This window comes from Sphingobium estronivorans, assembly GCF_008692605.1.
GTDB lineage: Bacteria > Pseudomonadota > Alphaproteobacteria > Sphingomonadales > Sphingomonadaceae > Sphingobium > Sphingobium estronivorans.
This window is the reverse complement of record NZ_LFCT01000005.1, coordinates 111,678-155,312: the sequence shown is the minus strand read 5'-3', so window position 1 is coordinate 155,312 and position 43,635 is coordinate 111,678. Positions and strand designations below refer to the sequence as shown.

The following is a 43,635-nucleotide window of genomic DNA, read 5'->3' as shown; positions in this document are numbered from 1 at the left end:
CCCCGCCATTTCGCGGCGGGTGCCGATGGCGATGGCCGGATCGCCGAGCAGATGGCTATCGTCTTCCTGAGCGGCTGGAAACCCGATCCGAGCCAAGCCCAACCGGCCCGCCGGGGCAGTGCGACCATGTCGCTGGCCGAGGCGCTGAAACCGAAGCCCTGACGCCCCGACTATATTATCGGATGGTCAGGCCGCCAGTCGCAGGAACGGCACCGGCTCGGTCGAGCGCAGGACGATCGGCTTGCCTTCCGATGCCTCGAACAGTTCGCCGTCCAGAATGACGCTGCTGTGGTCGCCTTCGATGCGGATCACGTCGCCATGTTCCAGATGGATGCCCTGCATCTGCGCCTTGCCGACACGGCGGGTGACGCTGGCCCAGAACAGGCGGAGCAGCGCGGGCAGATTCTGGTCGACCGCCATCAGCTTCATATGACCGCGCTGGCCGTCGCCCGGCTGCACGCCCAGCAGCAATCGTTCCAGTGTCGTCACGATCAGCACCGCGAAACGCCCGGCCAATTGCCCGTCACGAATCAGGGAAATGCGCACCGGATGGCTCGATTGCGGCAGAAATCGGGCACGAATGCCGAAAACCAGCGACAGCAGCACAGCGATAACCGTCAGGACATGGCTCATGCCGTTGGAAAGACCCAGCGGATAAATCTGGTTGCGGCAATAGAGCATATAGTCGGCCAGCCCCGCCCCGCCCAGGAACATGCCCAGCACCGGTCGCGTTTCCGCGCTGCCGTCCGACAGGGCGATCAGTTCGCGCGCCACGACATGATCGTCAACGCCCGCCTTGGCGATCTGGACGATCTTTTCCAGCGCCTTGATGGGATCGCCATGGATGCCGAGGTCGAGCGCGATCAGGTTGGTCTTGCCGTTGGGCAGCACTGCGATGGGCGGCACACGCCCCTGGAAATGCTCGCCCTGATAAAGTTCGGTCAGGGCCGCCTGCACCGTCCCGTCGCCTCCGTTGATGACGATGACGACCGGATCGACGCGGGCGATGGTCTGCAACGCCCGGCCGATCTGTTCGACATGCTCCACTTCATAATGGAAGATGTCGGGATTACTGGCGCAATAGCTGCGTACGCGCGGAAGCGTCTGCCGGTTGCCCGTGGACTTGGGATTGGACAAAAGGGCGACGCGAACCATGGCAGATCACATATATTTGAGGTTGATGGTGATTTTCGTCACGCCCGGCCCGGCATAGAAGGCGGCCTTGTCGACCCCCGGCTTGCCCAGGTTGAAGATGCTGATCGACGGATTGTTGGAAAAGCCGCCGCCGTCACGGGAAATATCGGTCTTGCCATTGCCGTCGCGGTCGTGGCGGACGGCAATGCCATATTTGCCGGGCTGCGGCACCGGCATGCAGAAGCGCATCGCGCCGCCCACGGCCTTCACCGGCACGTCGATGCGGTTGAGCCATTCACCCTTGGCCAGCCAGGCCGCCCTAGTCGCGGGATAGGATTGCACGCGTACCGTGCCGGTCGCGGCCGCGAAGCCGCGCACATCGACCAGAACCGCCGACCCCTTCGCATTGGCCGCGCAGCGTTCCAGATCGTTACCGATTTCCATGCCGTGGGCGATAGCCGGGGCGGCGGCGAACAGGGCCCCCACCGACATCAGGCCCAATGCAACTTTGAACATGACCATCACACTCCGTGAAGCTATAGCCGCCCGTTGACACTGGACGGCGAGCCCCTGTTCGCCCCGTAACTTACCTGTCTTTCGATATGGGCAGGGTTTGCGGCCAAATCATGGTGATGGGACGACCACATAGAGAAATGCTGACAGCCACCGACAGATATCTCGCTCGCCTGATCGCCTTGCCCATGCTGGGGACGCTGGTGATCTCCGCCATGCTGCTGGTGCTCGACAAGATGCTCAGCCTGTTCGACTTCGTCGCGGCGGAGGGCGGGCCGGTCAGCGTCGTGTGGCGGATGCTGGCCAATATGATGCCCGAATATCTGTCGCTGGGCATTCCCATCGGCCTGATGCTGGGAATTTTGCTGGCCTTCCGAAAGCTCGCCCTGTCGTCCGAGCTGGACGTGATGCGGGCGGTCGGCCTGTCCTACGGTCGGTTGCTGCGCGTGCCCTATATGTACGCCATCGCGTTGGCGCTGCTCAATTTCGGCATTGTCGGCTTCGTCCAGCCGCTGTCCCGCCATGCCTATGAAGCGCTGCGCTTCGAACTGCGGTCGGGCGCGCTGGGCGCCTCGATCAAGGTGGGCGAATTCACCACATTGGGCAAGCGGATGACCCTGCGGATCGAACGCAGCCTGGACGAAGGCCGCAACCTGCAGGGGATTTTCGTCCGCGCCATCGGCAAGGACGGCCAGACCGTGGCGGTGACTGCGGCGCAGGGCAGTTTCCTGGCCACCGACGATCCCGACACCATCATCTTCCGCCTGCGCGACGGCGTGCTGGTCAACGACGCACCCAAATATAAGTCGCCGCGAATCCTGTCCTTTTCCAGTCACGACCTGCCGATCGACCTGCCGCAGATCGAAAAGTTCCGGGGGCGCGACGTGGACCGGGAAAAGACCATTCCCGAACTGGTGGTGATCGGCCACGATCCCGGAACCCCTGACAAGCTGCGCAACGAGATCCGCGCCAATTTCCATTTCCGCATGGTCGAAGTGGCGATGATGCTGCTGCTGCCGCTTGCGGCCCTGGCTTTCGCGATCCCGCCGAAGCGATCCACCTCGGCGCTGGGGGTGTTCCTGTCCATCGTGTTCATCGTCACCTATCACAAGGTCAACGAATATGGGCAGGGTGTCGGATCGCTGGGCAAGATCGATCCGATCATCGCGCTATGGGGACCGTTCCTGTTGTTCGCGGGGCTGATCCTGTGGATGTATCATGTGATCGCGCACCGTCCCGGCGGCCAGCCGATCGCCGCGCTCGAATATGCCTTTGCCAAGATCGCCAAGCAGATGCCCCGGCTGCTGGGCGTCGTCCGACGGCAGCGCAATCTGGCGGAAGGAGCCGCCTGACCCATGCATCAGCTCAATTTCTTCCCGTCGCGCCAGATCAGCTGGTACATGGCACGGCTGTTCCTGACCCGCACCTTCGCGGTGCTGGCGATGCTGGTCGCGGTGCTCCAGACGCTCGACCTGCTGGGCGAATCGGGCGATATCCTGGCCTATGCCGGCAATGGCGACGCGCAGCTCTGGCACTATGTGGCGTTGCGCGCGCCGCAGATCGTCGCCCGGTTCCTGCCCTTCTCGGTGCTGCTCGGCACGCTCATCATGCTCGCCAGCCTTAACCAGAACAGCGAAATCATCTCAATGAAGGCGGCGGGACTGTCCGCGCATCAGATATTGGCGCCCCTGCTGGCGGCGGCGATGGGCGTGGCGATCATCAGCTTCGCCTTCAACGAGCGGATCGTGGCGCGTTCGACCGCCCGGCTTTCGGCTTGGCAGGCCGTGGAATACGGCCCCCTGCCCCCGGAAACCGGGATCAAGGCCAGTCCCTGGGTGCGCGACGGCAATAATCTGGTGACGGCCGCCATCGTCGCCGGACGGGGCACGGCGGTCCAGTTGCGCCGGGTCGAAATCTTCAACCGCATCAACAACACGCTGACCACCATCGTGCAGGCGCCCCGGGGGCATTATGACGCCGCCAGCAAAAGCTGGGTGCTGGAGGATGCGCGGCAGTTCGACGTGGCGCGGGGCACGGAGCGGCAGATCGGCACGGTGCGCTTCGGGCACGACATCCGGCCCGATCAGTTCACCTTGGCGAAGGTCGATCCCGACGCCCTGACCTTCGGCCAGTTGCAGGCCGCGATCAGCGACCTGCACGATGCCGGGCGGCCCACGGCGGAACTGGAAGGGACCCTGTGGCACAAGCTGTCGGGGCCGCTGTCCGCCCTGCTGATGCCGATATTGGGTTCGGTCGCGGCCTTTGGCCTCGCGCGGTCGGGCCAGCTTTTCGTGCGGGCGGTGCTGGGGATGGCGCTGGGCTTCGCCTATTTCGTGGCGGACAATTTCTCGCTCGCCATGGGGAATCTGGGGGCTTACCCCCCCTTCCTCGCCGCCTGGGCGCCGTTCCTGCTGTTCCTGCTGGTCGGCGAGACGCTGCTGTTCCGGACCGAGGAATAGGAATTCCCGGCCTTTTTTTAGCGGCGCACCATCGTGCTGCGCGCGATCTTGCCGACCAGCGGCCACATGCCGGGGTAATTGCCCCGATGATAGGGCGAATCCGCCGCCAGCGTCGTCGCCAGCCGCTTATGCGCCTCTCCCAATGCATGATAGGGGACGCTGGGCAGCAGATGATGCAGCGCATGGTAGCGCAGCCCCACCGGCGCCCAGATCTCGGCAAAGGGCGACGGCGGCGGCACATTGACCGAATCGAGATATTGCGCGGTCACGGTCATCGCATCGCCCTCATTCTCCCAAAGATGCGCGACAAGGGTGCGCAACTGGTTGATGACGGTCATGGCCGAATGCACGGCCATGTAGGTCAGCAGCGGCTTCCAGCCGAGGACGAACACACTGCCGACCAGCGCCAGCGCGAAAATGCAGGCACCCGCCTCCTGCCATGCCCATGCCCGGGCAAACGCCCCCTCCGGCGCGCGGCGGCGATAGGCAGGGTTGATCGACAAGGCGGAAAATTCCGCCACGACCTTCCGCCGCAGCGGCGGGAAAAGCAGGCTGAGCGGCGTCAGCACGCCGAAGCGCAGGATCAGGCCGACCGGCGCCAGCGCCGCCACCAGGATGAACAGCGGCAGCGACCACGGCTTCATCAACGCCAGCGGCAGATATTCCGGATCGTTGGCGGTGCCGTAACGGGTGCGCGCATGATGCTGGGTATGCACATCCTCATACATGAAGGACGGAATCATCAGCGGAATGCCGACGATCAGGTTCCAGCCGAAGCGGAAGCCCGGCAACGCGCCCTTGCGGATATGGGTCAGTTCATGGATGAAGCTCGCCGCGCGGTAGAGCGCCAGCATCGCCACCAGTCCGAACGCCACCATCGGCGCGCCCTGGGTCAGGATCGCTCCGGCCAGCGCCGCATAGCCGACAAGGGCCGACACCAGCAGGTCGGGCCAGTAGATGGAGGCCTGGGCCGTCGACAGCTCGCGCGTCAAATCCGCCGCGGCGCGCAGCATCGCCGCATCGTCGGGGATCGCGCTCTTCGTTCGCGAAACGGCTGCCATATGGGGATCGTGCACAGTCATGCCGTGGTTCCTAAAGGGTAAATGCGCTGCAATTGGGGCAGCAACATGACGATTTCGCCATGTTGGACGATCCGTCCATGTCCCGATTGACATTCGTCCGACAAGCGCCGAACTGCTCTGCCCAAACCTCTCCAGCGAAAGCTCCGCCGTGGCCAATACCGAACTGGTGATCACCCCCGTCATGTCCAAGGCGGATCGCAAGGCGTTTGTCGACCTGCCCTGGCGGCTTTACGCCAACGATCCCAACTGGGTGCCGCCGTTGAAGGATGAGGTGTACAGCCTCATCACGCCGGGCAAGAATCCCTTTTTCGGCCATGCCGAGGCGCAATATTTCCTCGCCCGCCGGGGCGGCAAGGTCGTGGGGCGCGTGTCCGCGCATCTCGATCATCTGGCGCTGAGCCAGCCCGCCGAGCAGGGCATGGGGCCGGGCACCGGCAATTTCGGCCTGTTCGAGGCGGAAGATGCCGAAGTCGGCGCGGCGTTGATCGCGGCGGCGGAAGGCTGGCTGCGGGCCAAGGGCATGACCCGCTCGCTCGGGCCGATTTCGCTGTCCATCTGGGAAGAGCCGGGCCTGCTGATCGCGGGTTTCGACCATAAGCCGACGGTGATGATGGGCCATGCCAAGCCGGAATATCGCGCCATGGTCGAGGGCGCGGGCTATCGGCCGGTCAAGCAGCTCAAAACCTATGAACTGGATATCGCCCAGCAGTTCCCGCCGCTGATCCAGCGCATCGTCCAGTCGGGCGAGAAAAATGCGCGCATCCGCATCCGCAAGGTCGACAAATCGAAATTCGACAGCGAGGCGGCAATCATCCTGGACATATTGAACGACGCCTGGGGCAATAATTGGGGCTTCGTGCCGATCACCGACGAGGAGGTCGCGCATTTCGGCAAGCAGTTGAAGCCGATCGTGTTCAACGACCTCATCATGATCGCAGAGCTGGAGGGCGAGCCCGTCGCCTTCATGATGACGCTGCCGGATTTGAACGAGGCGATCGCGCCGCTCAACGGCTCGCTCTTCCCCTTCGGCTGGGCGAAGCTGCTCTGGTGGCTGCGCAAGCCCCAGGTGCGGACCATGCGCGTGCCGCTGATGGGCGTGGTGCAGCGGCTGCAATCCTCGCGCATGGCAAGCCAGCTTGCCTTCATGATGATCGAATATATCCGCCGCAACGCGACGGCCCATTATGGCGCGACGCGCGGCGAGATCGGCTGGGTGCTGGACGACAATCAGGGCATGAACGCTATTGCCGACGCCATCGAAAGCAAGGTGAACAAGATTTATCAGGTGTACGAGAAGGATCTCTGACCCACCCTCCCGCAAGCCGCGGCGGATGAATTACGGCACCGCCACGTCCACGGCGCCCGCCGCGATCTTCACCGTCGCGGGCGTTGTCGCCAGCACCTCCCCATCGATGGAGATGCGCTGCGGCGGCACCGTTTCCACCCGGAAGGACTTCCCGCGAAATTCCTCCGTATGCGCGTCCCTGTCGCGCAGCTTGAAGAATTTCGCATACCAGTCCCAGGCGAGCCGTGCGTGGCTGCGCCCGACCACCGCCTGAATCACGATCTCCCCGGTATCGACATCGGCCTGGTCGGACAATTCCACCCCGCCATGATAGGGGCCGTTGAGGATGCGCACCTCCGTCGACCACATCCGCCGCGCGCCGCCGCCATCGTCCAGCACCAGCCGGAAAGCGCGAAAGCCGACCGAGCATTTCACCGCCCAGAGCAGATAGCCGATCCGCCCGAGATAGCGTTTGAGCTTGTGCGGCACCGTTTCCCCGATCATCGGAGAAAGGCCGAGCGATGCCGCATTCACGAAATAATCATGCTCGATCATGCCAAGGTCGATGCGCCGCCGCTGGCCACCGGCAATGACCGCCACCGCGCCCTCCAGGTCGAGCGGAATGCCCAGAGTCCGCGCAAAGCTGTTCGCGGTCCCCAGCGGCAGCACGCCGAACACGCAATCCTTGCCGACCAACTCGTCCACCGTGCCGGACATCGACCCGTCGCCGCCGCCCACGATCACCATCGGCGCGCCTTGCGCGACCGCCTGCCGCACCATGGCCTGCAACCGATCCGGCTCCTTCACCGCATGGGCCGCGATCAGGCGCAGGCCCGCCTGCTCCAGCAGGGTTTTCGCCTCCTTGAACAGCGCCTCCCCCCGGCGGGAATGCACATTGACGATCAGCGCCGCCTCCCGCGGCAGGGATTTTGTTTCCATGCCTTAACAACTCCTGAGCCAGCAGAGAGGTCCGAAACCAATTCACGCCCGCGCTCGTTCATCCGCCATGGCCCGCATCGCCCATCTGTCCGACATTCATTTCGGCGCGCATGATCCCAAAATCGTGGACGCCGCCGAAGCCTGGCTGCAACAGCACCGGCCCGACCTGGTCGTCGTCAGCGGCGACTTCACCCAACGGGCGAAGCGCGACCAGTTCCGGCAGGCCGCCGTGTGGCTCAACCGGCTGCGCGCCGCGGGACTGAAACTGCTGGTCATTCCGGGCAATCATGACGTGCCGCTCTATAATCTCGTCCAACGGTTCGGTGCACCGTTGCGGCGCTACCGGCGGTATATCAGCAACGACCTCTGCCCCTTTTTCGAGAATGGAGAGGTCGCGATACTCGGTCTCAACACGGCGCGGTCGCTGACGATCAAGGACGGGCGCATCAATCATGATCAGATGCGGCTGCTGCGCGACCGGTTCGCATCGGTGGCGCCGGGAAAGACGCGCATCCTCGTCACCCACCACCCGCTCTTCGCCATGCCGATCGGACGGGGCAACGAGTTGAGCGAGGCGGTCGGGCGGCATGAGGACGCGGTGCGGGCAGCGGCGCAGGCGGGCATTCATATCGCGCTCGCCGGTCATTTCCATCGCACCTATGCGGAGGCCGCGCAGAAGATGGTCGCCCATGCCGGCGGCGCTCTTGTCATTCAGGCGGGCACGGCCACCTCCACACGGCTGCGCAATGCCGAGCCGCAGAGCTTCAACTGGCTGCATGTCCATCGTCATGACGCCGTCGAATTGCAGGTCGTCGTCTGGGACGGGGCGAGCTTCCAGCGGGGGCATCATGTCGCCTATTCCCAGTCGGACGGGGAGTGGATCGGACAGGAGATCGCCGATCCCTTGGCTCAGCCCGGCATGCGGGTGGCGGCAAAGGCGCGGGCCTGAATTGCCCTTCCCTAATCGAACGCCGCGCCCGCCAACGCCGCGCCATGATCGCGAACCGCCCTCGGCCAATCCGCCGACGCGCGCTCGAAACCCGCCTTGTCCCTGGCATAGAGCGCCCGCATCGCCTCCTCATAACCCGGCCGATCCCCTGCCATCACGGTCAGGAAATGATAGGCGGCGTCCATCGCCGCACGCGGCGAGGGCTTTTCCCGGGCCGCCCTGCGCGCAGCCTCGACCAGCCGCCGCAGCGTCACCGAAGCGCCGCCCGGCTGCGTTGCCAGCCAGTCCCAATGGCGGGGCAGCAGGGTCACTTCCCGCGCCTGCACCCCCAGTTTCGGCCGCCCGCGTCCCCGGCTCGGCTCCGGCGCGGGCCCACGCAGATCGATATCCACCTGCCGCCCGCTCTCGTCGTCGAACAGCAGCAGATTCTGCGCCTCTTCTCCCATGGCATGGAGGGCGGCGCGCACCTCTTCCTCATCGCCCGTCGCGATCCACAGGTCGCCTGCAAAGGCCGTCAAAGTCCGGGTCATGCCGCAATCTCCTTCGGCAGGACTATTATTACCCGGATATTATTGAGTCAATATCGCCCGGGTAAAATTATTCGGTCAGCTCCACCCACGTCGGCGCATGGTCGCTGGCCTTTTCCCGCCCGCGAAACTCCTTGTCCACCTGCGCGTCGATCAGCCGGTCCGCCGCGGCGGGACTGAGCAGCAGATGATCGATGCGAAAGCCCGCATCGCGCGGCCAGGCGTTCATCTGATAATCCCAATAGGTCCACACCCCGCCCGCCGGATGGCGCGAGAGGATGGCATCGGTCCAACCATCGCCAAGCAGGCGCCGATAGGCCGCGCGGCTTTCCGGCTGCATCAGCGCATCGTCGGCCATGGCCTTCACCGAATAGACATCCTTGTCGCGCGGAATGACATTATAGTCGCCGGCGAGGATGGCGGGGACTTCCTCTGCCCAGATTTCGGCGGCACGGTCCCGCAGTCGCTTCATCCAGCGCAGCTTATAGTCGAATTTCGGCCCCGGCTGCGGATTGCCGTTGGGCAAATAGATGCTGGCGACCCGCAACCCCTTCACATCCGCTTCCAGATAGCGGCTATGTTCGTCCTCCGGCTCGCCCTCCAGACCGCGGCGGACCTCCACCGGCGTTTCCCCGCGCGCCAATATAGCGACGCCGTTGAACCCCTTCTGCCCATGCCAGATCGCGCCATAGCCGACGCTTTCAATATCCTTCAGGGGGAAGGTGTCGTCGGACGTCTTGATTTCCTGAAGGCAGGCGATGTCCGGCCGGGTTTCGTCCAGCCACTCGAGCAGGCGGGGCAGCCGCGCCTTGATCCCGTTGATGTTGAAGGTCGCGATGCGCATGGACGAAATCTCCTTGCGCGCATCCCTAAAGAGGTGAGCGGCCCTTCGACAAGGGCGGGATGGATTTAAATCGAGAAGCTGGTCCCGCAGCCGCAACCGGCCGTGGCGTTGGGGTTCGTCACCTTGAACGCCTTGCCGCCCAGATCGGACACGAAGTCGACCGCCGATCCGCGCACCAGATCGAGGCTGACGTCATCCACCACCAGCGTCACACCGTCCCGTTCGACCGTGATGTCATCGGCTTCCACCGCTTCCGCGAGGCCGAAACGATATTGGAAGCCCGAACAGCCGCCACCCTCAACCGCGAGGCGCAATATGGCGGGCTTGCCCTGCTTGGCGGCGATGGCCGCGACACGGGCAGCGGCAGAGGGGGTCAGATCGATTTCAGCCATGGCGCCTAGATAGGGTCACGCAAAAGGCCCGGCAAGCTCTCGCATCGCCGGACCTTTGGAAAGACAGGAAAATGAGGGATTTATTCGTCCGCCGCCTTTTCCTGGGCCTTGGTCGGGCCGCCCATGGCGACCGGCGGCTTGGTGTTCATCGCCACCAGATAGTCGGGACCGGCGACGAAGGGGATCGGGTTGATCGCCTGGCCATCGACGCGCACTTCATAGTGCAGATGGCTGCCGGTGGAGCGACCGGTCGAACCCATCAGGCCAATAAGCTGGCCGCGATGGACATAGGCATTAGGCGAAATCAGCAGCTTCGACATATGGCCGTAGCGCGTTTCCATGCCGCCACCGTGCGAAATCTGGACAAGGTTGCCATAGCCGCTGGCCCAACCGGCGCGGCTGACGATGCCGTCGGCGGTCGCGTAGATCGGGGTGCCCATCGGGCCGGGAATGTCGATGCCCTTGTGCATCCGGGCGCCGCCGTTGAAGGGGTCGGAGCGGACGCCGAAATTGGAGGTCAGCGACAGCTTGGCGACCGGACGTCCCGAAGGGATGTTGTTGCTGGCCTTGCTCTGGCCGTCGAGCCGCTGAAGGCTGGAAAAGAGGTTGGAAAAGCCGACATCGGCCGGGCCGAGCGCGCTGGTGTTGATTTCCGACGCATCCCCATAGGGATCGTCATCGTCGCTCTTCGCCTGGGCGGGAAGTGCGGCGCAGAGCGCGCCCGCCACGCCGACAGCGCCGGCAATTTTCAGAGCGGAACGGAACCATCGCGCCGCGCGCGCATTTTGAGACTGAAGAACCAACATGCCGACCCCGACTATTGACCGGAGGCTTATGCCTCTCGGCTATCCCCACATTTACCAAAAAAGCGGCAGATGCCGCCACCCGCTGTCATCAAAAGGACATGACGCGGCCTATTGTGCAAGCGGACTGTAAAATTCCCGCGTTAAACCGGCTTGTCGACGCGCCGAGTCGTTGAACGGAGGCTTTAACGCTCCCCGAAAGTGGCGTTTCACAAGGATTTGGTAATGATTTGCGGGGTTCAGCCCCAGTCGCTTCGCCGCATGGCCGAACCATGTCGTCCCGGCCGCGACGTGCCGGATTTCGTCTGTCATGATCCTGCGCAACATGCGCGCGGACGTTCCGTCCCCCGCACTTTCGAAGCGCTCGACGGTGGCGGGGGTGATGTCCAGCGCCCGCGCCTCCAACACCATCGGCACGATGGCGAGGCGCGCCAGCGCGTCATGCGCCGTTTCCCGCGCCGCCTCCCACAGTCCGTCATGGGCGGGCAGCGCGCCATAATGGCTGCCCAATTGCCGCAACCGCCGGTCGAGCAGCGCAAAATGCATCGCCTCATCGGCGCCGACGCGCATCCATTCATCGGTGAATGCCGGGGGAAACTCCGCGCCGAAGCGCCCGATCAGATCGAAGGCCAGGTCAATCGCGACGAATTCGATATGGGCAAGCGCGTGCAACATCGCGATCCGCGCCCGGTCCGAGCCGATCTTGCCGCGCTTGGGCATCTGATTGGGCGGCAGAAGCTCCGGCCTCTCCGGCCGGGCGGGCCGATCCGGCATCGCCGCGTCGAACCGATGCGCCAGCCGCCCCAGCCGCCAGCCCCGCGCGACCGCCCGCGCGGCCATCAGCTTGGCCACCGGATCGGGCGTCAGCAACACGTGGGCGCAGGCCGCGCCCACGCCATCTGTCGGCACAGCCAGGCTCAAAGCGCTTGTCCGGCCTCCAGCACCTCGGCGGCGTGGCCCTTGACCTTCACCTTGGGCCAGACGCGCAGGATCCTGCCGTCGGCGCCGATCAGGAAGGTCGCCCGCTCGATCCCCATATATTTGCGGCCATAGAGCGACTTTTCGACCCAGGTGCCGAATGCCTCGCACATATCGCCCGGCTCGTCCGATGCCAGCGTGACGGTCAGGCCATATTTATCGGCGAATTTCCTGAGCTTGGCGGGCTTGTCCTTGGAAATGCCGACCACGGGAATGCCCAGCGCCGCGAAATCGGCGGACAGGGCCGTGAAATCCTTCGCCTCATTGGTGCAGCCGGGCGTGTCCGCCTTGGGATAGAAATAAACGACCAGCGGCTGACCCCGATAGCGGGCCAGCGTGAAATCCGCGCCGTCCGCATCCTTCAGCCCCACATCGGGTACGGCATCGCCGACATCCAGCATCGTCATTCCTCCGTAAAAGATGCAGCCAGCGCATCCCAGGCCGCGCGCACCCTTTGCCGGGCCTGCGCGTAGCTTTCAAGCAGCGCGTCCCAGCTTTCGACGCCGCAGGCCCGCGCCACGAGGGGGCGGGTGGCCTCCGGCGGCTCGGTCGACTTGGGTGAGACGAGCCGGGAAACGACCAGAAACCGGGTGATAAGGTCATGCGCCGCGATCAGGTCAGCCGGCAGATGCCCCGCCGCGACCAGCTGCTCCAGCGCCGCGCGCAGATCGGGGTCGAAAGCCATATTATGGCGGAACTGGGTGATGTGGATCAGGAATTCCAGATCGACCAGCCCGCCCGGAACCAGCTTGACGTCGAGGTCGCCCGCCGGTGGCTTGTGCTTGGAAATGTCGCCGCGCATCTTCACGGCATGACGGGCCAGTTCATCGAAATCGCGCGGCCGTTCCAGCGTTTCGGTCAGGATCGCGTTCAGCGCCCTCCGCGCCGCATCCGACCCGAACACCGGCCGGGCGCGGGTCAAGGCCAGATGCTCCCAGGTCCACGCCTCCTCCCGCTGATAGCGGGCAAAACTGTCGAGGCTGACCGCCAGCAAGCCTTGCGCGCCCGAGGGCCGCAGACGGGTATCCACCTCGTAAAGCGGTCCCGCCGCGGTCGACACGGACAGCGCATTGGTGATCCGCTGGCCAAGGCGATTGAAATATTGCGTCGCGCCCAACGGCTTGGGGCCATCGGATTCCGTCTCGAAACTGCCGGTGAACAGATAGACGAGATCGAGGTCGGAGGCATGGGTGAGCACCCCGCCCCCCAGCCTGCCCAGCGCCAGGATCACCATCTCGCCGCCCGGCACCTTGCCATGGGCGCGCTCGAATTCGGCCACGGTGGCGACGCTCAGCGCCTCGATGGCTGCTTCGGCCACGCGCGAATAGCCTCGTCCGGCCTCCAGCGGGTCGCCGCCGCGAATGATCTGCGCGCCCAAAGCAAAGCGACGGTCATTCACGCGCTGCCGCACCCGGTCCAGCAGGGCCTGATAGTCCTCGCCTTCCTCCAGCCGGGCGAACTGGTCCGCCAGCGCCGCGACGGCGGGCGGCGGATCGAAGGCGGACGTGTCGATCAATCCATCGAGCAATTCCGCCCGCCGCCCCAAAGCATCGGCCAGCGTCGGCGCATGACTCAGCACTTCCGCCAGCAGTTCCGCCAGCCCCGGCCGCGCCGCCAGCAGCTTGAAGAAGTTGATCGCGCTCGGAAGCCGCCCGATCAGATCGTCCAGCCGGTTGAGCGCCCGCGTCGGATCGGGCGCGACGGCGAGCGTGCGCATCAGCCCCGGCAATAATTCCTCCAGCGCCTCGCGCGATGCCCCGCTGCGCAGCGCCCGGATCGAGCCGGAGCGCCAGCGCGTGATCCGCGCGACCGGCGTTTCCGCATCGGCAAAGCCCAGCCCGGCCAATTGTTCCTTCAACCGGTCCTCGTCATGCGACAGCGATTCCTGCTTCGCCGCCGGGGTCAGCCGGTCGTAATTGCTGCCCACCCACTGCACATGCGGGCGCAGCAGGTCGAGCAGCGCCACGCCGTCCTCCAGCCCGTGCAGCCGCGCGACATTGTCCATCGCGTCTGCCGTCTTGGGCAGTTCGTGGGTCTGGCGGTCCTCCACCATTTGCAGGCGATGCTCGACGGTGCGGAAGAGGACATAGGCCTCGTCCAGCTTTGCCGCGACCTCCGGTTCGAACACGCCCGCCGCCGCGAGCGCGCGCAGCGCTTCCCGCGTATTGCCCGAACGCAGCGATGGATCGCGTCCGCCATGGATCAGCTGGTGGACCTGCGCGAAAAATTCGACCTCTCTGATGCCGCCGCGCCCGCGCTTCAGATCATATCCCGGCCCGAAGGCCTGGCCCTGCGAATAATGGTCGCGGATGCGCCGGGAAATGTCGGTGATCGCGTCGATAGCGCCGAAATCCAGACTGCGCCGCCAGACGAAGGGCCGGATCGCCTGCATGAAATAATCGCCCAGCGCCATATCGCCCGCCGCCGGACGCGCCCGGATGAACGCCGCCTGCTCCCAGCCGAGCGCGGTCGACTCATAATAGCCGATCGCCGCCTCCACCGGCAGCGCAATCGGCGTCGCTTCGGGCGAGGGACGCAGGCGCAGGTCGACGCGGAACACATAGCCGTCGCCGTCGCGGGCGTTCAGCAATTCGCTGACCCGCCGCCCGATCCTGACCGCCGCATCGGCGGAATCCTCCCGCTCGCCATGGGGCAGGGTCTTGGGATCGTAGAGCAGGATCGGATCGATATCGGACGAGTAGTTGAGTTCCCGGCTACCATGTTTGCCCAGCGCCAGCACGACGAAACCCCGGTTTTCCGCATCGGGATAGCGCTCCGCCATGGCAGCGGCCAGCGCCTCTTCCAGTGCCCGGTCGGCAAAATCGGACAGGGTGCGCGTGGTCCGGTCGACATCCCATGCACCGGCCAGATCGGCCGCCGCCGTCACCAGCGCCACCGCGCCGCGCCTGCGCCGCAAGGACCGTGCAATGCCGTCTTCGGGCCCCGCCACCTGCTGCGCGGCGGCCCATGCGCCTTCGAAATCCCCGCTTTCCAGCAGCCCGGCCACATCGGGGAAACGATCCATTTGCCGCGCCAGAAATGGCGAATGCGCCCGCATCCTCGCCGCAGCCGCCTTACCGTCCGTCACCCGTCAATCTCCCACAATGGCGCTGATATTGCGTGCGCTTGCGACGAACGCCAGAAACTTTTGCGCGTTTGGACAGTTATCTGAGCTATGGAAATGCAACGCAAACCTCTTGGCCGGTCGGCGAAGATCCAGGAAGGCGCGATCCGCCGCGTCCTGACGATCGGCGTACCGCAGCCCTATGAAGGCATCGGCAATGCGTTGCGCTCCACCTTCCGCGCCGGGCGGGAAAGCGTGCCCGACGATATGCTGGAATTGCTGGCTAAACTTGAGCGGCACTGACCTGAAAAGCAGCATTTTATTTACCGCAGCCTTTTAGGATGGCGCGACTTTGACCGGAACGTGCCGCCATGATCTATAAATCCTTCGCCGTCCTGACGCTGATCGCAGCCCCGATCATCGTCCTCGCCGTGCAGAGCTTCGTGCCGCAGACGAACCAGCCGGCCGCGATTGGCCCCGCCATGCCCGTCACGCCGCCGCCCGTGCCCGCGGCTGTCCCCGCTGCGGTCGCGCCCGCGCCTGTCGCAGACGCGCCAGTCGGGGCGCCGCCCAGCGATTCGGCGTCCTTCGGCCAGCCCATGTCGGATGCGGGCAAGCCCTCCCTGTCACCCGGCACCGGCCTGCCCGCCACCACCCCGCCGGTCGAGATGCCGTCCCCCGCATCGAACGAGATTCCGCAATAACCGTCAGCTGAACGTGTCGCACTGGGCCGGGTCGCCGCTGTCCAGCCCCTTGCGCAACCAGCTCATGCGCTGCTCGCTGGTGCCATGGGTGAAGCTTTCGGGCACGGGCCGTCGCCCCGCCGCCTTTTGCAGCGTATCGTCGCCAATCGCCTGCGCCGCCTTCATCCCTTCTTCCAGATCGCCCGGTTCCATCAGCCCCGTGCGCTTGGCCCAGACGCCCGCATAGCAGTCCGCCTGCAACTCCACCCGCACCTGCAACGCATTGCCCTGTTCCTCGCCCACCGTGCGCTGCTGCTTGTTCACCTGGCCCAGCGTGCCCTCCAGATCCTGCACATGATGGCCCACCTCGTGCGCGATCACATAGGCCTGGGCGAAATCGCCCGGCGCGCCGAACCGCTGGGTGAGTTCGTTGAAGAAATCGGTGTCGAGATAGACCTTCTTGTCATTGGGACAGTAGAAGGGCCCCATGGCGCTCTGCGCCGCGCCGCACCCCGATGTCCCGCTCTGCGAGTAGAAGGACAGGACGGTCGGCTGATATTGCTCGCCCGCCTGCTGGAAAACCTGCCCCCAGACCCGTTCGGTCGATCCCAGCACCTTCAGCGACCAATGCTGGATGTCGCTCAGCTTGGACGCGTCGCGACTCACTTCTCCGCCCTGCGGCATCTGGCCGCCGCCGCCACTCATCAGGCTGAGCGGATTGACGCCCATCACCGCCAGGACGATCAGCACCACGACAATCCCGCCACATCCGAAGCGGCTGCCGATCAGCGGCAGCAACATCCCAAGGCCGCCGCCCATGCCGCCGCCGAAACCGCCGCCGCGACCGTCCTGAACCTCGAAATTGGAGCTTTCCTGTTCGTCGTCCAGCCGCATCTCGTCCCTCTCTTTCCACGCCCTGCCTAATCCATTCGGCTGCCGGTGGAAACGGTCGCCGTGCGTACCGGTTGCGCCCGTGACCATATTGTAACGAGACAGGGCAAGGAAAGGATGGCAGTTGGAATGGCGATAGAGACCTCTATATTGCACTGCGACATGGCCGATACCGAACCACCGCTGCGCCACCGCGCCCATACGCCGCTCCCCCTGCCCCGCGAAGTCGCCCTTTTGCTGCAGGGCGGCGGCGCGCTCGGCTCATTCCAGGCGGGCGTCTATCAGCGACTCGATGAGCTGGGAATCGACGTCAGCTGGGTCGCGGGCATTTCCATCGGCGCGGTCAACGCCGCCATCATCGCCGGCAACCCGCCGCATAAGCGGCTCAGCCGTCTCAAGAAATTCTGGCTCACCGTGTCGGGCGGGATGCCCAATATCGTTTTGCCCGAAATCGACCATATCCGGGAGGCCGCGCATCTGATGGCGGCGGGCACGGTCGCGACCTTCGGCGTGCCGGGCATGTTCCGCCCGCGGCTGTGGCCCGCGCCGCTGATGCCCGAAGGCACGCCGGGCGCAATCAGCTTCTACGACAGCGCGCCGCTGAAGGATACTCTGGACGCCTGCGTCGACTGGGATCTGCTGAACGATGGCCCGGTACGGCTGTCGGTCGGCGCGGTGGACGTGGAAACCGGCAACTTCGCCTATTGGGATACGCGCGGCCACGGCGGCAACACCCGGATCGACGCCCGGCACATCATGGCGTCGGGCGCCCTCCCCCCCGGCCTGCCCCCGGTCGAGATTGACGGGCGCTGGTATTGGGACGGCGGCATCGTGTCCAACACGCCGCTCGCCCATGTCCTGGACCATCAGACCGACGACATGCTGGTGTTTCAGGTCGACCTGTTCCCCGCCGAAGGGCCGATGCCCCGGCAGATGACGGACGTCTATTCCCGCACCAAGGATATTCAATATTCCAGCCGCACCCGGCAGGTGACCGACCAGTATCTGCGGCTGCGCAAGGAGCATAAGGCGATCCGCGCCCTGCTCGACAAGCTGCCCCCCGAATTGCAGGACGATGCCGACGCCAAGCGGCTGCGCCAGTTTCTGGACGTAGGCTCGGTCAACATCGTCCACCTGATCTATCGCAGCCGCGCCTGGGAAAGCGGCGCGCGCGATTTCGAATTTTCCCGCTCCACCATGCTCGATCACTGGTCGCAGGGCCGCGACGCGGTGGAGGAAGTGATGCACAAGGGCGACCTCATTGCCCGCAACATCGTCAACGGGAAAAGCTCCACCTTCGACCTCGACGCACCCGACCATCTCAAGGAGAAGCAGGCATGAGCAAATCGTTGCAAGGCAAGACCGCACTCATCACCGGATCGACCTCCGGCATCGGCCTCGCCTATGCCAAGGCATTGGCCGGGGAAGGCGCCAATGTCGTCATCAACGGCTTCGGCGATGCGGACGCCATCGAGAAGGAGCGCGTCGGGCTGGAGGGCCTGAGCGGGGCGAAGGCGCTCTACAGCGGCCATGACCTCACCAAGGTCGACCAGATCGAGGCGATGATGAAGGAAGCGGCCGGCGCCTTCGGCGGCGTCGACATCCTTATCAACAATGCGGGCACGCAGCATGTCGCGCCGGTGGAGGAATTCCCGGTCGACAAATGGAACCTCATCATCGCGCTCAACCTCAACAGCGCCTTCCACACCTCGCGCCTCGCCATTCCTTATATGAAGGAGAAGAAGTGGGGGCGGATCATCCAGACGGCGTCGGCGCATTCACTCACCGCGTCGCCCTTCAAGAGCGCCTATGTGACGGCAAAGCACGGGCTGGCGGGCTTCACCAAGACGCTGGCGCTGGAACTGGCGACCTTCGGCGTGACCGCCAATTGCATTTCACCCGGCTATGTCTGGACCCCGCTGGTGGAAAACCAGATTCCCGACACGATGAAGGCGCGCAACATGACCCGCGAGCAGGTGATGAACGACGTGCTGCTCGCCGGGCAGCCGACCAAGCAGTTCGTCACCGTGGAGCAGGTCGCGTCCATGGCGCTCTATCTGTGCAGCGACGCCGCCGCGAACATCACCGGCGCCAATATGAGCATCGACGGCGGCTGGACCGCGCAATAATCTCGCAATCCCTTCCCTTCGGACCTGCGGAGGGAAGGGATTGTTCGCAACTGCCGCAAAATCACCCTTAAAACCCCGGCAAATCTCCCCTATGCTTCGCGGCATATCCAGGGAGACATAGTGATGCGTCCTGCATTGACGGCCATTATGGCCGCCGCCAGCCTTACCGCAATTGCCCCGGCCTCGATCGCCAGGGCACAAACCCAGGCGCCCTCCCCCGTCGCCGCCGTCCCGCAGTCCAATGCCCCAGCCCCCAGTGCGATCGCGACGACCATCGCGAAGGACATGGACGGGCTGACGACGCTCTATCGCGACCTGCACGCCAATCCCGAATTGTCGGAGCAGGAAACCGCCACCGCCGCCAAGCTCGCGCGCCGCCTGAAGGCGATGAAGTTCGACGTCACCGAAAAGGTCGGCGGCACAGGCGTCGTCGCGGTGCTGAAGAACGGCTCCGGCCCGGTGCTGCTGATCCGCGCCGACATGGACGCCCTGCCCGTCACCGAGCAGACGGGGCTGGAATTCGCCTCCAGGGTCAAGACCAAGACCGCCGACGGCACCGAAACAGGCGTGATGCACGCCTGCGGCCATGACACGCACATGACCGCCTTTATCGAGACGGCGCGGCTCCTGTCCTCCATGAAAGACCAGTGGAAGGGCACTTTGGTCATGATCCTCCAGCCCGCCGAGGAAGTGGGGCGCGGCGCCCGGCTGATGCTGGAGGATGGGCTTTATACCCGCTTCCCGCGTCCGACCCATGCCATCGCCTTCCACGACTCCGCCGATCTGGAGGCGGGCAAGATCGGTTATACACCCGGCTTCGTGCTGGCCAATGTCGACAGCGTCGACCTGCTGGTGCGGGGCGCGGGCGGCCATGGCGCCTATCCGCAGACGACCCGCGATCCCATCGTGCTCGGCGCGCGGATCGTGACGTCGCTGCAAACGCTGGTCAGCCGCGAACAGGACCCGTTCGACCCCGTCGTGGTCACGGTGGGCAGTTTCACGGGCGGCACCAAACATAATATCATCCCCGACGAGGCGAAGATGCTGCTGACCGTGCGCAGCTATTCCGACCGGACCCGCGAAAAGCTGATCCACGGCATCGAACGCATCGCCCGGGGGGAAGCTATCGCGGCGGGCGTTCCGGAGGACAAAATGCCGGTGGTCACGGTGAAGGACGAATTCACCCCCTCCACCTATAACCCCCCCGCCTTTGCTAACCAGATGGCGGATGTGCTGAAGGCGCATTTCCCCGCAGGCACGGTCAGCGAAACGAAGCCGTCCATGGCGGGCGAGGATTTCGGCCGCTATTACCGCGCCGACAAGAGCATCAACAGCTTCATCTTCTGGGTGGGCGGCGTCCCGGCAGGCCAGATGGCAAAGGCGGCTGCGGGCGAAATCACCCTTCCCTCCCTGCACAGCCCGTTCTGGGCGCCGGAGGCCGACAGGCTGATCGCCACCGCCAGCGAGGCGATGACCGTGCTGGCGATGAGCATATTGAAGCGGGATTGAGGTTTGGAATGGGTGGTTCGCAGACGCCCGCCCCTCCGTCACGTCAACGCCCCCATTGTCGCCCCAGCGCAGGCTGGGATGACGAAAAAGGGGTGGGTTTGCGACAGTCTGTTATGGACGTGGCTTGAGAAAAGCAGCCCGAATGGACCTACGCAGCAACCAAACAAGAAATAGGGGCCAAGCGAGTGCGCTCACTCCCGAGACGGCCATAAACGGATAAACCAATACGGGCGTGTCCATAGAAGGACCAAATTGAAGCATCACGAAACAGCAGGCGACAAACGCCAACGCTGAAACAGCAAGCCACATCCCTAAAGCTTTGGTCGTCACTCGCCTATTCCATGAGGAAAAAATATCTGCCCAAGAGTGCCGAGCGTAGAGGCGATGGTCAAAAAGCTTAGCAGCACTCTTCAGGAACGGCGGCAATTAGGAAGTGAAGCGCTCATGCTGAAGGTCCACTTCTGGTCGCTTCCAGTCAGATGGATCAAACGGGCCGATGCCCCTTGCGCCATTTGGTCATCAGGTGGCGCGCCAGCATCGCCGGCGGCATCCGCAGCCAGTGGGAGCGCACGTAAAAGGCGAAGCCCAGCAGCTTGCGCCTTTCCCGTCCCCACCCGTCCCGCGCCAGCAGCCGCGCCGCGACGATCCGGTCCCAGAGCGTCAGCCGCGCGCCCTCGCCATAGAGCGCCGCCGCCAGCCGCTGCGCCTGCCGCACATGCCGCCCCAGGCCATGCCGTTCCGCCCGCACGGACAACGCGGCTGGATCGATCCCGTCGAGCAGGCAATATATGTCCCAGAGATTGCGCAGCCCGCCCGCCAGATCGCCATCGGCCAGCAGATGCGCCGCCGCGTGGCAGACCCGGTCTTCCGGGCAGAGCATATATAACTCATTGGTAATGGGCAGCGCATCGGCGATCATCGCGGCCGCGTCCGGCGTCTGCCGCGCCGTTAGCGGCAGGACGGTATGGTGCACATCGATCATCCGATCCCGGCCGGCATGGATCATCGGCGGCAGTTCATGCATCCATTGCCGATAATAGGCGTCGTCATAGGGGTCATCCTTCACCCATTCCCATCCGGCGCGGATCAGGGCGTGCTCGACCTCCGTCAGCGCCGCGCGGGGAACCAATATATCGAGATCGCCAATGAAGCGTCCTTGCCCCGCGCTCAGCCCCGCCGCCGCATAGGCCGTGCCCTTGAGCAGCACGACCGGCAGGCCCAGCCCGGCCAGCGCCTCCGCCGCGCGATCCGCCTCCCAGAGCGCCTGCCGCGCCTCCCGTTCGGCATCGGCCCGCGCATCCGTCAGGATCGCCCGCACCGCCCCGGGCACAGGCCGCTCCCCGATCCGCAGGGCCAGCGTGCCGATCAGCCGCTCCGCCCGTGCCATCGCGATCAGGCTGTTCCAGCCCCGCGCATCCAGCGCCGCGACGCAATCGGGATCGCGCAGCGCCCGCACCAGCAGCAGCGCGGTCATGCCCATTCCGCCCACAGCCGATCGACCAAAGCGATGGCTTCCTCGCCAGAGGGAAAGTCGATGGCGCGGGCCGGCACGGTCTTGACGAAACGGGTCAGCGCCGCGAAGCCCGGCTCGCCCAAGGCGACATAATTGGTCGATGCCTGGGTCAGCCGCATGAACATCTCGCCCTGCCCCACCGGGCGCACGTCGCTCTCATGCCCGAAGCGCGGGAACAGCAGCAGCGCGGGCAACGCCCCTTCGTTCATCCGCTCGACCGCATCGCTGCGGGGAAGGAGGTGGCGAATATCCCCCTTCGCCGTCCCCGCGAGCAGCGGTCCCATGCGCCCCGCCGGAGCCTCCGCCGCCAGCACGTCGATGGCGCGGTTCTTGAGCGAAACAAGGCGCGGAAAGGGAAAGATCGCCCCCGTTTCCAGATCGAGCAGCGCGAACTCATCGCCCATCAGCCGCCAGCCCCGTTCCCCCAGTTGCGCGGCGAGGGTAGACTTGCCGGAGCCGGATTCGCCGGTCATCACCAGCGCCCGCCCGCCCTTCTCCACGCTGGAGGCGTGCAGCAGCAGATGCCGCCGCCAGCCCAGCGCCATTTGCAGGTTCATCCCCATTTCCGCCGCGAGCAGGCCATGAGCCAGGCTCATCGGCGCGGCATCGGCCAACCCATGATCGCCGGTGATGAAGATGGACGGGCGGAGCCAGCGCCGGAACGGGCCGGCCGGTTCCAGCCGGACGGTGAAATCGGCAATCCCGTCCGCAGGCGCGGGATAATCGGCATAGAGCCGCGCCAGCGCCTCGACCGGCTGCCGCCAGGCCGATCCGATGCGGAAGGTCGCGGGACCGATCTTCAGGGACAGCCCATGATTCACGCGATGCGCACCAGTCCCAGCGCGGTCAGTTCCACCAGATGCGCCTCGACCTGCGGCAGCGCCTCTTCCGCCGCGCCCAGATCGTAGAGCCGCGCCAACTGGCCCAGCACCTCACCCGCCGTCCATGCCGCGCCATCGTCCAGCGTCGCCAGAATCTCCGGCACCGGGCTGATGACCATATGGGTTTGCCCCGACGACCGATGATAGAGCAGCACCATATCGTCGAGCGCGCAGGACGCGATGGCGTCGGGGCTGTCCTGACAATAACGGCGATGCACGGTCACGAAAGGGCCTCCAGGGACGGGAGTGTCCCCGCCACCCTTAGGGCAAAGGAGTAGCCAAGTGCCTAACGCGGCATTTGCAGCGATGCGTAGCAGGTAAAGCCGCTCGTCCCCGACTGGAGGCGGCGGATATAGTTCAGATAGGCCTGATTCTGGTCATAGCCGGTCCCCGGCAGCCGCCCACCGCGCAGCGCCTGCTTCACCTGTTCCCCGGTAAAACCCTGTCCGGCGCCCGGAAAGGCCCCCTGCGTGCCTGCCGGCACGACCTGGCCATTGGGCGCGATATAGTTGCCGCCCCGGCTCTGATCCGGCACCGGAATCGTGCAGTTGAGCACCGAGGCTGCGGTGTTGGCCAGCGCCGGGCGAATCGACACGATGGCCGATGCCGCCACCGCCCCGCCCATCAGCAACTGGCGGCGCGAAGCAACGGCCTGATCCAGCCCGGCATCAGGCGATCCGGCATTCTTCTCGGGTGGCAATGGCTCGCTCATGTCATCCTGATCCGCTATCGCGCTTGCCAAAATGTAAAAATTGCACGCTATTGCGACAGGCTTTGCAGCAAATGCGCCCAATTTCCAACCATGGTAACCATGAATCGCCTCTCGACATCCCAGATCACCGCTTCGCTCGCCGTCCTGTTGCTGGCAACCGGCGGCGCGCTGATGATCGGCGCGAAGCCGCTTCAGATCATCCTGCCGGTGCTGGCGGGGCTGGTGATCCTGATCATCGCGGCGGGGGGCGATGGTCGCGCCGAAAAGCCGAAATCAGCGGTCATGGACATGCCCGACATCGTCGCCCATCCCGATGCGCGCGGATTGCTGGAGGGCATTTCCGATCCGCTGATGCTGATCGAACGAGGCCGGATCCTGTCCGCCAACCGCGCGGCGAAACGCCTGTTGGGCGCGCATATAGAGGGGGAGGATGCCCGCATCGCCATTCGCCATCCGGCGGCCGCCGAACGGCTCGCCAGCCTGGCGCCCATGGCCGAGCCGGTGGTGATCGAACTGGTGGGTCTGGGCACCCGCGACCAGCGCTGGCAAATGCGCATCGCACCGGTAGGGGAGCCGGAGCAGGTCCGGCGACTGGTGCATCTGGCCGACCATAGCGGCGCCCATGCCGCCGAGAAGATGCGCGTCGATTTCGTCGCCAATGCCAGCCACGAACTGCGCACGCCGCTGGCCGGGATATTGGGTTTCATCGAGACGCTGGCCGACCCCGATCTGGGCCGCGACGTGGAAACGCGCCAACGCTTCCTGTCGATCATGGACGGGGAGGCGCGGCGGATGCAGCGGCTGATCGACGACCTGATCTCGCTCTCCCGCATCGAGGCGGAGAAATATCGCGTGCCCGACTGCGCCGTCGACCTGTCGGGGCTGGTGGCCGAGGTGGTCGGCGTGTTCCGTTCCAGCCATGGCGAGCGGGGGCGCGAGGTGGAGATGGGCATCGCGGCTGACCTGCCCAGCGTGCAGGGCGACCGGGCGCAATTGTCGCAACTGCTGCACAATCTGATCGGCAATTCGGTCAAATATGGCCGCGCCGGCACGCCGATCCGCGTGACGCTGATGGACGGTCCCAACGGCATGGTGCGGCTGGGCGTCGCGGATGAGGGCGAGGGCATCGGCCCGGATCACCTCCCGCGTCTGACCGAGCGCTTCTATCGCGTCGATTCGGGTCGCAGCCGGGCGGTCGGCGGCACGGGGCTTGGCCTCGCCATCGTCAAGCATATCGTGGAACGGCATCGTGGCCGGCTCGACATCGCCAGCGTGCTGGGCAAGGGGACGACGATCTCCATTCTGCTGCCCCGGATGGCGGTGGAGGAAAAGGCCGTCGCGGCAAGGGCCTGAATAAAAAAGAGGGGGTGGCTCGCGCCTCCGGCCGCATTGTCATAAAAGTGCAATTCAATTGTCACAAAGGCGCGATGTACCGAGGTTACGGCGCGTGCTCAGAGGGGGCAGCGACGGCGAATCGCGGCCTTTTGACGAAGGAGACATTCCGTGAAGCATATCGCTCTGCTTGCTGCGACGACTGCGGCCGCACTCACTCTTGCCGGCTGCGGCCAGCAATCCGGCGGCGCGGCTGGCGGGACCCGCGACCAGATTCGCGCGGTCGGCTCCTCCACCGTCTACCCCTTCGCCACGGCGATTGCGGAGATGTTCGTTCAGGGCAATCCCGGCATGAAGTCGCCGATCGTCGAATCGACCGGCACGGGCGGCGGCATGAAGCTGTTCTGCGCGGGCGTCGGCGCCCAGCACCCCGACATCGCGGACGCATCGCGCCGCATGAAGAAGTCGGAATATGAGGATTGCCAGAAGAATGGCGTCAAGGACATCATCGAGATCCAGATCGGCGTCGACGGCCTCGCCTTCGCCGAATCGAACAAGGGCCCCGGCTTCAAGCTGACCCCGAAGATCGTCTATGAGGCCCTGGCCGCCAATCCCTATGGCAAGGGTCCGAACAAGGCGCAGACCTGGAAGGATGTCGACCCCAGCCTGCCCGCCACCGCCATCTCCGTCTTCGGCCCACCGTCGACCAGCGGTACGCGCGACTCGCTGGCTGAGCTGATCCTGACCAAGGGCTGCGAAACCGACCCGGCGATGGGCGAACTCAAGAAGAAGAGCGAGGACGAGTTCAAGGCCACCTGCACCCGCGTTCGCGAGGACGGCAAATATGTGGATTCGGGCGAGAACGACAATCTGATCGTCCAGAAGTTGGCCGCCAACCCCAACGCACTGGGCGTGTTCGGCTTCAGCTATCTGGAGGAAAACAAGGACATGCTGAAGGACGTGTCCATCAACGGCGTCGAGGCGACCTATGAAACCGTGTCGACCGGCACCTATCCCGGCGCGCGCCCGCTCTACATCTATGTGAAGAAGGCGCACATGACCGCGATCCCCGGTCTTCAGGCTTATCTCAACGCCTTCGCGGCCAATTGGGGGCCCGATGGCGCGCTGGCCAAGCGCGGCATGGTCGCGGCGCCCGAAGCCGTGCGCAAGGCGAGCGCCGAAGCGGTCAAGTCGCTGACCGTGCTCGACGGTTCGCAGCTCAAGTAAGACAGGGAATATGACCGGTCCTGCAATTCTCCTGCTGCTGGCAGGTCTGGGCGCCATCGCCTGGGTCAGCGCCCGCGCCCGTGCGATGCGGTTGCAAACCGCCGCGCGGGCGTCGGGCCGCCGCGATGCCGTGCATAGCCTGCCGGGCTATCATGGCTGGTATGTCGCGCTCTGGACGCTGGTGCCTGCCGGTATCTTCCTGGCGGTCTGGGCGAATGTCGCCCCTGGCCTCGTCACGGAATCAGTGCTGAGCAGCCCGGCAGCGCAGAGCCTGCCCGCCGACGATTTCTCGCGCTCCGCCATTTTGGGCGAAGCGCGGGCGATCGCGGTCGGGGCGCAGGCGGGGGCGTTCAACCCGCTCTCGCAGGGCCTGGTCGAACCCTATAAGGACGCCATCGGCAAATATGGCATGGCGGGCGCGACGCTCGCGATCGTGCTGGCCTTTGCGGGTGGCGCCTATGCCTTCACCCGCGTCCGCCCCGATTTCCGGACGCGCACGCGGGTCGAACGGCTGGTGATGGCGACATTGCTGATCGCCTCCCTGCTGGCGATCATCACCACGCTGGGCATCGTCGCCTCACTGCTGTGGGAAAGCTTCCGCTTCTTCTCCATGGTCAGCCCCATCGACTTCCTGTTCGGCATCAAATGGAGTCCGCAGTCGGCCGCGCTCGGCTATGGCAATGATGATGCCTTCGGTGCGGTGCCGCTATTCTGGGGCACGATCTTCATCGGCGCGATCATCGCCATGATCGTCGCCATTCCCCTGGGCCTGATGAGCGCCATCTACCTGACCCAATATGCCAGCCCGACCGTCCGCAAGTGGATGAAGCCCACGCTGGAAATGCTGGCGGGCGTGCCGACTGTTGTTTACGGCTATTTTGCCGCGCTCACCATCGCCCCTGCGCTGCGGGACTTCGCGGTGAAGATCGGCATCCACGGAGCCTCCTCCGAAAGCGCGCTGGCAGCCGGTCTGGTGATGGGCGTGATGATCATTCCCTTCGTCTCCTCCATGGCCGACGACAGCATCGCCGCCGTGCCGCAGTCGATGCGCGACGGCAGCCTGGCCATGGGCGCCACCACCAGCGAGACGATCAGCCGCGTGCTGATCCCCGCCGCCCTGCCCGGCGTGGTCGGCGGCGTGTTGCTGGCGGTCAGCCGCGCCATCGGCGAAACGATGATCGTGGTGATGGCGGCGGGTCTGGCGGCCAACCTCACCCTCAACCCCTTTGCCAGCGTGACGACGGTGACGACGCAGATCGTCCAGTTGCTGACCGGCGACCAGGAATTCGACAGCGCCAAGACGCTGGCGGCCTTTGCCCTGGGTCTGGTGCTGTTCATCGTCACCCTGCTGCTCAACATCGTGGCCCTGCGGGTCGTGAAGAAATATCGCGAGGCTTACGAATGAGCGCGACACCCACAGTCCCTAAAAGGCTTCCCACCGACTGGAAGTCGGACGCGATGCGCAAGCGGATCGCCCGGCGCTATGCCGCCGAACGTCGCTTCAAGCTGGCCGGCCTGTTGGCTGTCGGCCTGAGCGCCGCCTTCCTCGCCTTCCTGCTGTTCAGCATGTTGGGCAACGGCCTGCGCGGCTTTACCCGGACCGAGATCGCGGTGCAGGTGGATTTCCCTGCTTCCCCGCTGCTGCTCGACCCCAATGCGATTACCGATCAGGCGCTGGCCAATGCCAATCTGCCGATGGTAACGGGCGCGGTCGTGAAGAAGGCGCTTGGCGCGGATGCCGAGGAATGGGTGTCGCCCACGGCCTGGACCGTGCTGCGCGACAGGATCAAGGCCGATCCCAGGATTCTGGGCCGCATCGAGACGATTAAGCTGCCTGCTTCGACCGCCATCGACCTCGCCGCCAAGAGCCAGGGTTCCCCGGACGCGGAAGCGGCCGTGAACCGGCTCAGCAAGGCCAGGCTGATCTCCACCGGCTTCAATTGGGGTTTCCTGACGCTCAGCGACGGCACCGATCCCACGCAGGTCGGCATCTGGGGGGCGTTCAAGGGCACGCTGCTCACCATGCTGGTGACGTTGGCCCTGAGCTTCCCGGTTGGGGTCGCCACCGCCGTTTACCTTGAGGAATATGCGCGCAAGAACTGGATGACCGACGTCATCGAAGTGTCGATCAACAATCTGGCCGCCGTGCCCTCGATCATCTTCGGCCTGCTGGGCCTGTCCATCTTCCTCAATGTCCTGCACCTGCCCCGTTCCGCCTCACTGGTCGGCGGCATGACGCTGGCGCTGATGACCATGCCGGTCATCGTCATCGCGGGCCGCAACGCCATCAAGTCGGTGCCGCCCAGCATCCGCGACGCGGCGCTCGGCGTCGGCGCTTCGCCGGTCCAGGTGGTGTTCCACCATGTGCTGCCGCTGGCGCTGCCGGGCATCCTGACCGGCACCATCATCGGCATGGCCCGCGCTTTGGGTGAAACCGCGCCCCTGCTGATGATCGGCATGCGTGCTTTCATCGCCACGCCGCCGGGCGGGATCACAGACCCCGCAACCGTGCTGCCGGTGCAGATCTTCCTCTGGTCGGACGAAGTCTCCAAGGGCTTCGTCGAAAAGACCTCTGCCGCCATCATCGTTCTGCTGGTCTTCCTGCTCGCGATGAACGGCCTCGCCATCTACCTGCGCAACAAGTTCGAAAGGCGGTGGTAACCGCGATGACAGCCATGATCCATGAACAGCACAATATGACCCCGACCGTCGAAACCAAGATGACCGCGCGCGACGTCAAGGTCTTCTACGGCGAGAAGCAGGCGATCAAGGGCGTGTCGATCGATGTCGACATGGACAATGTCACTGCCTTCATCGGCCCGTCGGGCTGCGGCAAGTCGACCTTCCTGCGGACGCTGAACCGCATGAACGACACCGTGGCGAGCGCGCGGGTCGAAGGCACGATCACGCTGGACGGCGAAGACATCTACGCCCCCAGCATGGACGTGGTGCAACTGCGCGCCCGCGTCGGCATGGTGTTCCAGAAGCCCAATCCCTTCCCCAAGTCGATCTACGAAAATATCGCCTACGGCCCGCGCATCCACGGGCTGGCGCATGGCAAGGCGGACCTGGAGGTGATCGTCGAGAAATCGCTGCGCCGCGCGGGCCTGTGGGACGAGGTGAAGGATCGCCTGCATGACAGCGGCACGGCCCTGTCGGGCGGGCAGCAGCAACGCCTCTGCATCGGCCGGGCCATCGCGGTGGAACCCGAAGTCATCCTGATGGACGAACCCTGCTCGGCGCTGGACCCCATCGCGACCGCCAAGATCGAGGAACTGATCCACGAACTGCGCGGCCGCTACGCCATCGTGATCGTCACCCACAATATGCAGCAGGCCGCCCGCGTGTCGCAGCGGACCGCCTTCTTCCATCTGGGCGAGCTGGTCGAATATGGCGTGACGTCGGACATCTTCACCAATCCGCGGCAGGAACGGACCAAGGATTATATCACCGGACGCTACGGCTGATCAGGGGAAAGACAAGAATATGGCGGAACATACGATCAAGGCGTTCGACCAGGAAATGGACAAGCTGCGCGGTCTGATCGCCGAAATGGGCGGTCGCGCGGAAGAGGCGATCGAAAAGGCGATGCTCGCGCTGCAACGCCATGACAGGGCGATGGCGGCGGACGTCGTCGCCGATGACAAGCGCATCGACGCGATCGAGGCGGAAGTCGAAAAGCTGGCGATCGAGGTCATCGCCCTTCGCGCGCCGATGGCGAACGACCTGCGCGACGTGATCGCGGCGCTCAAGATCGTCAGCGTGGTCGAACGCATCGGCGACTATGCGAAGAACATCGCCAAGCGCGTGCCGCTGATGAATGCCAATCAGCGCATGCAGGAGCCGATCGCGCTTCTCCCTTCCATGGGCCAGGTCGCGGGTGAGATGGTGCAGGATGCGTTGAACGCCTTTGCCGCGCGCAATGCGGATCTGGCCCTGGCCGTGATCGAGCGCGATACGGTGGTGGACGATTTCTACAACAGCGTGTTTCGCACGCTCGTCACCTTCATGGTCGAAAATCCCAAGACGATCAGCGAATGCGCGCATCTGCTGTTCATCGCCAAGAATATCGAGCGCATCGGCGACCATGCCACGAACGTGGCGGAAATGGTCTATTACGCCGCAACCGGCAATACGGCGCCCGAACGCGAGCGCGGCGGCCAGAACCAGGAGGACTGAGCATGGCCCGCGCCAAAATGCTTCTGGTGGAGGATGACGCGGCGCTGGCCGAACTCCTCATCTGGCACTTCAAACGGGAGGATTTCGAGGTTTCCCACACCGTCGACGGCGAAGAGGCATTGTTGATGGCGCAGGAAAATGTGCCCGACATCGTGCTGCTCGACTGGATGGTGGAAAGCCTGTCGGGGATCGAGGTTTGCCGCCGCCTGCGTCGCATGAACGGCACGGCGAACGTGCCGATCATCATGCTGACCGCGCGCGGCGAGGAAGAGGATCGCGTCCGGGGGCTGGAAACCGGCGCGGACGATTATGTGACCAAGCCTTTCTCGCCCCGCGAGCTGGTGGCGCGCGTCGGCGCGGTGCTGCGGCGCGTGCGCCCGGCGCTGGCGGGGGAAACGCTGACCTTCGCGGATGTCGAGATGGATACGGTGGGCCACAAGGTCCGTCGCGGCGGACAGGTGATCCCGCTGGGGCCGACCGAATTCCGCCTGCTGAAACATTTCCTGGAGCATCCGGGCTGGGTCTTCTCGCGCGAGCGTCTACTCGACAGCGTGTGGGGGCAGGACAGCGACATCGAACTGCGCACGGTGGACGTGCATATCCGCCGCCTGCGCAAGGCCATCAATGCGGATGGACGCTATCACGACATCATCCGTACCGTTCGATCGGCAGGCTATGCGCTGGATACGGATGGGGTGGCGTAAGGACGACTAATTCTGTGTCGCATCGTTGTTTGCGAAAAGCCGGATTCCACCTTTTCGCACGATGCTCTGTGCAGGGTCTTGCCGCCAAACAAAAGCGCCCCGGCCTTCTGGCCGGGGCGCTTTTGTCTCAACCTCTCGCCGGACCTCAAGCCGCCTTGCGCGCCTTGGTCAGTTTTTTCATCAGCATGTCCCGCTTCAGGCGCGACAGATGGTCGATGAACAGCACGCCCTGCAAATGATCCATCTCGTGCTGGAGGCAGGTTGCGAGCAACCCTTCCAGTCGCTCCTCATGGATGCGGCCGTCGCGGTCCATCCAGCTTGCGCGGATGGATGCGGGCCGTTCGACTTCGGCGAACTGGTCGGGGACCGACAGGCAACCCTCATTGTAAACCGACAGATCTTCCGAATCTTCGAGAATCTCCGGATTGATGAACACCATCGGCTTCTTGACCGGCGGCGCATCCTCCTCGTCCGATTCCGGTTCCTGGAGGTCCATCACCAGCACGCGCTTGGGCACGCCGACCTGGATCGCCGCCAGGCCGATGCCGGGCGCATCGTACATCGTCTCGAACATGTCATCGATCAGACGCTGCAAATCATCATCGATCGCCTCAACCGGAGACGAAATGGTACGCAGGCGCGGATCGGGCGCCTCCAAAATGGGAAGAATGGCCATGCGCCTAAAATAATCGGATAGCCGGGAAAATTCAAGCGACCGGGCGCCGCGCCCTCAGCGCCTGTGCCAGCGTGCCTTCGTCCAGATAATCCAGCTCCCCGCCGACCGGCACGCCATGGGCAAGCTGGGTCAGACGGACGGGAAATTGCTCCAGCCGCTCCGCCAGATAATGGGCGGTCGTCTGCCCCTCCAGCGTGGCGTTCATCGCCAGCACAACCTCATCGATACCCCCAGCCTCAACCCGCGCCACCAGCGCGTCGATACTCAGATCCTCCGGCCGGACACCCTCCAGCGCCGAAAGCCGCCCGCCCAGCACATGGAAGCGCCCCGGAAACAGCCGCGACTTGTCCAGCGCCCACAGATCCGCCACATCCTCCACCACGCAGAGCGCGCGCGCATCGCGCCTCGTGTCGGCGCAGATGCCGCAGGGGTCGACGGTATCGACATTGCCGCATAGGCTGCACGTCACCAGCCGATCGTTCACCGCATCGAGCGCGCGCAGCAGCGGCTCCAGCGCGGATTCGCGCTTCTTGAGCAGATGCAGCACAGCGCGCCGCGCCGAACGCGGGCCAAGGCCGGGCAGGCGGGAGAGCGCCTGCGTCAGCGCTTCGATTTCGGGAGAAGCCATGGAACCGGAATAAGGGCTTGCAAGTCGTGGGCACAAGGGGTTTGAGGTGCCGCCATGCGTATCGTCTATATGGGAACCCCCGATTTCGCCGTTCCGGCTCTGGCCGCACTGGCCAAGGCCGGGCATGAGATCGTCGCCGTCTACAGCCAGCCGCCCCGTCCGGCGGGGCGCGGCAAGGCGCTGCGCCCCTCCCCTGTCCATGCCAAGGCCGAGGAAATGGGGATCGAAGTCCGCACGCCGGTGTCCCTTAAGGATGCGGAAGTGCAGGCCGCCTTCGCCGCGCTGAACGCCGATGTCGCAGTGGTCGCCGCCTATGGCTTGATCCTGCCGCGCCCGATTCTCGATGCGCCGCGCCTGGGCTGCATGAACATCCATGCCTCCCTGCTGCCCCGCTGGCGGGGCGCGGCGCCGATCCAACGCGCCATATTGGCGGGCGACAATGTCATCGGCGTCACGATCATGGACATGGAAGCGGGACTCGACACCGGGCCGATGCGCGCCAAGCATGTCACCCCGGTCGAGGACAAGACCGCCGGCGCGTTGACGCAGGAACTGGCCGAAGCGGGCGCGGAACTGATGGTCGAGGTGCTGGACGACATCGACCTGCATCCCCCGGTGCCCCAACCGGAGGACGGCGTCACCTATGCGTCCAAGATCGAAAAGGCCGAATCGCGCATCGACTTCAGCCGCGACGCGCATCAGGTCGAGCGGCAGGTGCGCGCCTTCAATCCTTTCCCCGGCGCCTTTTTCGAATATCGCGGCGAACGGTTCCGCATCCTGACCGCCCATGTCGAGGATCATGAAGGCAGCAGGGAGAACAGGGCGGGCGAACTGCTCGACAACAGCCTGCTGATCGGCTGCGGCCATGGCGCGATCCGCCCGACGCTGATCCAGCGCGCAGGCAAGGGCGCGATGTCCGCGGGCGAATTGCTGCGCGGCTATGACATGCCTGCGGGCAGCCGGATCGACGCCTGACCCTATGACCCGTTTCGCCTTCACCGTCGAATTTGACGGCCGCCCCTTCATGGGCTGGCAACGGCAGGCCCATGGCCCCAGCGTCCAGCAGGCGATAGAGGACGCGATCCGCGCCGTCACCGGCGAACAGGCCGTGATCCACGCGGCGGGGCGCACCGATGCGGGCGTCCATGGCTTGGCCATGCGTGCCCATGCGGACATTGAAAAGGAGATGACGCCGTTCCGCCTGATGGAGGCGCTGAACGCGCTTCTCCGGCCCGATCCGGTTGCGATTCTGGCCTGCGAGGTCGTACCCGACGATTGGCATGCGCGCTTTTCCTGCCTTGGCCGCTCCTATGTCTATCGCATCGCCAACCGGCGCGCGCCGCTGACCTGGGAGAGCGGGCTATGCTGGCGCGTGATCCAGCCGCTGGACGAAGCCGCCATGCACGATGCGGCGCAGCTTCTGGTCGGGCGGCATGACTTCACCACCTTCCGCTCGGCCCATTGCCAGGCGGAAAGTCCGGTCAAGACGCTGGACCGGCTGGACGTGGAGCGTGTCGGCGACCGCATCGCGATCTACGCGGAGGCACGATCCTTCCTCCATCATCAGGTGCGATCGATGGTCGGCTGTCTGGCCATGGTAGGCATGGGCCGCTGGTCCATCGGCGATCTGGAAACGGCCCGCGATGCGCAGGATCGCGCCGCCTTGGGCCTCAATGCGCCGCCGGACGGACTATATTTCGTCAGCGCCCGCTATCCGGGCGGGTGATCAGAGGCTGGCGCGGAAGGGCGTGAAATTCGTGCCCTCGTCATACACATCCAGCCCCTCGGCCCGCTTCAGGCCGTTGACCACCATATAGGTCACAGGCGTGAGCACCACTTCCCAGCCGACCTTCATCGCCCAGTTGGTGATCATCACGGTCAGCACCTGTTCCTGGGTCCAGATGCCGTAGAAGGCGAGCGGATAGAAGAAGAGGCTGTCCACCCCCTGTCCCACGATGGTCGAACCGATGGTGCGGGTCCACAGGTGCTTGCCCTGCGTCAGCAGCTTCATCTTGGCGAGCACGAAGCTGTTGGCGAACTCCCCAGCCCAAAAGGCCGTGACCGATGCGAAGACGATGCGCCAGGTGCTGCCGAACACGGCTTCATACGCCTTCTGGTCGGGCCAGCCTTCCGCCGGCGGCAATTGCACCACCACCCAGCTCATCAACGCCATGAACAGCATCGCGCCGAAGCCTGCCCAGACGCAGCGCCGCGCACGCGCATAGCCATAGACTTCGGTCAGCACGTCGCCCAGCACATAGCCCAAGGGGAAGAACAGAATGCCCGCGCCGAAGGTGAAGCCACCCACGGTCGACAGCTTCGCCGCGCCAATCAGGTTGGACAACAGCAATATGGCGACAAAGGCCGCCATGCAAAAATCGAAGTAGCGCAAGGGGCGTGCGCCCAGCGCATAGGCGTCGATTTTTCTGATCCCCTCTTCGCTCATGCCGCTGTGCATAAATGGCATTCCGGCAAAAGCAATGCCGCGCATGATTGCGCGACCGGCCAAGCCCGGCTATCGAGCCGGTGACGGCCCCGTAGCTCAGTTGGATAGAGCATTCGCCTTCTAAGCGAATGGTCGCAGGTTCGAATCCTGCCGGGGTCGCCAATCCGACGCCGTCAGCCTTTCTTGTCAGCGCCCCGGATCGCGGGCTTCATCGCATCATAAACCATGCCGGTCAGCATCAGGCTGCCCTGTCGCGACAGATGATCGTCGTCGGAATAAAGCGGCACGCCATGCGCCGTCATCGCGCAATGGCCGGTGCGGCAGAGCAGGCGGTGGGGATAGAGAATCTTCACCGGAAAATGGCGCTGCATCTGGTCGAAGGCGTTGAACACGCCACGCTGCCGCCGCAGATAGTCCGCCCGCGACAGATTGAGCGGCGCAGGTTCGCTGTAGAGCTCCGCCCGCGCCAGCGTTTCGGGCACATTGCGGCGGAATTCAGGGATGGGCGCGACCAGGATCACCTGCTTGCCCATGGCCGCCAGCGTCCGCACCGTTTCCTGAAGGCCCGCGCGGAAGAGCTGCGCGTCGCGGCCGAGGCTGCGGTCGTCATCCTCGTCCCGGCCGAGATAGCAGGGCGTACCCCCCTCCGGCCGCTTGCCGTTGGCGCAAAGCCCCCAGCGCGACACCAGGAAAACCGTATGGATGGACGGGGTGGTGCGCAGCGTTTCCAGCACCAGCCGGTTGAACTCGCTGCAATCATGGGCCGGCGGCTGGTCCAGCCGGTCGAGGCCCATCAGCGTCGGACAGGCGGGGTAGGACGCGATCCGCCCCGACAGGCCCAGTGCATTTCCGGCCCGGTCGAACGCGGGTTTCAGCGCATGGGCATGGGAATCGCCCCAGAGGAGGAAGCTGGGCGCCGTGCCGTTGCGCGCGCCCACCGGGCAAAGCCTGTGATGCCGCGCCGGCGCCATGCCGGAACAGTGCGCGGGCAAATAGGCCATGCTCCGACTCGCGGCATCGAGCGCCGCGACCGATGGCGCGACCCGTGATGGCAAACCGTCGGAGAAATAAAGCAGCGCCCCGGCCCCGCCCCCGGTCATGACCAGCGCCCCGGCAAAGGCGAAGGCGCGGCCCGTGGTGAAGCTGCGCGACCGGCGGAACGGCTCTTCGACGAACCGCCAGCTGATCCAGGCGACCAGCAGCGACAGCAGCATGACCAACAGTTGCTCCCGCAAGCGCCAGTCGCCATCGGTGCGATAGGTCCAGAAGACGATGATCGGCCAGTGCCAAAGATAGAGCGAATAGGAGATGCGGCCGATCGCCACCGGCACGGCTTGGCCGAGCAGTCGGTTGACCAGCGATCCGGTCAGCCCCGCATGCAGGATCAGCATGGCGCCCAGCACCGGAAACAGGGCATTGACGCCCGGAAAGACGGTCGCGTTCGAAAAGTCGAGGATGGCCCATCCGATCAGCGCCAGGCCGGCGAACCCGCACAACTGCGCCGCGAAGGGGCTGCGGATGGCGGGAATCCGACCCGTCGCCAGCAACGCCCCGCCCAGAAACTCCCACGCCCGCGGAAAGGGCAAATAGAAGGCCGTGACCGGCGACCGATCGACCAGCAGCAGCGCGGCGAGGAAGGATAGCAGCGCCACCATCCCCAGCATCGGACGGAAGCGCCCGCCCGCCCGGAAGATGAGGAGCATCAGCAGCGGAAAGACAATGTAGAATTGTTCCTCCACCGCGAGCGACCAGCCATGGAGCAGCGGCGCCTCCTCCGCGGCGGTGCCGAAATAACCGCTATGCCGCGCGAAATAGAAGTTGCTGGAAAACAGCACCGTCGCCACCGCGCTCGTCCCCAGGGCGCGATAGTCGAGCGGCAGCAGGATCAGGCTGCCTGCCGCGATGGTCACGGCGATCATCGCGAACAGCGCCGGGAAGATCCGGCGGATGCGGCGGGCGTAAAAGCCGGTCAGGGTGAACCGGCCCTGCTCCAGTTCGCGCGCGATGATCGACGCGATCAGATAGCCCGAAATGACGAAGAAGATGTCGACCCCGACAAAGCCGCCATAGAAGGGCCAGAGATCGAGATGGAAGAACAGCACCGGCAGCACGGCGAGCGCGCGCAGCCCGTCAACGTCGCGGCGATAGGCGATATGCGGCTGCGCCCAGTCCTCCGGCGATACCGGCAGGATGGCAGGGGATGCACGGGTGGCGATGCTCTTTCCCTCCTTTTTTCAAAGGGATTGGGCAGTGATAGAGGCTGTACCAGCCAGCGCATCAGGGCATCGGGAGAGGCGCGCAGGGCAAAAGTGGTAGGGCGATCGGTCAACCGCGCGCGCGCAGCAGCAGATCGTCGGTCACGGTCATGGTGAAGATGGGATCGGCGTCGGCCGGCACTTCGGCAATGGCATCGACGAAGGCCGCGCGCGTCTCCGGCTCGTCATAGACCATCTTCCGGTCGAAGGCCGCGCGCCAGGTCGCCTCGTCCGGCCATTCGGCGTAACCGACGAAGCGCCCGTCCGCATCGCGGTGCAGGCGCGAACCGTAACTGCCGTATTTTTCGCGGATCAGGTCGGTTCCCCGGCGCCAGGCCTTGCGGAACTGCTCTTCCTTGCCGGGGTGGACGCGCCACCAATAAACCGCGACGAACATCGGCTCTCTCCTTTGCGGGAGAGAATGATGCGATGCGGGGAAGGTTGCGACAGAAAAAAGGGCGCCCGGTTCCCCGCGCGCCCTTTTTGGGAAGCGAAAATCAGAGAACCGACTGGCCGGTCTTTTCCCAGTCGGCCAAGAAGCCGGCAATGCCCTTGTCGGTCAGCACATGGTTGAACAGCGCCTTTATGACCGAGGGCGGCGCGGTCATCACGTCGGCGCCGATCTTCGCCGCTTCCAGCACATGGATGGGGTGACGGACCGAGGCCACCAGGATTTCGGTGTCGAACGCGTAATTGTCGTAGATCAGGCGGATATCCTCGATCAGCTTCATGCCGTCGAAGCCATTATCGTCATGCCGGCCGACGAAGGGCGAGATGAAGGTCGCGCCCGCCTTGGCCGCCAGCAGCGCCTGATTGGCCGAGAAGCAGAGGGTGACGTTCACCATGACGCCATCGCCGGTCAGCGCCTTGCAGGTCTTGAGGCCGTCGATGGTCAACGGCACCTTGATGCAGACATTGTCGGCGATCTTCCGCAGCACGGCGGCTTCCTTCATCATCGTCTCATGGTCGAGCGCGACGACTTCGGCCGACACCGGCCCTTCGACCAGCCCGCAAATTTCCTCGACCACTTCCAGGAATTTACGGCCCGACTTGTGGATCAGCGAGGGGTTAGTGGTAACGCCGTCCAGCAGGCCCGTGGCGGCAAGGTCGCGGATTTCGTTGGTGTCGGCGGTATCGACGAAGAATTTCATGGCGTGGCTCCGAAGGGAGAGTGGCGAATCGCGCTCCCTTTAGCGGCTGATGGCGGATTTAGCCATTATTGCCGTTCGCCGAGGCTTTACCGCCGCGCCCGCGCAACATTATGACGGTGACACCTTTCCAAAGGACCGATCGATGCTCCGCCTTCAGCGTTCCCGCTCTATATGGGACGCGTCCCTGCTCATCGCAATGAGCGCCGCCATGCCCGCCGCCGCCGCGACCAGCGAAACCCAGGGGTGGATGACCGAATCGCTTATCGTCAAGGCAAGCGATGCCGACACCGTCCTGATCGACGCCAGCCAGCGCTTCCGGCGGGACCGTTCCAATGGCGATCAGCAGGTCGCGCGCGTCTCGCTCGATCATCGCATCGCGACGGGCGTGCAGATCGGCGCGGGCTTTGCCTATTTCCACTCCGGTCCCGAACAGGAAATGCGCCTGTTCCAGCAGCTGTCGATGGCGAAGGGCATGTGGCTGTCCCGCACCCGGATCGAGCAGCGCTTCTTCGACACCGCCGACAAGGCGGGTTGGCGCCTGCGCCAGCGGGTGCAGGCGTCGATTCCGCTCGACGTCGGCAAGCAATGGACGCTGGTCGCAGCCGCCGAGTTGATGGTCCAGCTCAATCGCGCCAAGCCCAGCGACAAGACCGGCCTGGCCGTGATGCGCCATCAGATCGGCCTGCGCCATCCGATCGGCAAGGCGCTGGACGCCCAATTGCTCTATATGCGGCAGCAGACTTTCCGCGACGGCAAGCCCGATGCGGTGGCGCATATCCCCTGGCTGACATTGAGCTGGAAAATCTGACGCTTCCTCCCTTGCCTCCCCCGTCCCTGCCATTAGGGAAGGGGCGATGAGTTCGCGCGCCCGTGTCATCCTGCTGAACGCTGCCCTGGGGCCGCTCGACTATCGCGTGCCGCATGGGATGAACGCCAGGCCCGGCAGCATCGTCGTCGCGCCGCTGGGACCGCGCCAGATCGTCGGCGTGGTGTGGGAGGAGGACAGCTTCCCCGATATCGAGACGGTGGGCGACAACCGCCTGCGCAATATCGTGGCGCTGGTCGATGCACCGCCGGTGCCCGAAACGGTGCGCCGCCTGATCGAGTGGACGGCGGACTATTATCTCGCGCCCATCGCCGCCGTGCTGCGCATGACGCTGGCATCGATGGCGGCGCTGGAGGGGGCCCGCACCGTCATCGAATATCGCGCCACCGGCGAGTTGCCGGACCGCATGACCGAGCAGCGGACCCAGGCGATGGAGCGCATCGGGGAGCGGCAGGGGCTGATCCGCGAACTGGCGATGATCGGCGGCGTCAGCGATGCGGTGATTCGCGGCCTTATCAAGGCGGGCGCCTTCGAAGCGGTGGAAGTCAGCGTCGATACGCCCTTCCCCAGGCCCGATCCCGACCATGCTCCGCCGCTTTTGTCCGACAAGCAGGGCGCCGCCGCCGATCAGTTCATCGCGGCCGTGAAGGACCGGACCTTCGCCCCCTTCCTGCTCGATGGCGTGACCGGATCGGGCAAGACCGAGGTATATTTCGAAGCCATTGCCGCCGCCATCCGCGAGGGGCGGCAGGTGCTGGTGCTGCTCCCCGAAATCGCACTGACCGAACCCTTTCTCGAACGGTTCGAAAAGCGCTTCGGCACGGTGCCGGTCAACTGGCACAGCGGCCTGCGCCAGAGCGAGCGGCGTCGGGCGTGGCGGGCAATCGCGGCGGGCGAGGCGCCGGTGGTGGTCGGCGCGCGCTCGGCGCTGTTCCTGCCCTATCCCAATCTCGGCCTCATCATCGTCGACGAAGCGCATGAAGCCAGCTTCAAGCAGGAGGACGGCGTCCATTACCACGCCCGCGACGTGGCGGTGATGCGCGGCCTGATCGAGAAATTCCCGGTCATCCTCGCCTCGGCCACGCCCGCCATCGAGACGCGGCATCAGGTGGAACTGGGCCGGTACAGGGAGATCAAGCTCCCCTCCCGCTTCGGCGGCGCGGCCATGCCCGCCATCGAGGAGGTCAACCTGCTGACCGATCCGCCCGAGCGCGGCCGCTGGATCGCCCCGCCCCTCGTCCGCGCCATCGACGAAAATATGGCGAAGGAGGAGCAGAGCCTGCTGTTCCTCAACCGCCGGGGCTATGCGCCGCTGACGCTCTGCCGTCATTGCGGCTATCGTTTCCAATGCCCCAATTGCACCGCCTGGATGGTCGAGCACCGGCTGACCCATCGCCTCGCCTGCCACCATTGCGGCCATGTCATCCCGGCCCCGCGCTTCTGCCCGGAATGCAAGGAGGAGGATTCGCTGGTTGCCTGCGGCCCCGGTGTCGAGCGCATCGCGGACGAGGTGAAGGCCCTCTGGCCCAATGCCCGCACCGCCATTGTCACCTCCGACACGCTGTGGTCGCCCGCCAAGGTCGCGGAGTTCGTGAAATCGGTGGAGGCGGGCGCCATCGACATCATCGTCGGCACGCAGCTCATCACCAAGGGCTATCATTTCCCGAACCTGACGCTGGTGGGCGTGATCGACGCGGACCTGGGGCTGGAGGGCGGCGACCTGCGCGCGTCGGAGCGCACCTTCCAGCAAATCGTGCAGGTGGCGGGACGCGCCGGGCGCGGGCAAAAGCCGGGCCGCGTCTTCGTCCAGACCCGCATGCCGGAGGCGGAGGTCATCAAGGCGCTGATCGCGGGCGATTCGGAACGCTTCTATGAGGTGGAGACGGCCAATCGCCGCCACGCCAACGCCCCGCCCTTCGGCCGCTTCGCCGCGATCATCATCTCCAGCGAGGATGCCGACGAAGCCGCCGAAGTCGCCCGCCTGATCGGCAAATCGGCTCCTCTGATCGAGGGCATGCGCGTCTACGGTCCCGCGCCCGCGCCGCTTTCCGTGCTGCGGGGCCGCCATCGCCACCGCCTGCTGATCCACGCCACTAGGCAGGTCGACGTGCAGGGCGCGATCCGCGAATGGCTGGGCAATCTGACATGGAAATCGGGCACGCGGGTGGCGGTGGACGTCGACCCCTACAGCTTCATGTGATGGAAAGCCCCTGCGTCAATATCTGCACGCTCGACAAGGCCCGGCGGGTCTGCACCGGCTGCGGGCGCACGACCGATGAGATCGCCCGTTGGCGAGGGATGAGCAAGGCGCAGCGGCGAGCGATCATGGAGCGGTTGAAAAAGGCCTAACCCTGCCCTTCCCGCTCCAGCAGCGCTCTCTTCCGCTCGACCCCATAGGCGTAGCCGCCCAGACTTCCATCGCTCCGCAGAACGCGATGGCAGGGGATCAGCACCGCCAGATTATTGCCGCCGCAAGCCGTTCCGGCTGCCCGCACCGCGCCCGGCTTGCCGACCGCCGCCGCGATTTCGCCATAGGTCCGCGTCTCGCCCGGCGGTATGGCGCGCAGCGCCGCCCAGACCGCCTGCTGGAAGGCCGTTCCCGACACATCCATCGGCAGTTCCAGCGCTGCCGCCGGATCGTCGATCAACCGTGCCACCTGCGCCGCCAATCCGAGAAGCGCCTCATCGCCGGGCAGAATCTCCGCCTTGGGAAAGCGTCGGCGCAGGTCCGATTCGCCTTCGTCGAAGCTGATCCGGCACAATCCCCGCTCCGTCCCCGCAACCAGCGCGGGCCCAAGGCTGGTCGCCACCACCGCATGGCGAATCACCGCGCCCCGGCCCCCGTCCCGCCAGGCGCTGGGCGTCATGCCCAGATGCTGCCCGACATCGGCATAGGCCCTGCTCGGCGCATTATAGCCCGCTTCATAGATGGCTGCGGTGACGCTGCTCCCCTCCTCCAGCGCGCTTTTCAACCGTTCGGTGCGCAGCGACCGGGCATAGGCGGCGGGCGTCATCCCCGTTTCCCGTTTGAACAGCCGATGGAAATGATGCGGCGCATAGCCGGCATGATCCGCCACCTCCCCCAGCGAAGGCGGCGTTTCGGCGGCAGCGATGAAGGCGATGGCGGCGTCCACCGCCAGCCGGTCGCGCCCCACCTCGTCCGGGCGGCAGCGCAGGCAGGCGCGGAAACCCGCCGCCCGCGCCCCTTCGGGATCGGGCAGGAATATCATATTTTCCCGCCGGGGATGGCGCGCGGCACAACTCGGCTTGCAATAGATGCCGGTGGTCAGCACGGCGCCGACAAACCGCCCGTCAAAGGCGCGATCCCGGCGCAGAAAAGCGTCCCAGCACGCCTCGGCGTCGGGCATCGAGCGCTTCGCAGGTTCGATATGTCTCATCTCGGTCATGCATATGGGATAGGGCGTTGGAATGCGCCAGACTTCCCGCCGCTTGCGGTCAAAAGGCGGTTTCGCATATTTCCGCATTGCCTCAATCCCGCCATTGCATATGAATGCCGCAAATCATGGTCGCATTATTCCGTCGCCTCGCCCTGATCCTCGCCCTCGTCGCGCCCCTGAGCGCGCGTGCGGAGCAGCAGGATATCGCCGCCGCCGCCCGCGGCGTGGTTCGCGTCGTGCTGGTCGCGACCAACGGCTCCGACGCCTATTTCGTGGGGCATGGCAGCGGCTTTGCGGTCGCGCCCGACAAGATACTGACCAACGCCCATGTGGTCGAACTGACGCGGCAGGAAAAAAATCTCGTCATCGGCGTCATCCCTTCGGAAGGGAGCAAGACCTTTGGCGGCCGGATCATCGCCTATTCGCCGGGCAACGACCTGGCGCTGATCCAGCTGGAGGAAGGGAGCCTGCCGGTCAGCACCTTCTACGGCGGGGCGGTCAGCGACGGGCAGCATGTCACCGCCATCGGCTATCCCGGCACGGTCGACCGCGCGCAGGGCCTGGGCCTGAAGCAGATGGTCGAGCCGCTGGGCACGGTCAAGACCAGCGGCAATGTCTCCTCCGGCCGCGCCAGCCAGAATTTCGACACGGTGCTGCACACCGCGCCGCTGGCGGCGGGCAATAGCGGCGGCCCGCTGGTCGACGATTGCGGGCGCGTGCTGGGCGTCAACAGCTTCGGATCGGTGTCGGACGGCAATGATGCCGAATTCGGATTCGCCGTATCCTGGCGGGAGGTCGCCTCTTTCCTGCGGCAGGCGGGCGTTTCTTCGCTGCACACGGTCCTTCCCTGCCGATCCATGGCGGAGGCCGACGCCGCCGAAGCCGCCCTCACCCAGCGCGAGGAGGCGCGGAGCGAACAGTCCGAACGCGCCCGCGCCGACGCCCGCGAAGCCGCGATGAACAAGGCGCGCGACACCGCCGAGCGCGACGTGATCTCTGCCCGCGAAAATGCGATGGCAGGCGCCGCCGTGCTGCTGGCGCTGGCGGTGCTGGGCCTTGGCGGAGGCGGCCTGTTCTACAGCCAGGGCAAGGAAAGGCGCGCGACCTGTTGGCTGGCCGGGGGCGGCCTGCTGCTGTTCGGCGCGATCGGACTGTTCTTCCTCAAGCCCAGCTTCTCCAGCATCGACGAGCGCGTCAAACTGCCCGAGGACAAGAGCGTCACCGCCAACAATGCCTATGCCTGGGCGGGCGACAATCTGTGCAAGGTCGACCTCGACCGCAGCCGCCTCACCGTGTCGGAACCCAATGACATCGGGTTCAACTGGGCCGATGGCGGCTGCGTCGATGGGCACACCCAATATGTGTCGTCCGGCACCGGCTGGCAGCGGGCGGGCATCCCCGACGACCGCAATTTCGTGACCGTCAGCCGCTTCGACCCGGCCACCGGCATCCTGCGGGTCCAGCGCTGGCTGCCCGATCTCGACACCATGGCCAGGGCGCGGGCGCTGGTGAAGAACGGCCCGATC

General features: G+C 65.2%; 45 protein-coding genes, 1 tRNA gene and 1 pseudogene (1 of these 47 cut by a window edge). 24 read left to right on the top strand and 23 right to left on the bottom strand.

Translation table 11 applies throughout. The features are described 5' to 3' along the window. Positions 1-162 (top strand): annotated as a pseudogene (locus tag F7P65_RS22310) (SAM-dependent methyltransferase); the annotation flags it as partial. 24 nt (positions 163-186) lie between these two features. On the opposite strand, the gene F7P65_RS05965 reads toward F7P65_RS22310, so the two are convergent. Together F7P65_RS05965 and F7P65_RS05960 are read right to left on the bottom strand one after the other, a co-directional pair. Further along, positions 187-1,155, bottom strand: a complete 969-nt coding sequence (locus tag F7P65_RS05965; RefSeq protein ID WP_150290835.1) for a diacylglycerol/lipid kinase family protein — start codon at positions 1,153-1,155, stop codon at positions 187-189. Between the two features lie 6 nt (positions 1,156-1,161). Then, positions 1,162-1,656 carry a DUF2141 domain-containing protein gene (locus tag F7P65_RS05960; protein ID WP_150290834.1) on the bottom strand — a complete coding sequence of 165 codons (495 nt, stop codon included), beginning with the start codon at positions 1,654-1,656 and terminating at the stop codon, positions 1,162-1,164. Positions 1,657-1,787: 131 nt separating this feature from the next. Between F7P65_RS05960 and lptF the strand changes: the two genes are divergently transcribed. Further along, entirely contained in the window at positions 1,788-2,999 is a 1,212-nt protein-coding gene (lptF, locus tag F7P65_RS05955) for an LPS export ABC transporter permease LptF (protein ID WP_150290833.1), read from the top strand. A 3-nt stretch (positions 3,000-3,002) separates the two neighbouring features. Beyond that, positions 3,003-4,106 (top strand): LPS export ABC transporter permease LptG, encoded by a 1,104-nt coding sequence (gene lptG / locus F7P65_RS05950; protein WP_150290832.1) that lies wholly within the window; start codon positions 3,003-3,005, stop codon positions 4,104-4,106. Between the two features lie 17 nt (positions 4,107-4,123). Here the strand turns inward: lptG and F7P65_RS05945 are convergent, their stop codons facing one another. Beyond that, positions 4,124-5,188 (bottom strand): fatty acid desaturase family protein, encoded by a 1,065-nt coding sequence (locus F7P65_RS05945; protein ID WP_150290831.1) that lies wholly within the window; start codon positions 5,186-5,188, stop codon positions 4,124-4,126. 148 nt (positions 5,189-5,336) lie between these two features. Here F7P65_RS05945 and F7P65_RS05940 point away from each other — a divergent pair, with 148 nt between their 5' ends. Further along, positions 5,337-6,494: a zinc-binding metallopeptidase family protein gene (locus F7P65_RS05940; RefSeq protein ID WP_150290830.1), complete on the top strand. Its 1,158-nt coding sequence runs from the start codon at positions 5,337-5,339 to the stop codon at positions 6,492-6,494. Between the two features lie 30 nt (positions 6,495-6,524). Here the strand turns inward: F7P65_RS05940 and F7P65_RS05935 are convergent, their stop codons facing one another. Then, entirely contained in the window at positions 6,525-7,412 is an 888-nt protein-coding gene (locus tag F7P65_RS05935; RefSeq protein WP_150290829.1) for a diacylglycerol/lipid kinase family protein, read from the bottom strand. A gap of 67 nt (positions 7,413-7,479) precedes the next feature. On the opposite strand from F7P65_RS05935, the gene F7P65_RS05930 reads away from it, so the two are divergent. Further along, on the top strand, positions 7,480-8,361 hold the full coding sequence (locus F7P65_RS05930) for a metallophosphoesterase family protein (RefSeq protein WP_150290828.1): 882 nt from the start codon (positions 7,480-7,482) through the stop codon (positions 8,359-8,361). Positions 8,362-8,372: 11 nt separating this feature from the next. Here F7P65_RS05930 and F7P65_RS05925 read toward each other — a convergent pair whose 3' ends face one another. The 7 genes from F7P65_RS05925 to F7P65_RS05895 all read right to left on the bottom strand — a co-directional run bounded on the left by F7P65_RS05925 (position 8,373) and on the right by F7P65_RS05895 (position 14,963). Further along, positions 8,373-8,891 (bottom strand): DUF2239 family protein, encoded by a 519-nt coding sequence (locus tag F7P65_RS05925; protein WP_150290827.1) that lies wholly within the window; start codon positions 8,889-8,891, stop codon positions 8,373-8,375. Between the two features lie 67 nt (positions 8,892-8,958). Next, positions 8,959-9,732 carry an exodeoxyribonuclease III gene (gene xth / locus F7P65_RS05920; RefSeq protein WP_150290826.1) on the bottom strand — a complete coding sequence of 258 codons (774 nt, stop codon included), beginning with the start codon at positions 9,730-9,732 and terminating at the stop codon, positions 8,959-8,961. 65 nt (positions 9,733-9,797) lie between these two features. Further along, positions 9,798-10,124 carry an iron-sulfur cluster insertion protein ErpA gene (gene erpA / locus F7P65_RS05915; protein ID WP_150290825.1) on the bottom strand — a complete coding sequence of 109 codons (327 nt, stop codon included), beginning with the start codon at positions 10,122-10,124 and terminating at the stop codon, positions 9,798-9,800. A gap of 80 nt (positions 10,125-10,204) precedes the next feature. After that, positions 10,205-10,930 carry a M23 family metallopeptidase gene (locus tag F7P65_RS05910; protein ID WP_162854541.1) on the bottom strand — a complete coding sequence of 242 codons (726 nt, stop codon included), beginning with the start codon at positions 10,928-10,930 and terminating at the stop codon, positions 10,205-10,207. 108 nt (positions 10,931-11,038) lie between these two features. Beyond that, complete coding sequence (locus F7P65_RS05905) at positions 11,039-11,848, bottom strand: ferritin-like domain-containing protein (RefSeq protein ID WP_240334217.1); 810 nt, start codon at positions 11,846-11,848, stop codon at positions 11,039-11,041. Then, positions 11,845-12,306 (bottom strand): thioredoxin-dependent thiol peroxidase, encoded by a 462-nt coding sequence (gene bcp, locus F7P65_RS05900; RefSeq protein ID WP_150290846.1) that lies wholly within the window; start codon positions 12,304-12,306, stop codon positions 11,845-11,847. The genes F7P65_RS05905 and bcp overlap by 4 nt, the downstream gene beginning before the upstream one ends. Positions 12,307-12,308: 2 nt before the next feature. Continuing rightward, on the bottom strand, positions 12,309-14,963 hold the full coding sequence (locus F7P65_RS05895; RefSeq protein WP_150290845.1) for a bifunctional [glutamine synthetase] adenylyltransferase/[glutamine synthetase]-adenylyl-L-tyrosine phosphorylase: 2,655 nt from the start codon (positions 14,961-14,963) through the stop codon (positions 12,309-12,311). 117 nt (positions 14,964-15,080) lie between these two features. Between F7P65_RS05895 and F7P65_RS05890 the strand changes: the two genes are divergently transcribed. Further along, a complete protein-coding gene (locus F7P65_RS05890) occupies positions 15,081-15,272 on the top strand; it encodes a hypothetical protein (RefSeq protein WP_150290824.1) in 192 nt (63 codons plus the stop codon). 68 nt (positions 15,273-15,340) lie between these two features. Continuing rightward, a complete protein-coding gene (locus F7P65_RS05885; RefSeq protein WP_150290823.1) occupies positions 15,341-15,673 on the top strand; it encodes a hypothetical protein in 333 nt (110 codons plus the stop codon). A gap of 3 nt (positions 15,674-15,676) precedes the next feature. Here the strand turns inward: F7P65_RS05885 and ypfJ are convergent, their stop codons facing one another. Further along, on the bottom strand, positions 15,677-16,546 hold the full coding sequence (ypfJ, locus tag F7P65_RS05880) for a KPN_02809 family neutral zinc metallopeptidase (protein WP_150290844.1): 870 nt from the start codon (positions 16,544-16,546) through the stop codon (positions 15,677-15,679). Between the two features lie 159 nt (positions 16,547-16,705). Here ypfJ and F7P65_RS05875 point away from each other — a divergent pair, with 159 nt between their 5' ends. From F7P65_RS05875 to F7P65_RS05865, 3 genes are all read left to right on the top strand, one after another. Beyond that, positions 16,706-17,884, top strand: coding sequence for a patatin-like phospholipase family protein (locus tag F7P65_RS05875; RefSeq protein WP_150290822.1), 1,179 nt, complete (start codon positions 16,706-16,708; stop codon positions 17,882-17,884). Further along, positions 17,881-18,672 carry a 3-hydroxybutyrate dehydrogenase gene (locus F7P65_RS05870; RefSeq protein ID WP_150290821.1) on the top strand — a complete coding sequence of 264 codons (792 nt, stop codon included), beginning with the start codon at positions 17,881-17,883 and terminating at the stop codon, positions 18,670-18,672. The genes F7P65_RS05875 and F7P65_RS05870 overlap by 4 nt, the downstream gene beginning before the upstream one ends. Before the next feature lie 123 nt (positions 18,673-18,795). Then, the gene (locus tag F7P65_RS05865) at positions 18,796-20,181 is read left to right on the top strand and encodes an amidohydrolase (protein WP_150290820.1); all 1,386 of its coding nucleotides are present in this window, start codon (positions 18,796-18,798) and stop codon (positions 20,179-20,181) included. Between the two features lie 484 nt (positions 20,182-20,665). Here F7P65_RS05865 and F7P65_RS05860 read toward each other — a convergent pair whose 3' ends face one another. The 4 genes from F7P65_RS05860 to F7P65_RS05845 all read right to left on the bottom strand — a co-directional run bounded on the left by F7P65_RS05860 (position 20,666) and on the right by F7P65_RS05845 (position 23,287). Next, positions 20,666-21,655 carry a nucleotidyltransferase domain-containing protein gene (locus tag F7P65_RS05860; RefSeq protein ID WP_150290819.1) on the bottom strand — a complete coding sequence of 330 codons (990 nt, stop codon included), beginning with the start codon at positions 21,653-21,655 and terminating at the stop codon, positions 20,666-20,668. Further along, complete coding sequence (locus F7P65_RS05855; protein WP_150290818.1) at positions 21,652-22,515, bottom strand: HprK-related kinase A; 864 nt, start codon at positions 22,513-22,515, stop codon at positions 21,652-21,654. Before F7P65_RS05855 ends, F7P65_RS05860 begins: the two co-directional genes overlap by 4 nt. Further along, positions 22,512-22,799 (bottom strand): HPr-rel-A system PqqD family peptide chaperone, encoded by a 288-nt coding sequence (locus F7P65_RS05850; RefSeq protein WP_240334215.1) that lies wholly within the window; start codon positions 22,797-22,799, stop codon positions 22,512-22,514. The genes F7P65_RS05855 and F7P65_RS05850 overlap by 4 nt, the downstream gene beginning before the upstream one ends. A gap of 62 nt (positions 22,800-22,861) precedes the next feature. Further along, positions 22,862-23,287, bottom strand: coding sequence for a hypothetical protein (locus F7P65_RS05845; protein ID WP_150290817.1), 426 nt, complete (start codon positions 23,285-23,287; stop codon positions 22,862-22,864). Positions 23,288-23,386: 99 nt separating this feature from the next. On the opposite strand from F7P65_RS05845, the gene F7P65_RS05840 reads away from it, so the two are divergent. From F7P65_RS05840 to phoB, 7 genes are all read left to right on the top strand, one after another. Further along, positions 23,387-24,640 (top strand): ATP-binding protein, encoded by a 1,254-nt coding sequence (locus tag F7P65_RS05840; protein WP_150290842.1) that lies wholly within the window; start codon positions 23,387-23,389, stop codon positions 24,638-24,640. A gap of 150 nt (positions 24,641-24,790) precedes the next feature. Then, positions 24,791-25,846, top strand: a complete 1,056-nt coding sequence (locus F7P65_RS05835) for a substrate-binding domain-containing protein (protein WP_150290816.1) — start codon at positions 24,791-24,793, stop codon at positions 25,844-25,846. 10 nt (positions 25,847-25,856) lie between these two features. Next, on the top strand, positions 25,857-27,251 hold the full coding sequence (pstC, locus tag F7P65_RS05830) for a phosphate ABC transporter permease subunit PstC (protein WP_150290815.1): 1,395 nt from the start codon (positions 25,857-25,859) through the stop codon (positions 27,249-27,251). Beyond that, on the top strand, positions 27,248-28,507 hold the full coding sequence (gene pstA, locus F7P65_RS05825) for a phosphate ABC transporter permease PstA (protein WP_150290814.1): 1,260 nt from the start codon (positions 27,248-27,250) through the stop codon (positions 28,505-28,507). The genes pstC and pstA overlap by 4 nt, the downstream gene beginning before the upstream one ends. Before the next feature lie 5 nt (positions 28,508-28,512). After that, complete coding sequence (pstB, locus tag F7P65_RS05820) at positions 28,513-29,313, top strand: phosphate ABC transporter ATP-binding protein PstB (protein WP_205451944.1); 801 nt, start codon at positions 28,513-28,515, stop codon at positions 29,311-29,313. 19 nt (positions 29,314-29,332) lie between these two features. Next, on the top strand, positions 29,333-30,025 hold the full coding sequence (gene phoU / locus F7P65_RS05815; RefSeq protein ID WP_150290813.1) for a phosphate signaling complex protein PhoU: 693 nt from the start codon (positions 29,333-29,335) through the stop codon (positions 30,023-30,025). A 2-nt stretch (positions 30,026-30,027) separates the two neighbouring features. Next, positions 30,028-30,729, top strand: a complete 702-nt coding sequence (gene phoB, locus F7P65_RS05810) for a phosphate regulon transcriptional regulator PhoB (RefSeq protein WP_150290812.1) — start codon at positions 30,028-30,030, stop codon at positions 30,727-30,729. Between the two features lie 145 nt (positions 30,730-30,874). Here the strand turns inward: phoB and def are convergent, their stop codons facing one another. Continuing rightward, the gene (def, locus tag F7P65_RS05805; RefSeq protein WP_150290811.1) at positions 30,875-31,405 is read right to left on the bottom strand and encodes a peptide deformylase; all 531 of its coding nucleotides are present in this window, start codon (positions 31,403-31,405) and stop codon (positions 30,875-30,877) included. Between the two features lie 31 nt (positions 31,406-31,436). Further along, complete coding sequence (recR, locus tag F7P65_RS05800) at positions 31,437-32,033, bottom strand: recombination mediator RecR (RefSeq protein WP_150290810.1); 597 nt, start codon at positions 32,031-32,033, stop codon at positions 31,437-31,439. 54 nt (positions 32,034-32,087) lie between these two features. Between recR and fmt the strand changes: the two genes are divergently transcribed. Next, on the top strand, positions 32,088-33,008 hold the full coding sequence (gene fmt / locus F7P65_RS05795; RefSeq protein WP_150290809.1) for a methionyl-tRNA formyltransferase: 921 nt from the start codon (positions 32,088-32,090) through the stop codon (positions 33,006-33,008). Between the two features lie 4 nt (positions 33,009-33,012). Beyond that, positions 33,013-33,759 (top strand): tRNA pseudouridine(38-40) synthase TruA, encoded by a 747-nt coding sequence (gene truA / locus F7P65_RS05790; RefSeq protein ID WP_150290808.1) that lies wholly within the window; start codon positions 33,013-33,015, stop codon positions 33,757-33,759. Here the strand turns inward: truA and F7P65_RS05785 are convergent, their stop codons facing one another. Continuing rightward, positions 33,760-34,479, bottom strand: a complete 720-nt coding sequence (locus F7P65_RS05785; protein ID WP_150290807.1) for a queuosine precursor transporter — start codon at positions 34,477-34,479, stop codon at positions 33,760-33,762. A gap of 85 nt (positions 34,480-34,564) precedes the next feature. Between F7P65_RS05785 and F7P65_RS05780 the strand changes: the two genes are divergently transcribed. Beyond that, positions 34,565-34,641, top strand: a tRNA-Arg gene (locus tag F7P65_RS05780). 11 nt (positions 34,642-34,652) lie between these two features. On the opposite strand, the gene F7P65_RS05775 is transcribed toward F7P65_RS05780, so the two are convergent. The 3 genes from F7P65_RS05775 to fsa all read right to left on the bottom strand — a co-directional run bounded on the left by F7P65_RS05775 (position 34,653) and on the right by fsa (position 37,885). Beyond that, positions 34,653-36,605 (bottom strand): acyltransferase family protein, encoded by a 1,953-nt coding sequence (locus F7P65_RS05775; protein WP_338053889.1) that lies wholly within the window; start codon positions 36,603-36,605, stop codon positions 34,653-34,655. 199 nt (positions 36,606-36,804) lie between these two features. Beyond that, positions 36,805-37,131: an antibiotic biosynthesis monooxygenase family protein gene (locus F7P65_RS05770; protein WP_150290805.1), complete on the bottom strand. Its 327-nt coding sequence runs from the start codon at positions 37,129-37,131 to the stop codon at positions 36,805-36,807. A gap of 100 nt (positions 37,132-37,231) precedes the next feature. Then, the gene (gene fsa, locus F7P65_RS05765) at positions 37,232-37,885 is read right to left on the bottom strand and encodes a fructose-6-phosphate aldolase (RefSeq protein ID WP_150290804.1); all 654 of its coding nucleotides are present in this window, start codon (positions 37,883-37,885) and stop codon (positions 37,232-37,234) included. A 142-nt stretch (positions 37,886-38,027) separates the two neighbouring features. Between fsa and F7P65_RS05760 the strand changes: the two genes are divergently transcribed. Genes F7P65_RS05760 through F7P65_RS05750 form a run of 3 tightly spaced genes read left to right on the top strand, consistent with a single transcriptional unit; the run spans position 38,028 to position 41,060 of the window. Next, a complete protein-coding gene (locus F7P65_RS05760) occupies positions 38,028-38,693 on the top strand; it encodes a DUF2490 domain-containing protein (protein ID WP_150290803.1) in 666 nt (221 codons plus the stop codon). A 46-nt stretch (positions 38,694-38,739) separates the two neighbouring features. Next, a complete protein-coding gene (locus tag F7P65_RS05755; RefSeq protein WP_150290802.1) occupies positions 38,740-40,911 on the top strand; it encodes a primosomal protein N' in 2,172 nt (723 codons plus the stop codon). Further along, positions 40,911-41,060, top strand: coding sequence for a DUF1289 domain-containing protein (locus F7P65_RS05750; RefSeq protein WP_150290801.1), 150 nt, complete (start codon positions 40,911-40,913; stop codon positions 41,058-41,060). The genes F7P65_RS05755 and F7P65_RS05750 overlap by 1 nt, the downstream gene beginning before the upstream one ends. On the opposite strand, the gene ada is transcribed toward F7P65_RS05750, so the two are convergent. Beyond that, positions 41,057-42,118: a bifunctional DNA-binding transcriptional regulator/O6-methylguanine-DNA methyltransferase Ada gene (gene ada, locus F7P65_RS05745; protein WP_150290800.1), complete on the bottom strand. Its 1,062-nt coding sequence runs from the start codon at positions 42,116-42,118 to the stop codon at positions 41,057-41,059. The genes F7P65_RS05750 and ada overlap by 4 nt on opposite strands. A 116-nt stretch (positions 42,119-42,234) precedes the next feature. Between ada and F7P65_RS05740 the strand changes: the two genes are divergently transcribed. Then, positions 42,235-43,635, top strand: the 5' portion of a protein-coding gene (locus tag F7P65_RS05740; protein WP_150290799.1) for a S1C family serine protease. It continues 147 nt past the right edge of the window; the window shows 1,401 of its 1,548 coding nt (coding positions 1-1,401); its start codon is at positions 42,235-42,237; the stop codon falls past the right edge of the window.

What these genes read in the sequence shown, in the direction of transcription:
- phoB (WP_150290812.1), top strand. Translation starts at nt 30,028, where the DNA reads ATGGCCCGCGCCAAAATGCTTCTGGTGGAGGATGACGCGGCGCTGGCC.
- F7P65_RS05845 (WP_150290817.1), bottom strand. Translation starts at nt 23,287, where the DNA reads ATGAGCGAGCCATTGCCACCCGAGAAGAATGCCGGATCGCCTGATGCC.
- F7P65_RS05865 (WP_150290820.1), top strand. Translation starts at nt 18,796, where the DNA reads ATGCGTCCTGCATTGACGGCCATTATGGCCGCCGCCAGCCTTACCGCA.
- bcp (WP_150290846.1), bottom strand. Translation starts at nt 12,306, where the DNA reads ATGCTGGATGTCGGCGATGCCGTACCCGATGTGGGGCTGAAGGATGCG.
- recR (WP_150290810.1), bottom strand. Translation starts at nt 32,033, where the DNA reads ATGGCTTCTCCCGAAATCGAAGCGCTGACGCAGGCGCTCTCCCGCCTG.
- lptF (WP_150290833.1), top strand. Translation starts at nt 1,788, where the DNA reads ATGCTGACAGCCACCGACAGATATCTCGCTCGCCTGATCGCCTTGCCC.
- F7P65_RS05965 (WP_150290835.1), bottom strand. Translation starts at nt 1,155, where the DNA reads ATGGTTCGCGTCGCCCTTTTGTCCAATCCCAAGTCCACGGGCAACCGG.
- pstB (WP_205451944.1), top strand. Translation starts at nt 28,513, where the DNA reads ATGACAGCCATGATCCATGAACAGCACAATATGACCCCGACCGTCGAA.
- F7P65_RS05840 (WP_150290842.1), top strand. Translation starts at nt 23,387, where the DNA reads ATGAATCGCCTCTCGACATCCCAGATCACCGCTTCGCTCGCCGTCCTG.
- def (WP_150290811.1), bottom strand. Translation starts at nt 31,405, where the DNA reads ATGGCCATTCTTCCCATTTTGGAGGCGCCCGATCCGCGCCTGCGTACC.
- F7P65_RS05875 (WP_150290822.1), top strand. Translation starts at nt 16,706, where the DNA reads ATGGCCGATACCGAACCACCGCTGCGCCACCGCGCCCATACGCCGCTC.
- F7P65_RS05770 (WP_150290805.1), bottom strand. Translation starts at nt 37,131, where the DNA reads ATGTTCGTCGCGGTTTATTGGTGGCGCGTCCACCCCGGCAAGGAAGAG.
- F7P65_RS05925 (WP_150290827.1), bottom strand. Translation starts at nt 8,891, where the DNA reads ATGACCCGGACTTTGACGGCCTTTGCAGGCGACCTGTGGATCGCGACG.
- F7P65_RS05750 (WP_150290801.1), top strand. Translation starts at nt 40,911, where the DNA reads ATGGAAAGCCCCTGCGTCAATATCTGCACGCTCGACAAGGCCCGGCGG.
- pstA (WP_150290814.1), top strand. Translation starts at nt 27,248, where the DNA reads ATGAGCGCGACACCCACAGTCCCTAAAAGGCTTCCCACCGACTGGAAG.
- F7P65_RS05760 (WP_150290803.1), top strand. Translation starts at nt 38,028, where the DNA reads ATGCTCCGCCTTCAGCGTTCCCGCTCTATATGGGACGCGTCCCTGCTC.
- F7P65_RS05860 (WP_150290819.1), bottom strand. Translation starts at nt 21,655, where the DNA reads ATGACCGCGCTGCTGCTGGTGCGGGCGCTGCGCGATCCCGATTGCGTC.
- ypfJ (WP_150290844.1), bottom strand. Translation starts at nt 16,546, where the DNA reads ATGCGGCTGGACGACGAACAGGAAAGCTCCAATTTCGAGGTTCAGGAC.
- F7P65_RS05930 (WP_150290828.1), top strand. Translation starts at nt 7,480, where the DNA reads ATGGCCCGCATCGCCCATCTGTCCGACATTCATTTCGGCGCGCATGAT.
- F7P65_RS05870 (WP_150290821.1), top strand. Translation starts at nt 17,881, where the DNA reads ATGAGCAAATCGTTGCAAGGCAAGACCGCACTCATCACCGGATCGACC.
- F7P65_RS05935 (WP_150290829.1), bottom strand. Translation starts at nt 7,412, where the DNA reads ATGGAAACAAAATCCCTGCCGCGGGAGGCGGCGCTGATCGTCAATGTG.
- F7P65_RS05785 (WP_150290807.1), bottom strand. Translation starts at nt 34,479, where the DNA reads ATGAGCGAAGAGGGGATCAGAAAAATCGACGCCTATGCGCTGGGCGCA.
- F7P65_RS05895 (WP_150290845.1), bottom strand. Translation starts at nt 14,963, where the DNA reads ATGCGGGCGCATTCGCCATTTCTGGCGCGGCAAATGGATCGTTTCCCC.
- phoU (WP_150290813.1), top strand. Translation starts at nt 29,333, where the DNA reads ATGGCGGAACATACGATCAAGGCGTTCGACCAGGAAATGGACAAGCTG.
- lptG (WP_150290832.1), top strand. Translation starts at nt 3,003, where the DNA reads ATGCATCAGCTCAATTTCTTCCCGTCGCGCCAGATCAGCTGGTACATG.
- fmt (WP_150290809.1), top strand. Translation starts at nt 32,088, where the DNA reads ATGCGTATCGTCTATATGGGAACCCCCGATTTCGCCGTTCCGGCTCTG.
- F7P65_RS05910 (WP_162854541.1), bottom strand. Translation starts at nt 10,930, where the DNA reads ATGTTGGTTCTTCAGTCTCAAAATGCGCGCGCGGCGCGATGGTTCCGT.
- ada (WP_150290800.1), bottom strand. Translation starts at nt 42,118, where the DNA reads ATGACCGAGATGAGACATATCGAACCTGCGAAGCGCTCGATGCCCGAC.
- F7P65_RS05755 (WP_150290802.1), top strand. Translation starts at nt 38,740, where the DNA reads ATGAGTTCGCGCGCCCGTGTCATCCTGCTGAACGCTGCCCTGGGGCCG.
- fsa (WP_150290804.1), bottom strand. Translation starts at nt 37,885, where the DNA reads ATGAAATTCTTCGTCGATACCGCCGACACCAACGAAATCCGCGACCTT.
- F7P65_RS05960 (WP_150290834.1), bottom strand. Translation starts at nt 1,656, where the DNA reads ATGGTCATGTTCAAAGTTGCATTGGGCCTGATGTCGGTGGGGGCCCTG.
- xth (WP_150290826.1), bottom strand. Translation starts at nt 9,732, where the DNA reads ATGCGCATCGCGACCTTCAACATCAACGGGATCAAGGCGCGGCTGCCC.
- truA (WP_150290808.1), top strand. Translation starts at nt 33,013, where the DNA reads ATGACCCGTTTCGCCTTCACCGTCGAATTTGACGGCCGCCCCTTCATG.
- F7P65_RS05945 (WP_150290831.1), bottom strand. Translation starts at nt 5,188, where the DNA reads ATGACTGTGCACGATCCCCATATGGCAGCCGTTTCGCGAACGAAGAGC.
- F7P65_RS05885 (WP_150290823.1), top strand. Translation starts at nt 15,341, where the DNA reads ATGATCTATAAATCCTTCGCCGTCCTGACGCTGATCGCAGCCCCGATC.
- erpA (WP_150290825.1), bottom strand. Translation starts at nt 10,124, where the DNA reads ATGGCTGAAATCGATCTGACCCCCTCTGCCGCTGCCCGTGTCGCGGCC.
- pstC (WP_150290815.1), top strand. Translation starts at nt 25,857, where the DNA reads ATGACCGGTCCTGCAATTCTCCTGCTGCTGGCAGGTCTGGGCGCCATC.
- F7P65_RS05890 (WP_150290824.1), top strand. Translation starts at nt 15,081, where the DNA reads ATGGAAATGCAACGCAAACCTCTTGGCCGGTCGGCGAAGATCCAGGAA.